Raw genomic sequence first — 57,285 nt, 5'->3', positions numbered from 1 at the left:
GCGACGCGGCGGCTCGTGAACGCGGCCTCCTCGTTTTCGACGAGGTTCTGCAGCTGCTTGCCCTTGAGTTTGTCGAGGTTCTCGTAGATGCCGTCGATGCTGCCGAAATTCTGCAGCAGCTTGGCGGCGCCCTTGTCTCCGATGCCGGGCACGCCCGGGATGTTGTCGGAGGAATCGCCCTTCAGGCCCAAGAAGTCGGGGAACTGCTCGGGCGTCACGCCGTAGCGCTCCTCCACCTCGGCCGGACCGTAGACGGCCACGTCGCTGATGCCCTTCTTCGTGGTGACCACGCGCGTCAACTCGCTCACCAGCTGATAGGCGTCCTTATCGCCCGTCACCAGAAGCGTTTCGTATCCGAGCGCCTCGTCCATGGCGGCGATGCTGCCCAAAACGTCGTCGCCCTCCCAGCCCTTTATGCGCACCACGGGCACGTTCATCGATTCGAGAAGGCTTTCGATCAAAGGGAACTGCGCGCGCAGCGCGTCGTCCATCGGCGGACGGGTCGCCTTGTACTGCTCGAGGGCTTCCATGCGAAACGCGGGCCTGCCGGCGTCGAACGCGCAAACCACCGCATCGGGCATCGTGGTTTCATAGAGCTTCAAGAACATGGACATGAAGCCGAACACGGCGTTGGTGGGCGTGCCGTCCGGAGCGTTCATCGTGGGGGGCACCGCATGAAAGGCGCGATGCATGAGCGAATTACCGTCGATGACGGCTATTTTCTTCGGCGAATTTGGCATAATGCTCCTTTTACCTTCTTACGCCCCCGCCTGCGCCGGCGCGAAACCGCGCGCAGGCCTATTCCGAGGACGGTTCCATGATCGAAATCCAAGCCGGCCCGATCGCCGTCGTATGCGCGATCGCGGCCCTCTGTTTCCTTTCGTACGCCATCATACGGCGCAAGCATCTGGCGCGACGCTTCGACCGCGTGCTTTCCCATGCGAAACCCATAGTCGCCGCCGCCTGCATCCCTGCAGGATTTCTCCTGATGGAAATACCGTACAACCCTCTGACGTTCTCGATCGACCCGGCCTTCGTCGCGCTCGGGCTCGGCGTGACGGGCGCGCTGTTCGCCATCGTGTTCTTCCTCGGGCAACGCTCGAAAGCGGCGATGGCCGCGTTTCTGTGCGCCTGCTTCGCCGAAGGAACGGCGAATTACTTCGTGGCGTCGTTCAAGGGCCAGCCGATCCTTCCCTCCGACGTCATGGCGCTGCAAACGGCCGCCTCCGTCAGCGGCGGCTACACCTACGCCGTCGGAGAGAGCGTGCTTGCGGCCTTCGCCCTGCTCGCCGTTCTCGGCGGATTCATCGCCATGCTTCCCGCAGCGAAAGCCACGAAGCGCTCGGTCGCGATCGATTTGAGCGCGGGCGCAGCGATCCTGGTCGCCTTCTCCATGTGGTTCGGCGCGGTGGACATCGAGAAAGACTACGGCTGTCGCGTCGACGTATGGAGCAGCCTCGATTCCTACCAGCAGAACGGCTCTCTGCTGTGCTTCCTGCAGCGCAGCCAGCTGATCGCCCCGCATGCCCCCGAGGATTACTCACCCCAGGAAGCCGCCGCGATCAGGGCCGAAAAGGCGGCCATCGCCATGGCGGACCAGGCGGTCGAAGACTCCCCCGCAACCGCCCCCGACGTACGCCCGGCCGTGGTGGCCATCATGAACGAAACCTTCTCCGACCTGTCGCGCTATCCCAACGTCGCGCAGACATACGCGGGGACCGTCGCATTCGACCGGATCGACGCACTCGTGAAGGGCGACTGCTACGTGTCCGCCATGGGCGGCGGCACCTGCAACAGCGAGTTCGAATTCCTCACGGGATCGACCATGGGCCTTCTAGGCGCGGGCGTCTACCCGTATATGCTCTACGACCTGCGCGGAGCCGACAATCTTGCGCGCTATCTTTCCTCGATCGGCTACAAGACCAGCGCCATCCATCCCGCCCAGAAGGAGAACTGGCGCCGCGACCGCGTCTACCGCCAGCTCGGATTCGACGAGTTCTACGACATCGACAGCTTCGAGGACGCCGAAATGTTTCGCGGCATGGTCAGCGATGCCTCGACCTACGACCTGATCTTGGACCTGCTGAATCGAGACGACGACCCGCGCTTCATCTTCGACGTGACCATCGCGAGCCACGGCGGATACGACACGGGCGGCGTCGACGAGCAGTATATGGTGCACGCGCCGCTCGACGGCATCGAATACGACGACGTGAACGAATATCTGGGTTGCATCGAACGCTCGCAGGTCGAGCTGGTCGAATTCCTCGGCAAGCTGCGCGAGCTCGACCGCCCCGTCATCGTATGCTTCTTCGGCGACCATCAGCCGGGATTCGTGGAATGGCTTTCCAACGAAGCCTACGGCGCGAACGAGGCCGGCGAAGGCGAAGCGGACGGCGCGCAGCCCGCCGCAGAAGCGCCCACGGGCATCGACCTGGTGCAGGAGCGCTACGTCACGCCCTACATGATTTGGACGAACAACCCCGAGCTGCGCCAGGCCTCCGACGAGCCGCGCGTGGCCGACACGAGCCTGAACTACCTCGGCGCCATCCTGCTGCGCGCAGCGGGCCTTCCCCTCGACGAATATTTCGCCTTCACGCTCGCCGTGCGCGACGACATTCCCGCCATCAATCTGAACGGCTATCAGGACGCGCAGGGCGAATGGCACTGGCACGGCGACACGGCGGCGCGCTCCGAGGCGTACCGCCAGCTTTCCATGGTCGAGCACGCGAACCTGTTCGAGAAAGACTAGCCTGCCCACCCGCCTTGCGCCGCGCGACCGTACGAAGGCGCAAGGCGGGGCCGGGCAACGAAAAAGGCCGGAAGCGTCACCACTTCCGGCCTTCGATATTTCGTGGTGGGCCCGCCCGGATTCGAACCGAGAACCAAAGGATTATGAGTCCCCTGCTCCACCGTTGAGCTACAGGCCCGTATACCCCGTCCCAAGACGAGATGTTCGGCTATTGTACCGCAACGAACGCGAATCGCAACGACGCGCTTTCATTTTCGCGCGACGCGCGAACAGCGGACGAAGCTTTAGTCTTCCAGGTAGTCCTTCAGCTTGGAAGAACGGCTGGGATGACGCAGCTTCGCGAGCGTCTTGCTCTCGATCTGGCGGATACGCTCGCGCGTGACGCCGAATTCGCGGCCCACTTCCTCGAGCGTATGCGGATGGCCGTCTTCGAGGCCGAAACGCAGGCTGATGACCTTGCGCTCGCGCTCGGCCAAGCCGTCGAGCACCTTGCCCAGCTGCTCCTGCAGCATGGAGAAACTCGCCGCGTCAGGCGGCACGATGGCGGCGTCGTCTTCGATGAAGTCGCCCAGCTGGCTGTCTTCCTCTTCGCCGATCGGCGTTTCGAGGGAGACGGGCTCCTGGCTGATCTTCTGGATTTCGCGCACGCGCTCGGCGCTCAGGCCCATCTTCTCGCCGATTTCCTCCGGAGAGGGATCGCGGCCGAGCTCCTGAAGCAGCTGGCGCTGGATGCGGACGAGCTTGTTGATCGTTTCGACCATATGCACCGGGATACGGATGGTGCGGGCCTGGTCGGCGATCGCACGCGTGATGGCCTGGCGGATCCACCACGTCGCATACGTGGAGAATTTGAAGCCCTTGGTATAGTCGAACTTCTCGACGGCGCGGATGAGGCCCAGGTTGCCTTCCTGGATGAGGTCGAGGAACAGCATGCCGCGGCCGACATAGCGCTTCGCGATCGACACGACGAGACGGAGGTTCGCTTCGATAAGCTGCTGCTTCGCATCGATGCCCACCTGTTCGACGCGCGTCAGGCGACGGCGCTCGCGACGCTCGAGCTCGATGCCCTCTTCTTCGGCCTTCTCGAGCTCGGCGGTAGCGGCGACGCCGGCCTCGATCTTCATGGCGAGGTCGATTTCCTCGGCGGCCGTGAGCAGGGGAACCTTGCCGATTTCTTTCAGATACATGCGGACGGGATCGCCCGTGAGCATGGTGACGGAGGTGTCGGCCGAACGGCGGCGCACCTTCGAAGCGCGGGTGGATACCTTTGGCAGGTTGACTTCGGCGTCTTCGGCGGCCTTGAGCTCTTCCTCGGGAATGCCCTCGAGCAGGTCTTCGTCGTCAGACAGCGAAGAGTCTATCTTTTCGTCTTCGAGAGCCATGTCGCCGGCAAGAGCGGCATCCTCTCCTTTTGCCTTGCTTTTCTTGGGATCTTCAGTTGTTTTCGCTTTGGCAGCAGACACAGATGCTATCCTTTCGCCGCAGAAAATGGGCACAATGGCCCTAAAGATACAGTTTATAATTGTACCAAGAATCCATTGACCTGGTCAATGCAACATGACCAGGCCTTTCTTGTCGTTTTCGGTTTTCGCTATTCGGCCGACCCGAGCGGGCGATGCGCGCTTCGCAACGCCACCAGCTCCCTTTGCAGCATGACCACGTCCTGATAGGCCTGCTCGTATTCGGAAGACGACATGGCTTCGGGGCGCTTCAGCTGGGCGTTGACGGCCGCGATCGAATCCTCCATATCGCGTATCGCCAATTCGTCGGCGAGAAAGCGTCCGAGAGCGCCCGGCTCGATATCGTCATACACCGAAGCGGCGGTCAGCGTCGAATCGGCGCCTTCCACCATCGACGAGACGCCGCGCACCACGTCTCCCGGCGCGCTCGCCTCGGGATGCTCGGCCAAATAGGCGATCAGCGCCTGGGCCGTCCTGCGATGGACATCGCGATGCCACATCGTCTGCACGAGCGTATCGGCGTAAGCCAGACCGACTTCGGCATGGCGGGCGCACAGGGCGAGAAACTCGCGCTCGATCCGCAAGCGCTCCCGCTCGCGCGGCGGAAGCGAAACGGCCGGCTTCGGCAACGGCGCCGAGGCGGCTTCGGCAGGCGCTTGGTCATAGGAGCGCGGGGCCGCAACGCCCGCAAGCTTCTCGGTCACCATGGCGATGTCGAAATGCAGCCTGTCGGCGATGTAGCCTGCGTATTCCTGCGCGAGCACCGAGCGCTTGATCGGAGCGAGCAGCGAGAGCGCATCGGCCAGCGCCCGGCTTTTCTGGCCGAAATCGGCCAGGTCGTACTTCGAAAACGTCCTGTCGATCGCATAGCGCAGCAGCGGCTGGGCATGTGATATCAGGTCCTCGAGCGCCTCGGCGCCGCGCTGCTGCACGAAATCGGCGGGATCGAGATCGTCCGGCAGCGTGACCGCGCACAGGTCGATCTTCGAGCGACCCGCCTCGGGCAGCATGCTCTCGTCGAGAAAGCGCGCCGCGCGGTCGGCCGCGCGCTGGCCGGCCTCATCTCCGTCGAACAGATACACGATGCGACGCTTCGCATGGCGCGAAATGGTGCGGATATGCTGGACCGTCAAAGCCGTGCCCAGCGTGGCCACGACGTTTTTCACGCCCGCCTCATGCATCACGATCACATCGGTGTAGCCCTCCACGATCACCGCGACGCCCGTGCTCGCCATGGCCGCCTTCGCCTTGTCGAGCCCGAACAGCACCTGCGACTTATGAAATACGGGCGTTTCCTGCGAATTGAGGTATTTCGGCTCGCCCTTGCCGACCACGCGGCCGCCGAACGCGATGGTGTCGCCCTCGACATCGCGGATCGGGAACATGATGCGGTCGAAAAAGCGGTCGCGCAGGCCGCGGCCCTGTTTCGACGCCGTGGCCACATTGGCCTCGACCATGTCTTCGGCCGAAAACCCCAGCGATTTCAAATGGCGCACGAGCGCCTGGTTGCCGGGAGCATAGCCTAAGTTCCAATCTTTCGGAACGCGGCCTCCCAGGTCGCGCGACGAAAGGTAGGCGCGTGCCGCATCGGCCTGAGGGCCGCGCAGCCTCATGAGCTGCAGATGGTAAAACGACGCCGCGGCCTCGCAAACCTCTTTCAAACGCGCCTTGCGCCCGCGCGCCGCGACGACGCCCGGCTCCTCGGTCAGCTGGATGCCGGCGCGGCGGGCGAGCTCGCGCACCGCGTCGACGAAGCCCAGGTCGTCGAGTTTCATGACGAATCCGAACACGTCGCCGCCCTCGCCGCAGCCGAAGCAGTGCCACAGCTGCGTGGTCGGGTCGATCTTGAACGACGGGGATTTCTCGCTATGGAAAGGGCAACACCCCCAGAAATCGCGACCGCGCTGGCGCAGCACCACGCGCTCCCCGGCAATCGACACCAAATCGCTCGCTTCGCGCACGCGCCTGATGTCGTCGTCCGAGATTCCCGCCATCTAGTTTCGCCCCCTACGGCGCAAAACGAGCGAAACGACGCCGACGATGACAAGCACCGCCACGGTAGCCCCGCGACCGAACGTCAGGGGCTGATAGCCCACGGCCATGATCGCGACCGCGAACGCCGCAAGCGCGAACGCGATGCCCGCGATCCATGCGTAGTATTCAGACTTCATAGCATCCCCCGCTTTCCGACGACGCCCGCGGCGCTTCGCCGCGCGCGGGCCCATCGCCTCCTACAGATTCTCGCGCACCCACGCGATATTCGCCTGCACCTCGGCGATCAGGCTTTCAACCGAATCGAACTCGACCATGGGGCGCAGGTAATGAACCGGCTCCACCGCGATGGTCTCGCCGTAGATCGACCCTTCGAAATCGAGGATATGCACCTCGCTCGTCGCCGTCGCCTCGGCGAAGGTGGGCGCGGTTCCCATGCTCATCGCCGCCTTGTAGCGGACGCCCGAAACCGTCGCCCACGCGGCGTAGACGCCCTCCCCGAGCGCGCGCATCATGGGCGCAAGCTCGATGTTGGCCGTGCAGAATCCCATATCGGACCCCTCGCCGCGGCCCTGCGCCACCACGCCTTCGAACGCGTACGGATGGCCGAGCAGCTCGACGGCGTCTTCGCAGCGTCCCTCGGCGAGCAGCAGCCTGATGCGCGTCGCCGTGATCGGCTTGTCGAACGCGCTTTTCAGGTCGTGCGCGAAAATGCGCACGCCGCGCTCATCGGCCCATGCGCGCAGGTCGTCAACCTGGCCCGCCGCCTTCGCGCCGAAATGGAAGTCGCAGCCGACATGCAAGGCCGCGGGAAAGGATTCGCCGAACGTCGTCGCAAGGAAATCGAGGGGCGCCTGGGCCGCGAACGCAGGCGTGAACGGCAGAACCGCCACGAAATCGACGCCCGTCTGCGCCAGCGCCTCGATGCGGCGCTCGTTCGTCATGAGCTTTTTCAGCCGGTCGGCATGGAAACGCTCGTCGGGATCGATATCGAACGTCAGCACGGCCGAAGGGCCGCCGCATTCGGCGGCCGTCTTCTTCGCCTCGTCGATCAGGAAGCGATGGCCGCGATGGACGCCGTCGAACACGCCGAACGCGCAAGACGCTCCCGAAAGCAGACCGTGATCGAACGCCTCGTTGACCCTATAGACCTTTGCCACGAATCACTCCTTGTGAAAAAACGCAGCAGGGACGCAAGACGCCCTGCTTGGAATGCGCGCCGTACAAAGCGAGCAGCTCGTTGCCCGCCACCAGGCTCACCGTCTCGCCGTCTTCGAGAGGCGCCGTGCTGCGCTTCGCCGCGCGCATCGGGCCGCAATCGGATTCGTCGAAACGACACGGAGCCTCGAAAAGCTCCATGTCGGCGATGCGCAGAAACGCCCCGTTTCGAACGGCCGCAGCCTGTTCGTCGGTCAAAAACGCCATGCGATACCCCAGCAAGAACACCGGGTCGATGGCGGCGTCGAGCACGCGGGACTCGAGCGTTTCGATCGAAAGGCAGTCCTGCACGTCGAGCGAGCCCGCCTTCAGACGGCGCAGCTTCTGGACATGGGCCGCCGTGCCCAGCGACACGCCCAGGTCGCGCGCGATCGAACGGATATAGGTCCCCTTCGACACCGAAAGGCGCACGTCCCAGTAGAGCACCTCCGCATCATGGTCGCGCTCGAGGTCGAGCAGTTCGGCGTCGTAGATCTCGATATCGCGCGGTTCCAGCTTGATCACCTTGCCCGCGCGGGCCGCGTCGCACGCCTTCACGCCGCCGCGCTTGATAGCCGAATACGCGGGAGGCAGCTGTTTGTGGCGTCCGACCAGCGCGGCCACGCGCTCGCGCGCGAAGTCGGGGTCGCACGCCTCGGACGGAACCTCGCATGCGCGGACGGGCTCGCCTTGCGCGTCGTCGGTATCGGTGGCCACGCCGAAGGCGATGCGCACGTCGTAGGTCTTATCGTGGTTCGTCATGTACGCGTCGAGCCTGGCCGCAGGGCCGATGCAGACGCACAGCGCTCCCGTGGCCAGCGGGTCGAGCGTGCCGGTGTGGCCGACGCGGCGCTCGCCGAATATCCGGCGGCAGGCGTTCACCACGTCGTGCGAGCTCATTCCCGAAGGCTTGTCGACGCCGACGATGCACGAGATGCCGCTCTGGCCCCGCTTCATCGCAGACCCGCCTTGGCGACGAGCGCATCGAGATGTGCCGGCAGCGCGGCGATCGCCTCGTCGAGAGCGCCCTCGAACGTGAATCCCGCGGCTGCGCGATGTCCGCCGCCGCCGATCGCGCGTGCGAGCTCGGACACGTCGATCTCTTCGCCCTTCGCACGCAGGCTGCCGCGCACGCCGTCGGGCTGCTCGCGCAGCATGCACGCGACGCGCACGCCCGCAAGCGAACGCACGATATCGACCAGCGGCTCGGCATCGGCCTTCACCGCGCCGAGGCGGTCGAAATCGCCTTTATGCAGATAGGAAAACGCCCACAGGCCGTCTTCGGCCACCGTGACGTTTTCGAGCATGGCCTTTTCAAGCATGAGCGAAGCGAAGCTGCGGCTCTGATACACCTCGCTCGACACGAGCGCCGGATCGGCGCCCGCCTCGACCATCTCGGTGGCCGCGCACAAGGCCGCGGGCGTGGTGTTCTGATACTGGAACCTGCCGGTGTCGGTCATCAGCGCGGTGTAGCAGCAGATCGCCGATGCGGCGGGAACGGCATCGCCTGCAAGCAGCTTGGCGAGTTCCCACACGATCATGCCGCACGCCGGCGCGTCGGGATCGACGTAGTTGCATTCCGACATCGACGCGTCGGCGGCGTGATGGTCCACGGTGAAGCGCATCTGCGCGCGGCTCTGGATATCGGCCGCGGCGCCCAAGCGCGCCGTCGTAGGCACGTCGCAGGCCACGAACGTCGCCGCGGGGCCGTCGAAATCGGCCGCGGCCTTCATGTCGGAGACGCCCGGCAAGAAACGCAATCCCAGGTCGACCGAATCGGGCTCGACCAGAATGCAGGCCGCGCGCTTGCCGATGGCGTGCAGGGCATGCATGAGCGCAAGCTGAGAGCCCAGGCAATCGCCGTCGGGGTTCACATGTCCGCACAAGACAAAATCGTCGCATGCCCTCATGCGGTCGGCCATGGCCTCGAGCGTAGTATTGGTCTGAGGGGTCACCGCCATGGCGCTATTCCTCCTCCGCGTCCTCTTCGGATCGGCTCTTCTCGGCCGATTCGGCGTTGCGCGCCGCGTCGCGGGCCAACGCGTCGGTGATCTTTTCGGCCTCGTCGACCGAAGGGTCGAGTATGAAGCGGAGCTCGGGGGTCACGCGCCAGGAAAGGCCCTTGCCCATCAGGCTGCGGATGCGGCCCGCTGCGGCGGCGAAGCCTGCGGCGGCGTCTTCATAGCGGCCGGGCTCTGCGGTGTAGAACACGTTGCACACGCTGCGGTCGAAGCTGACTTCGCAGCCCGTGATCGTCACGAGGCGCAGACGGGGATCGGACACCTCGAAAAGCAGGATGCTCGCAAGAATCTCGCGAGCCTGCTCGTTGACTTTGCGATTCGCATTGGATTGTTTCATAACGAATCCTCCTTTCAGAAGGGTTCATGCATAAACCGTCGGCGAGATGCGTCTCGGCATGCCCGGAGCAAAACCGTGCCGAGGCGGACCTCGCCGAAGGGATGGCGCGCGGCCTGGTGCCATGCACGCCATCTCGATAAACGAGGCGTCCGACGCCCTCGAAGGGAGCCGGACGCCAAAGCGGCGGATGAAACGCCGTATGCGTTATTCGGTGCGCTCGACCTCTTCGATGCGGAAGCCCTCGATGACGTCGCCCACCTTGATGTCCTGGTAGCCGTCGACGCCGATGCCGCACTCGTAGCCCTGCTTGACGGTCTTGACGTCGTCTTTGAAACGACGCAGCGAGGAAATCTTGCCCTCGAAGATGACCGTCGAGTCGCGGACCACGCGAACCTTGTCGTCGCGCGAGATCTCGCCCTCGGTGATATAGCAGCCCGCGATGTTGCCGACCTTGGGAACGCGGAAGACGTCGCGGACCTCGGCGGAGCCGGTGTCGCGCTCGACGATCTCGGGGGCGAGCATGCCCACGCGAGCCGCGTTGATGTCCTCGATCGCCTGATAGATGACGCGATACAGGCGAATGTCGACCTTCTCGTGCTCGGCCGCCTTGCGCGCGCCCGCGGTCGGGCGGACGTTGAAGCCGATGATGATGGCGTCGGACGCTGCAGCCAGGGTCACGTCGGTCTCGGTCACGCCGCCGACGGCGGAGTGAATGATATTGATCTTGACCTCGGACTGGTCCATCTTGTCGAAGGCGTCGCGCAGGGCCTCGATCGAACCCTGGACGTCGGCCTTGACGACGAGATTGAGCTCGGTCGTGCCCTCCTCGATGCGGCTGAACAGGTCGTCGAGGCTCATGTGGGTCTTCGCCTCCTGAGCCTTCAGGCGCTCGCGCAGGGCGCGCTCTTCAGCCAGCTTGCGGGCGTCGCGCTCGTCTTCGAAGACGCGGAACTCGTCGCCTGCGGTGGGAACGCTCGAAAGGCCGAGGATCTCGACCGGGTCGGACGGACGCGCCGCCTCGGCGTGGTTGCCGCGCGGGTCGATCAGGGCGCGGACGCGGCCGTAGCTGGTGCCTGCGACGACGGTGTCGCCCGGCTTCAGCGTACCGCGCTGCACGAGGACCGTAGCGACCGGGCCGCGGCCCTTGTCGAGGTTGGCCTCGATGACGAAGCCGGACGCCAGGGCGTCGGGGTTCGCCTTGAGCTCGAGGACGTCGGCCTGCAGCAGGATGGTCTCGAGCAGGTCGTCGATGCCGATGCGCTGCTTGGCGGAAACGTCGACGAACATGTTCGAGCCGCCCCACTCCTCGGGGATGACGCCGTACTCGACCAGCTCCTGGCGCACGCGGTCGGGCGTGGCGCCGGGCTTATCGATCTTGTTGACCGCGACCACGATCGGCACGTTCGCCGCTTTGGCGTGGTTGATAGCCTCGATCGTCTGCGGCATGACGCCGTCGTCCGCCGCGACGACCAGGACGATGACGTCGGTCACCTGGGCACCGCGGGCGCGCATCGCCGTGAAGGCCTCGTGGCCCGGGGTGTCGATGAAGGTGATCTGACGGCCGTCGATGTTGACCACCGAAGCGCCGATGTGCTGCGTGATGCCGCCGGCCTCGCCTGCGGCGACGCCGGTGTGGCGGATCGCGTCGAGCGTGGAGGTCTTGCCGTGGTCGACGTGGCCCATGACGGTGACCACGGGAGGACGCGGCTTGAGGTCCGCCTCGGTGTCGTTATACACCACGGCATACTCTTCCTCGGGCGATACGACGCGGACCTTGCGACCCATATCGTCGGCGATCAGCTCGATCAGCTCGTCGGTCATGGTCTGGGTGACCGTGAGAACCTGGCCGAGCATGAACAGACGCTTGATGACGTCGTTGGACGGCACGCCCATCAGGTCGGCGAACTCGCCGACCGTCGAGCCCTGCATGACCTCGACCACGCTGTCATCGAGCACCAGATCGGGATCGATGCCCTTCTCGATGGCCTCCATGGCCATACGCTCGCGCTGAGCGGCCTCGCGCTTTTCCTTGCGCTTCTTGCGGCGGCCTTCGCCCTCGTTGTTGGAAGCGGCGGCGACGGCGGCGCGGGCCTCGGCGAGCACCTTATCGCGCTGAAGCTTCTCGGCCTGGACGGCCATCTGGGCGTAACGGTCCTCGCCCGCCGGGGTGGCGAGCTCGGGAACGTCGGGTTCGAAATGATGTGCGCCGCGCTTGCCGCCCTGGCCCTTGCCGCCCTGCTTTTTGGGAGCACGGGTGGGGGCGGTCGCCTGCTTGTTCGCCTTCTCGGCGCTGATGCGGGCCTTCTCGGCCTCGATCTGGGACAGCAGCGAATCGAACGACGACGTCGCGCGAGGCGCCGGAGCCGGCTTCTTCGCCGCCGGAGCGGCCTGCTTGGACGCGCCCTTCTTGCCGCCGCGCTGAGCGAGGCTTTCGGCGACGGCCTTGCGCTTGGCGACCTCGGCCGCGATCTTCGCGGCGCGGGCGTCGGCGGCCTGCTTGGCGCGACGCTGCGCCTCGGCCGCCTTCTGCTCCTCGATCTGGCGCGCGAGGCTGGAAAGGCCGGAAGAAGCGGGCGCGGGAGCGGGCTTCTTCTTGGCCTGCGGCTTATCGGCCGCGGCCTGGCCGGAACCGCCTGCGCGGCGGGCGCGCTCGGCGTCGCGCAAAGCGCGCTCGCGCTCGACCGCCTCGCGGCGCTCGCGCTCTTCCTCGGCCTTCTTCTTCGCGGCGGCCTCTTTCTCGGCCTTCGCGGCCTTGGCGGCCTCGGCATCGATGCCTTCCGCCTTCTCGCCCAACTCGGGCGCGATAGCTTTCTTGATCGCTTCGACGTTGTCGTCCGACAGGACGCTTGCGTGGCTCTTCGCGGGGATCTTCATATCCTGAATGCGAGAGAGCAGCTCTTTGCTGTCCATGCCGAATTCCTTCGCCAATTCATGAACTCTCATGCTGGCCATACGGTACTCCTCGTCTATCCTCTACTCTCTCGAACTACTCCTCGTCGGCGTGAATGCCGCAGAAGCGACTGCCGGGACGGGCATGATTGCGGCAATGCGCGCCGTCCTCGGAAACGTAAGCGCAGAATTCCGCTTCGTCTTCCTCGGGCTCTTCGTCGATGAGCATATTCACTTCGGGCGCCGGCGCGATGCCGAAGCTCGTGGACTTGATGTCGATGTGCCATCCGGTCAGACGCGCTGCCAGACGGGCGTTCTGGCCCTCCTTGCCGATAGCAAGGGAGAGCTGGTCGTCGGGAACCACAACGGTGGCGTAGTGGTTGGCCTCGTCGATGCTCACGCGGGTCACGCGAGCGGGGCTGAGCGCCTGAGCGATGTATTTCGCAGGATCCTCGTCCCACTGGATCACGTCGACGCGCTCGTTGCGCAGCTCTTCGACCACCATGCGCACGCGGCTGCCCTTCGGGCCGACGCAGGCGCCCACCGGGTCGAGATTGCTCTCGCGGCTGGCGACGGCGACCTTGGAGCGGGCGCCGGGCTCGCGGGCGATTGATTTGACCTCGACCATGCCGTCGTAGATCTCGGGAACCTCGAGCTCGAAAAGGCGGCGAATCAGGTCGGGATGGGTGCGCGAGACCACGATGGCGGGACGCGCCTGGTCGCCGCGGACGCGGGGCTCGAGCGCATTGGGGTCGCGCACGTCGATGATCAGCACCTTGATACGCTGATTATGACGGTAGTGCTCGCCTGCGGGACGCTCGTTGCGCTCGCCGGGATTGCGCTTCTGGTCGTAATGAGGCAGTTCGGCCTCGACGCCGTCGCGAATCTTGACGATCGTGAAGTCGGGCGTGACCTGCAGAACCGTGCCCGTCACGATGTCGCCCACGCGGTCGCTGAACTCTTCGTAGATGCTCTGGCGGCCGGCCTCGCGCACCATGGCGGCGATGACGCCCTTGGCGTTTTGGGCGGCGATGCGACTCACGTCGTTCGGAGTGACGTCGCGCTCTTCGAATTCGCTGTACTCGCCGGTCTCCTCATCGGGCTCGCCCACCGGAACCAGTTCGTAGACGTAGATGCGGCCCGTGGTGCGGTCGATCGTCACGCGCGCATCCCATTCCAGGTCGAGAATGTTCTGATAGCTCTTGGCAAGCGACGCCTCGAGGCGTTCGATCAGATAGAACTCGTCGATCTTCTTCTCGTGCGCCAGGGCTTGCAAAGCCTCCATAAGTTCGGATGCCATGGTATTCCTTCCTCGTCGACGTACGTATCGTACGTGCTCGCTCGGTCTTTATCGGGAAAAGTCGATGACGCCCTTGACGTGCGCCTTCTTGATATCGCCCAGAGGAACGTCGATTTTCGCTCCGTCTTCCATGGAAAGCTCGACGCAGCCTTTCTCCTCGTCGAAGCCGCACAGGCGGGCATTGAATCGGCTGCGGCCGTCGATGGGCGACGTCGTCATGACGTAGACCTCATCGCCGGCGAAGCGGGCGAAATGCTCGGGGGTGCGCAGCGGGCGGTCGATACCGGGAGAGCTCACCTCGAGCGTATAGGCGCCCGGAAACGGATCGAGCTCGTCCATAATCTCGTTCACCCACGCCTGGGCGGTCGTGATCTCTTCGAACGTGATGCCCTCGGGCGTATCGAGATACACGCGGATGGTGGGAGCCTTGCGGGACCCGACCACTTCGACCGTCACGATTTCGATTCCCTCGTCGGCCGCGCGCGGCTCGAGGGCGGCAAGCAAGCTTGCCTCTTTGGACGAAAGCATCCCGTCCTCCTTTCCAGACACCCTGAATAGGTGCTTATACAAAAAGAAAGCGGGCCGTGCCCACTTTCTCATGCGTCAGAAAAAGTTTTAGCGTATCGCACGTACCAGCCGTGCAAATACGATATTTCTTATACCACAGCAGACAGAACGCGCGCAAGGGCGTGGCATCGGTTCATCGTTCGAATACAGAATATATGCGAACGTCGCGGCCGCGGGCGCCGAACCTAGCGGCCCCTTTCGATCAGAATGCGGGCCAATCCGCCGAAATCTCCGCACATCAAGCCGGGGTTTTCGGCACGCAGCACTCCTTCGTCGAACATGCCCCACGTGACCGCAGCCGTCAGCATGCCTGCGGCATTGCCCGCCTGGATATCGAAGGGGCTATCGCCCACATAGGCGCAGCGCGCGGGATCGGCGCCTATCAGGCGCGCGCCGAGCGTCACAGGATCGGGATCGGGCTTATGGCGTTCGCAATCATCGGCGCCCACCACGCAGTCGAAGAGCTCCGCGATGCCCAGCACGTCCAGGCCATGCGCCGCCAGGCGATGCATCTTCGACGTGACCACGCCGAGCGTCATGCCCGCATCGCGCATCCGCTCGAGCGCCTCGCGCGTGCCGGGAAAAAGCGAGATGCGATCGTCATGAACGCTTTCGTTATAAGCGCGATAGACGCGCAGCAACTCGTCGTGGACGTCGGCATCGTCGGTGAAGTCCCACATCTGCACCGCGAGGGGCTGCCCGACCTTCGCCATCAGGCGCGCGTCGGGGATGGCCTCGCCGAGCACGGACCGGGTGGCATGGCGGAAGCTGTCGAGAAGCAGGTCGTGCGTGTCGACGAGCGTTCCGTCGTTGTCGAAAAGAACGGCTTGCAAAACGGGCATGGAAAACCTTTCGTGAAGACCGGGTCCCGAAATGCACCCGGATATGACGTTCGCACTTTAGCGTATCATAGGCCCGCAACGCGAAAAGAAGGCCGCAGGCGGCCGAGGAAAGGAACATATATGAGAGCTTTGGTGCAACGCGTGACCCGCGCCCATGTCGATATCGACGGCGAAACGGTTTCGAGCATCGACAAGGGATTCGTCATCCTCTTGGGCGTCGGCCATGACGATGGCGAGGAACAGGCCGACAAGCTATGGGCCAAAATCTCGAAGATGCGCATCTTCGAAGACGAAAACGGCAAGACCAATATCGGCCTGGCGGATGTCGGCGGCGACGTGCTGGTAGTCAGCCAGTTCACCCTCTACGCCGACTGCAAGCGAGGAAACCGCCCGTCGTTCACGAATGCCGGCGCACCTGACGAGGCGAACCGCCTCTACGAATATTTCGTCGGCCTCGTACGCGAAGACGTCGAGCATGTCGGCACCGGGTCGTTCGGCGCCGACATGAAGGTCGAGCTCGTCAACGACGGCCCCTTCACCATCTGGCTCGACACCGACACCCTGTAAACCCGGCCGACGGCGCGTTTCATAACGCGCCGGCAACGGATAGGCGCGCTACGCAACGGGAGGGAAACAAACCCTTCGCCCGGCCGCGCCGTTCTGTCACGATGGCGCCCGGAAGGCGCAGGCCTTCCCCGCGCGCCGCCCGGCGCCGGCCACCACCCGAGAGGAATACCATGAAAAGCATCCGTTTCTGGGGCGTGATCATCGGAGCCGCGGCCCTTGTCGCCGTCGGCTTCCTCGGAGCCAAGCTGCTCGACCGCGCCGCCGAACCTTCGGTCACGATGAGCGCCGACACGGTGGCCGAGCAGCTCGTCGAATGCAGCGAGCTGGCCACGATGAAGCTCGAGTACCGAGGACTCGTCACCTACGAGGAAGGCGAGCTTCCCCTTCTGACGAAGAAAGCCTTCACCATGATCTACGATGCCGACGTGCGCGCGGGCGTCGACCTGTCCCAGGCGACGGTCGAGGTCGCAGGCTCTTCCGTGAAGGTGTCGCTTCCCGCGGCCACCGTCCAAAGCATCGCGATCGACCCCGATTCCCTGCAGTTCTACGACCAGCGATACGCGCTGCTGAACTGGCAGGACCGCGACGACACCGCCAAGGCGCTCCAGATGGCGCAAGACGACGCCGAGGAGAAAGTCGACCACACGGCCATGATCGGCGACGCGCAGAAGCAGGCCGAGACCATCGTCGAAACCATGCTTCTGCCCTTCACCGAAGACGGCGACTACACCGTCGAAGTAAGCTTCCGCGAACCGGTCGAGCAGACGGACGCGGCATAGCGAAAACGAGGCGTCCGCCGCCTGAGCGCGCGGGCGCATCCGTGGGAAAGGAGTATCCATGATCGTCACCACCACCCAATCCGTCGAGAGATATCGCATCACCGGCTACTACGGCATCGTCTTCGGCGAAGTCGTCACCGGCGTCAACTTCCTGCGCGACATCGGCGCAGGGCTGCGCAACGTGTTCGGCGGCCGTTCGAGCGGATACGAAAACGAGCTCGAGCAGGCACGCACCAAAGCGTTGCACGAAATGGAAGAGCGCGCGGCCCGCATGGGGGCGCACGCCGTCGTAGGCGTCGACCTCGACTACGAGGTACTCGGCGAAGGCGACATGCTGATGGTCACGGCAAGCGGCACCGCCGTCACCGTCGAGGCCCTGTAAACGCGAAGAAGGGGTGGAAGCTTGCGCTTCCACCCCTTCCTTATCTTAAACGACCGGCTGTCGCGTATACCCTCGATCCGTTACGCCTGCTCGGCTGCGGCGACGGACTTCTTCAGGATGACGAGCGTCCACACCAGGCACACGCCGAGCACGATGTGGCTCAGACCCGCGATGCCGGAGATAGCGGCGTCGGCGCCGGAAGGCAGGGCCGTTCCGAGGACCTCGAACACGCCGCGCACGAGCATCATGACGACGGCGGCATTCAGACCGACCTGATAGCCGATGAGGACCTTGTTCAGGCCCTTCTTCTCGCCGCCGAACACGCGGGTGAAGATCGTCAGCGCCAGGAAGAACAGCACGCCGAGGATCATGTAGTGCGGATGGATGACGCCGAGGGCCGTGGTGCCGTCGAAGCCGTTGATCTTGGTGAACTCGCGGAAGAACACGCCGCCGGCAAGCGCCAGCACGGCATAGACGATCGCGCAATTCATATATTTCTTCATGGGACTCCCTTCTTTCGCAGGCGCTCCTGCACGCCTGCCGCTTTCCTCCCTCAGTATAACAATTGATGAACATTGTTCAGATTTTTCCCATAACCTCCCGACAATCGTCGACCCGCACCATTCCCTCCATACGAAAAAAACCGCCCGGATTCGGGCGGTTTCGGCATCGGTTTAAAAAATACGCTAGTAGACCATTCCCATGGCTTCCTGCACTTCGGCAAGCGTCTGGTTCGCGATCTCGTTGGCGCGCTTATTACCCTCGTGCAGCACGTCCTTGACGTAGTCGAGGTCTTTCTCGAAGGCGGCGCGGCGCTCGCGAATGGGAGCGAAGTACTCGTTGACCGCCTCGGTCACGTACTTCTTCAGCGCGCCCGATCCGCCCATGCCGATTTCCTCGGCGATCTCGACCTCGTCGCGGCCGGTGCAGATAGCGGCCGTGGAGATGAGGCCCGAAACGCCGGGACGGTTCTCGGGATCGAACGTGATCATGCGCTCGGAGTCGGTCTGGCTCTTCTTGATGCGCTTGGCGGTCTCTTCGGCGGTCATGGAGATGCTGATGGCATTGCCGTAGGACTTGCTCATCTTGCGGCCGTCAAGGCCGGGGAGAAGCGGAGTGTCGGACAGAAGGGCGTCGACTTCGGGGAACACCTGGCCGTAGCGGTTGTTGAAACGGCGGGCGATCGTGCGGGTCAGCTCGATGTGGGGCAGCTGGTCGCGACCGACGGGAACCACGTTGCCCTTGCAGAACAGGATGTCGCACGCCTGATGCACGGGATAGGTCAGAAGGAGGCCCGTGAGCTCGTGGCCCGACGCCTCCATCTCGGCCTTCACGGTGGGATTGCGCTGCAGCTCCGCTTCGGTGACCAGGCTCAAGAACGGCAGCATGAGCTGGTTGCAGGCGGGAACGGCGGAGTGCGTGTAGATCATCGTCTTCTCGGGGTCGATGCCGCACGCCAAATAATCCATCACCATGTTGTACACGTTGTCCTGGATATGCTCGGTGGTGTCGCGGTCGGTGATCACCTGGTAATCAGCGATGAGCACGTTAGCGCGCGCACCCATGTTCTGAAGCTCAACGCGGCCCTTCAGCGTGCCGAAGTAGTGGCCGAGATGCAGCCTGCCCGTCGGGCGGTCGCCCGTCAGCATCGTGTATTTCTCGGGATGAGCCGTCAGGTCGGCGCGGATCTCGTCGCTGCGCTTCTGGCTCGCCTCAAAGCTTCCTTCGTTTGCCATGGTTGGGCGCTCCTTCGAATAGTCATGCCGCCCGCGTGCAGCGGATGCGGCAGGTTCGGCGTTGTCGGCAGACTATGGTAACACGACCGACGCGCGAAGGCCGTCTCGCGATGCGCGTGCTATAGTAGGCGGCATGAATTCCTACACCACCATAGAAGGCCGCGCGACGGCCGAAATCGAAGAGAAGAAGAGCCGCTTCATCGCAAGCGTCGCCCACGTCGAAACCGAAGAGGAGGCCCTTGCCTTCCTCGAAGAGGTGCGGGCGGCCAATCGCATGGCGCGCCACAACGTCTACGCCTACATTCTGCGCGAAGGCGGCGCGGGGGCCGACGGCCGCGTGCGCTACTCCGACGACGGCGAGCCCCAGAAAACCGCAGGGCTTCCCACCCTCGAAGTCATCCAGCATGCGGGCCTGACCGATATCGCCATCGTGACCACGCGCTATTTCGGCGGCGTGCTGCTGGGAACGGGAGGCCTGGTGCGCGCCTACACGCAGGCCGCCCAGGCGGGCATCGAGGCCGCGAATCTCGTGGTGGTCTCGCAATGCGTCGACATATCCGTGCGCATGGACTACCCGCTCTACGACCAGATGGTACGTCTCGCCGCCGATTGCGAAGCCAAGATGATCGACGTGCAGTACACCGACCGCGTCACCATGGTGCTGCGCATGCTCGACGGAACCCAAGAGCCTCTGCTCGCGAAGCTCACCGAGCTGTTCCGCGGCAAGGAAGAAATCGAAGTCTCCGACCCCTTCGATGCCATGTTCTAAATCCGCCGCAAGCGCCTAGGAGCGAGGCAGCGCGACGTACACCTCGTCGCTGCCGACGCCGCACCTATGAAGGTCGACTCCGAACGCCTCGTCTATCGCGCGCGACGCATAGACCTCGTCCACCGTGCCTGCGGCCGTGACCGCCCCGGCGTCCATGACCGCCATACGGTCCGAATAGCGCAACGCCAAGTCGAGATCGTGAATGACCAGGACGACCGTCTTGCCGCATTCTTCATTCAACCTGCGCACGAGCCCCATCACATCGTGGCAGGCCCCGATGTCGAGATACGTCGTCGGCTCGTCGAGCACGACGGTGTCGGCATCCTGGGCCAGCGTCATGGCAACGAACGCGCGCTGCCGCTGACCGCCCGAAAGCCTGCGCAGGTCGCACGAGCGCAAACAAGCGACATCGGCGAGCTCCATCGCATGCTCGACGGCGGCACGGTCGGCGCGAGAAAGACGGCCCTGAGACGACGAATACGGAAAGCGCCCGCACGCGACGAGCGATTCGACGGTCATGGCAGGCGGTCGCGGCCCCTGCGCCAGCAACGCAAGACGACGGGCACGCTCGCGGGCGGCATACGACCGAACATTTCGCCCGTCGAGCAAAACATCGCCCCTGCAGGGCCGGACGATACCGCACGCCACCTTCAACAACGTCGATTTACCGCAGCCGTTCGGTCCGACGATGCTCGTCACCGCGCCTCGTTCGAATCCGATCGAAACATCCTCGATGAACGGACGGGAGCGATCGTACGAAAAGCCGACGCCGCGCAGCTCGAGCGCGAATTCGCGTTCGAGCGAAGGACGGGCCGAATCGCGAGCAGCTCTATTCAAGGCCTCCCCTCCTGTTCTTGAAAATCAGATAGATGAAAAACGGCCCCCCGACGAACGCCATAAGAATGCCCACCGGCACCTCGTAGGGCGCAAAGGCGACACGGGCAATGAGGTCGCAGCCGACCACGAACGCGGCGCCGGCTACCGCAGACAGAGGGAGCACCGCGCGGTTGTCGTTTCCGACCGCGAAACGCACGATATGAGGAACGATCAACCCTACGAAGCCCAGAAGGCCCGCGAAGCTCACGGCCGCCCCGGCAAGCAACGACGCGACGGCCAGCATGGCGAGCCTGACGGCGCGTACGTTCAATCCGAGCGCATGCGCCATATCGTCGCCGAGCGCGACCACGTTGAGCCGGTGCGCCCCACACATCGCCGCCACAAGGCCCGCCGCAATCAGAACCGCAGGCCATGCAAGATCCGACAGCAGCACGCCCGAGAGACCGCCCGTCAGAAAGACCGACGAGCCCACATAGGCGTCGGGCGCCACGATCATGACCGTATTCATACCTGCGCCGAACACGGTGGTTATCGCTATGCCCGACAGCACGACGGTCAGACGCGACGCGCCCGCATGCAGCGATATGCCGAAAATGACGGCCGCCGTAGCCAAAGCGCCGGCGAACGCCGCGAACGGAGCAGCCCAAGGCGCATGGGGAAACAACGCCGCGACCGCGAGCACGAACAGCCCTGCCCCCGAGTTGACGCCGATCACATTCGGACTTGCGAGCGGGTTGTCAAGCACCGATTGAATGACGGCCCCCGCCACTGCAAGGGCCGCGCCTGCAAGCAGCGCGGCCAGGACGCGCGGAAGCCTGACGTTTACCAAGATGCTTTTCGCGGCATCGCTCACTTCTCCGCCGCAGACCCATGCCGCGAGCTCGCCGAAACTCACAGAAGATGCTCCGCACAAGAAAGCTGCGATGCTCAGCGCCGCAAGAGCCGCGCAGGCAATGGCGAAGGCCGCCGCCCGACGACCTCGCCCGGCGGCGTGCCCCGATTCTTCACGAACGCGCCGCATCACGCCTCGTTCTGCCCGGACACGAGATGCCCCGCAAGCGTCTCATAACTCTGGGCCCATTTCGCATTGGGCTTGTACAGGAACAAATCGGGATCGAGCATGATGTAGCGACCCTCCTGCACTGCCGAAAGCGTCGCCCATGCAGGATTTTCTGCGGTCTGCGCCTCGAGATTGCGCATAGCGGCCTCGGTGTCGTTGCCCATAGGAATCACGAAAATGTAATCGGGGTCGAGCTCGATTACCGACTCGAGACTGAAGTCGGACAGAAGGCTGCGATTCTCGTCGGCAAGATTGACGACGCCCAGATCGGCAAGCATATCGCCCGCCATCGACGAGGACGTCAACACACGAGTCCCCCGCGAATACGTGGTCATGAGCAAAGCCGTAGAAGGCTCGCTCGCCTCGGACATGTCCGAAATCGCCTGCTCGATCGCCTGCTGCACCGATTCGCCGTTTCGGCTATACAGGTCGTCGCGGCCGGTGATGTCGCAGAACACGCGCAGCATGCGCAAGTAGTCCTCGAAAACCGTGACCTCGAAATACGCCACGGGAATGCCCGAAGCATCAAGAGCCGCCTTGAAATCGGCCTGGCTCGAATCGCCGCCGCGGCCGCCTGTGCCGCAGGTCATGATTACGAAATCAGGCTCGAGGGCGATGACCGCCTCGAGGTTGATGTTCGAGAAGTCGCCCACCTTCGCGACGTCGGGAGACTCGATATCGAATGCATCGAACGTGAAAGCGTCGTCAGAAGCGCCGACCAAGGTGCCGCCGGCAAGCTCCCACGTGTTCGCGAAGCTTCCCATGCACGCAACGACGCGCTGGGGATTTTCCACCGTGACCTCGTTGCCCATATCGTCAGTGAAAGTATAGGCCTGCGAACGTTCCGCTTCGATGGCAGACGCCCCCTCGCCCTCTGCCGACGACGCGCCGTCGCCGGCGCATCCTACGAGCATCGATGCCGAAAGCGCGAGCGCGAGCGCAGTGGAAAGCAGACCTGCGCGCACTGACGCGCGGCTGCGATACGTTTCATCGAACATAGCGGAAGATCCTTTCATAGAGAGCATGCGGCCGTTCTTATTCATAGGAGGCGGCCCCTTCGTCGTCGAGCTTCAATCCATGCGCGCAATAATCGTCCTGCGCGAGGATGTCGCCCTCGTGGTAATACGCGGCGCGGGCGCGGCATCCGCCGCATCCGTCGCGATAGTCGCACGTGCCGCAAGCGCCCGAATAGGCCTCGGTGCGCAGCTTCTCGAACACAGGGCTCGATTTCCAAATCTCGTCGAACGGAGTCGCGCGCACATCGCCCGCCTCTTCCGTCATATACGCGCACGGACGAACGATTCCCTCCGACCCGACGACACAATACGTCAAGCCGGCAAGGCATCCGCGTGAAAAACGCGTCTCCACGCCGAGCTGTTTGGCGACGCGCGTGAATTGCGGGGCGCACGTGGGCTTGACGTCGATGGAAACCTGTTGCGATTTCATCATGATGTCGCGCAGAAGTTCTTCGTTCTCCCTCACCTCGAGCGCGGTCTCCTTGATGAATTTCCCTCGGCCCACGGGAATGAGGAAAAAGATGTAGTGCGCGACGGCGCCGATACGCTCGGCGAAGTCGGTGATGTCGCAGACCTCGTCTCGGTTCCAGTCGACGACGGTGGTATGAAGCTGGAACGCCAGCCCCGCCTTCTTGCACGCCTCAATGCCCTGCATGGTTAGCTCGTAGGCGTTTTCGAGCCCGCGGAAGCGGTCGTGCTTGGCAGGATCGAGGCTGTCGACCGAGATTCCCATGGCGCAAGCCCCGCACTCCTTCAGACGCGCGGCCGTCTCATACGTGATCAGCGTGCCGTTCGTTCCGAAAACAGGACGCAGCCCCCGCGAAGCGGCATGCGCGACCAGGTCGAAAATATCAGGGCGAAGCAACGGCTCTCCGCCCGAGAAGATCATCACTTTGAAGCCCACACGTGCGATCTCGTCGATCATCTTCTTCGCTTCATCGGTGCCGAGCTCTTTGTCCGTAGCCTCCTCGGCATCCTGGTAGCAGTGCTCGCATTTCAAATTGCATTTGTTCGTCGTCATCCACGACACGATCATGATTGCCCCCCTTTTCGGCGCACGAAACCATCGGCGCGCCATCGCCTTTCTTCTCGATTTTCTTTCGAATGTCTATGGAAACCGAAGCGTCGCACGTCGAAGCGGCCTTTGCACGCCCGACGCGACGCGTGTTTCTATCCCGAAGCCGAAACGTCCCGGCTATCGAACCATCTCATATAAGCGCGCGCACGCTCCCTGATCGCCCGCGCGCGCTCGGCATCGCCGACGCTTTCGCGCTCGCACGCGGCCGCAACCTCCTGAAGATCGCTACGCCCGTAGACGAACACGTCGTCTACGTCCACGCGGCCGCGTCCGTCGGGTTCGCCCGCAAGGTCGAACACCACGCTCAAGCGTCCCCGACGCACACGTCGAAGCCTCTTCGCAGCGGCAGCGTCGAACGCCTGCGCGCGCCAGAGGAGCGACACGTCGGCCTTCGCCATGGACTCCATCAGCCCGTCTTCTTCGCAGGCGTCGAAGACCGATGCCCCGGCAGCGGAAAACGCCGCCTGGAAAACAGAAGCCTGCGGGCTCGAAGATTCCACCATGACGCTGCATTTCCCTAGGTCATCGAAGACGAATCGGGCAAGCTCGACCGCCATGTCGGCTTCGGCGCGCGATTGGGCGTCCTCGTCGCGGCGCAGGCCGAATGAAGAAGCCGCCTCGCTCGCCTCAAGAAAGAGCCGCTCGATCGCTTCGGCGGGCTTGCCGGAATCGCATGCGGATTCGCATATAAAGCGCGGCGCTGGAACATCCCTGCCCCGCGCGAACGAATCGGAGCCGCATGCGACATGCATCGCATGCATCGCGGCGTCGACTCCTTCCGCAGCGTAAAAGCAGCCCGCGATACGAGAAGGCGGAACGCCCAAATGGGACGAGAACAGATTGCCGAAAACCCCGAAGCTATCGAAGCCTTCGCGAAGCACCGCGTACGCCTCGTAGCGTTCGCCTTGGCCCGCGATGGCGGCCTCTTCGGCATCGGGAAGCGCCGCTATCGCGGCAAGAAGGTCCCCTCGACGCGCGCTTTCGACCGATGTGAGCACGTCATCGGGCGCATGAGCGGGATCGATTCCCGCAACGACGAGCTCCATCTCTAAACCGCCGCGACGAACATCAGCACAAGAGCTGCCGAGAAACCGCAGATGGAAAGGACCGACCGCGTCTTCGATCCGGCCAAAGACGGCGCGAGGTAGGAAACACCGACGAACACGGCGTAGGCCGACCACACGACGATCGAAAGTCCGATGCGAGGACCCAGATACGAGAATGCGGCAGGACAGCCTGCGGCCACCATAACGCCGTGGCGGATCGCATATCTACCGAACCCGAGCAGCATCCCCAGCGTGAACAACGGAAGGCCGACAAGCCCCGCACGGCGGGCGACGGCATTGAGCGTGTCGAGCGCAGGCATGGTGAGATTGAACAACCGCGCACTGCGGTCCTTCATCAGGCGGCGCTGATAAAGCTGCATGGCGGATGCCGCGGCGCTGATGACGAAACACGCCATGGCCGCAAGGAAGGAAAGGATATGGAGAACGAGGGCGGGCCACTGTTCGTACGTGCTGTTCGTATAGAAAGCCGACCCGGAAAACAGCGAGCTCATCTGGGCGATCAACATGAGCAAGGCGACCGTCGAAGCGGCTACGACGAGATAGCCGTACGGCCTCTTGGCGAAAACCGCCACGAACAACGACGCCACGGACAGAACCCATGACGTGAGCATGAGCACGTTCGGGCCCACGAGAACGGTTCCCGACGTGCTGACCGACTCCATTCCGATCGAGGCGGAATGGAGCAGGAAAGCCGCAAGGAAGAAAAGGCGGGAAGCGACGGAAAAGCGGTCGGCCTTACGGGCGGCGCGAAACGCACAGAGGCTGGCCGCGCAGCCGTAAAGCGTGATGCTCGCCGCGGCGGCTATGAATGCGATCATTGCTCTCCTTCGCTCTCCGTGCCGAGGATTCGGCGCGATTACAGAGTATCGGAGCACGAACGGCCGCGTAATAGCCCATTCGGATTAAATCGGCGTCGGGGAGTACGCTTCCTGCCGTACTCTAGGCGAATCATCGCGCCTTAAGCACCCCCGTCTCGAAGCCGTACGCGACAAGGGCTGCACGATTGTCGCAGCCCGTTTTCGCAATCATATTAGCAAGATGGACTTTCACCGTCTGTTCCGAAAGCGCAAGACGGGCCGCTATGCCCCTGTTCGAAAGGCCACGGGCGATATGGTATAGAATCTGCTGCTCGCGCACGGTCAGAGGACTCTCCTGGTCGATAGTCAGAATCACCTTTACCCCCCCTTGTTCTATACCGCACGAAGCGTGCGATGCGGGCAATTCTAGCGAGCATGCTCCCGTCGGTCTAGAGGAAGGCATCCTTGCCGGCGCCGTCGGACGCCGGTATACTCGCCGGAATGAATTCACCGAGGATGCCGTGCGCATCCGCTTCTAAGGAGCCCTGCATACATGAAGTTCTAGACGATGCACAGTTTTGTGCCCCATTCGCATCCGGCCGCTTTCGCGGCGCAGCCTTCGCGCATATCGGGCAGCATCGTCTTATACGTTCGTTTTCCCAACGGCTCCATCTCGCTTTTTCTCATAGCTTCGCCCCATGAGCGAAAGCGTTTTCGCCCCGAGAAAAACCACGCTTGCCCATGCGCGACCTTTCCGACAGGAGGCCGCCCTATGGCACGAACCATCCTCACGCTCTCCCATATCGCATACACCCACCCGCAATCCGCCGACCCCGTGCTGCACGACGTGTCCGCTACCTTCGCGCAAGGCTGGACCGCGCTTGTCGGCGACAACGGGTGCGGCAAGACCACGCTCGCCCGTATCGCCTGCGGTCTGGAAAAACCCGACGACGGCAACGTATCCGCACGCCTTTCCTTTGCGTATTGCGAACAAGACCCGCGCATGGAGCCCGCGCTGCTCTACGATTTCGCATGCGACTTCTCCCCCGAAGCGACACGCCTGCGAGCCGCTCTCGAAATTCCTGACGACGCCCCTTGGCGTTTCGAATCCCTAAGCGGCGGCGAGCAGAAAAAGCTCCAAATCGCCGTCGCGCTTTGGAGTGAGCCCGAACTGCTCGTCCTCGACGAGCCGACCAACCACGTCGACGCAGCATGCCGTGCATGCATCCTTGAGTCGCTGCGGGCATTTTCGGGCATCGGCATCGTCATTTCGCACGACCGCCTTTTGATCGATTCTTTACCAAAACAGTGTCTCTGCTTTGAAAACGGCCGCTTCGTCATGAGGCCAGGAGACTATGGCAATGCTTCCGAACAGCGCAAACGAGAGCTGCTTTGCTCGCAGCGTGCCAACGTACAAGCGAAAAGAACCGCCGCGGCGCTACAGCACGAGTATATCCGCCGCGCAGAAGAAGCATCCAAGACAGCGAAACGACGCAGCGCCCGCATGCTCGACAAGCACGATTCCGACGGCCGGGCAAAACGCAAGCTGGCGATCTATACCGGCCAGGACGGAAAGGCCGGCGCGCTCGCAAGCGGCATGAATGCGCGGCTTGAGCGCGCCTGGGCCGACATCGCCCGCACGCGCACGGAAAAGCGCTATGACGGATCGATCGCCTTCGACATGCAGCCCCACCCCCGAAAGACCCTGATGCACGTGGAAGAAGCACCCATCGCATGCGGACCGCAGGGGTTGCTTCGTGTGCCCCGGCTCTACGTGGGCAATACCGACCATCTGGGAATCAGCGGAAACAACGGAAGCGGTAAAACGACGCTAGTAAGGCATCTGCTCGATCACATGGACCCCGATATCCGCATCCTATTCATTCCCCAGGAATACACGCCCGATGAAGCGCGACGACTCGTGCAACGCGTGCGCGACGAATCCCCTGAAACGAAGGGTCGCATCCTTTCGATCGTCGCCCGCCTCGATTCCAATCCCGACCGCATCCTCGAAGGCGGCCGAACCAGCCCGGGAGAGCTGCGTAAGCTCGCCATCGCATGCGGCATCGCCGACGGCGCCGCCCTTATCATGGCGGACGAGCCGACCAACCACCTCGACATCCACTCCGTCGAGGCGCTCGAGCAAGCGCTAGCGGCATTTCCCGGCGCGCTCGTCGCCGTAAGCCACGACGAACGTTTCCTTGAAGCGGTCTGCACAAGGCGGCTGCACATCACGCGTGCAAACGGCCTTTCAACCTGCACGCTCTCCTGACGCGGAGCAGAGCGCGGCTGTCGTCGTAAAAATCGGCAACACGCGAACGAACGCAAAAGGACGGGCCGCGCAAGCCCGTCCTTCGATACGACGTGATTCCTCCATTCGAAAGCGCTACTCCACGCTCAACGCGTCAGCTAGTTCGAGCCATTCGTCCTCGAGCTCTTCTTTCGCCGCACGCAAAGCATCCAATTCCGCCTGAAGCTCGCCCAGACGCACGAAATCGGTGGGGTCGGCCGCATCCATCTCGGCCTGTTTGTCCTCTACCCTTTTCGCGGCGGTGCCCATCTTCTTGTTCAGGCTGGCCAGACGTTTTTTCATATCGCGCAGCTCGGCATTGCTCAGCATCGGAGAGGTACCGGCCGCCGGGGCCGCCGTCTGCGGCGCATCAGCCGCGCCGCCCCGGCCCGTCACATCGGCGAACGTGCGGCCCGAACCCGATGCGGCATCACGTTCGGCCAAAAGCTCGAGATATTCGTCCACGCCGCGCGGGCAATGGCGAACCTTGCCGTCGATGAGCGCGTATTGGTCGTCGGTCACGCGCTCCATCAAATAGCGGTCATGCGTCACCATGACAAGCGTTCCCGCCCAGGTGTCCAGCAAGTCTTCCAAAACGGCGAGCATATCGGTATCGAGATCGTTTCCAGGCTCGTCGAGAATCAACACGTTGGGCTCGTCGAGCAAGATCAGCAGCAGCTGGAGCCTGCGCTTCTGACCGCCTGACAAATCGCAGATTCGGGTGTAGAGATGCCTCGAAGAAAAGCCGAGACGCTCGAGCAGCTTGGCGGGCGTGGTCTCTTTCCCGTCGACCACGACGCGGGTGCGATAACGCGACAGCACCTCGGTCACACGGTATTTGCTCATTTCCTCAAGTTCGTCCAAGCGCTGAGACAGCACGGCGAATTTCACCGTCTTGCCGATTTTCACGAATCCCGAGTCCGGCTTGATGGCGCCCTGCACGATTTTGAGGAGCGTAGTCTTACCCGCGCCGTTCTCACCCAGGATGCCCACGCGGTCGCCGGGACCCACGGTCCAGTCCACGTTGTCGAGCACCGTCTTGTCTCCGAAGCGCTCCGTCACGCGCGTCAGCGACACGCACTGCTTGCCCAAGCGCTGCATGGCCATTGCGCGAAGCTCGAGCGTGTTACGCACGGGAGGTTCACCCGCGATAAGCTCCTGGGCAAGCGCCATATGGAACTTCGGCTTCGTCGAACGCGCGCGGGCGCCGCGGGAAAGCCATGCGAGTTCCTTGCGCATGAGATTCTTGCGCTTCTGCTCGGTCACCTGCGCCACGCGATCACGCTCGACGCGCTGCAGAACGTATGCCGAATACCCGCCCTCGAACGGGTCGACCGCGCCGTCATGCACTTCCCACATGGCATTGGCGACCTCGTCGAGAAACCAACGGTCGTGAGTCACCGTGAGCAGCGCGCCCGTTCCCTTGGGCCAGCGCCTGTTCAGATACGATGCCAGCCAAGCGATGGCGTGCATGTCCAAATGGTTCGTCGGCTCGTCGAGCATCAGAACGTCCCAGTCACCGATCAGAAGACGCGTCAGGTCGACGCGGCGGCGCTGGCCGCCCGAAAGCGTGCCCACCTGCGCCTGCCAATCGATGTCGGCGATCAGCGCCGCGATCACCTCGCGCACACGCGCGTCTCCCGCCCATACGTATTCGGGCGTGTCGCCCACCACGGCGCGCTCCACCGTAGCCTCGTCATCGAGCGAATCGCGCTGGGCGAGCATGCCGATGCGCAAACCGCGCGTGCGGCGCACCAGGCCGTCTTCGGGCTCCACCGTGCTCGCAAGCACGCCGAGCAGCGTCGATTTGCCGTCGCCGTTTTGCCCCACGATACCGATGCGGTCGCCCTCGTGCACGCCGAGCGTCACGTTGTCGAGAACCTTCTTCGTCGGATATTCAAGATGGACGCCTTCGCATCCGAACAGAAATGCCACGCGCTTCGCCGACCTTCCCTATCGCCTGTGTGTCCGCGCCATTCTATCAGGCGGCACGGGCAACGCCGCGCATGAAGCGCATCCTGCATGCGAAAACCGGCCACGCTTTGATTTCCAACCAAAACCGGCCGCGCGCCTAGCGCTTTTTCAACGACTCGGTCAGCGCATCAAGCGTGGAATCGCTGAAGCCTTCGCTGTAGGCGCTCGGAATAACCACGGTGCCTCCAGTGTTTTTCACGCTCTCGTACAGCAGATGCATCGTGCGCAGGCGCAGGGCAACTTCGTTTTCCTTATATTGGTCGGCCGCCTCCACGAGCATGGACGAGATGTCCTTTTCCACTTCGGCGAGCACCATGCGGGCGTTTTTCTCGCGCTCCGCCTGCGCTTCGGCGCTCATGACCTCCTGCAAGCTTTCGGGAATCACGATATCCCGAATCTCAACGGAAAGAACGGTGATGCCCCATTGACTCGTCTTGTCTTCAATGACTTCCTGAAGCTCCTCGTCGAGCTGGTTGCGGCGCACCGCCACCTCCGAAGCGCTGGCGCGGCCGATCGCGTCGCGCAGCGCCGTCTGGGCGGCAAGATTGACTGAATTGTAGTAGTTCTCAACCTCGAGCGCCGCCTTTTCGGCATCCCACACCATCCAAAACAGCACCGCGTCCACGTTGATGGGAACAAGGTCGCTCGTCAGCGTGGCCTCGGCGCCGAAGCCGGTCACCATGACGCGCTGATCGGCGGAAAGCGCAATCTGGTCGATGAACGGGATCGTAAAATACAGCCCCGGGCCTTTGGTGCGGCTGAACTTGCCCAGGCGCAGCACGACCACCTTTTCCCACTGCATGGCGATGTGGATCGACATCACGGCAAGCACCGCCACGACCAACGCCGCCAGAAACACCCATACCACCGGCTCGCCCACAAGGGCCACGCCGATAAGCGACGCCGCACAGAACGCAACCACGAACACGAACGCCGAAAACGCCATAGCGCCGTTTTGCGACGTCCTACGGTCGCTGCGCGAATTGTATTTCTCGATAGGCGCCGCCCTGTGCTCACGTGCGAAAGGCGAACGAGGCCTCTTCTCTTCTTTCACGCCAACCCTCTCCTAGCGCAATCGCGTTTTCATTTCCTTTTTGATTTCGTGCGTGATGTCGATCATACGCAACTGGACCTCGTCAAGCGACATGCCCATGGAAAGGCAGCGCCTGATGGCATCCTCCAAAACGGTATCGACCGCCGAGGTCATTTCACCATGAAGGGCCTCGGGTGTTTCACGCACGAACACACCGCGTCCGCGAATCGATTTCACATAGCCCGAATGCTCCAGATCGACATAGGCCTTGCTGACCGTGTTGTAGTTGATAGAAAGATCGGCCGCCAGGCTTCGCACGCTCGGAAGCTGCTCGCCCGGGCGGTAATACCCGGTTTTGATAAGGTATATGAGCCTGTTGCGCAACTGAAGCCATACGGGCAATCCGGAGGCTTCGTCGAGCCTGAATTCGGGCATGTGCGTCGTTCCCATCGGTAGCGTTTGTCGAAGAAGGTCTGTTTGATTGTAGCGAAAGACGCCGCAAGCTGCAGACAAGGCGGGCTGATTCATGCATGCTTTGCGTCACGCTCAGTGCAGGCCCGCCGAAACGATGCAGATTCTCAGGGCAAGCCCGCCGAAAATACACAGCGCGTCGATGAGCGGAAGCGCGCGCTCGATGCGGCGAGCACGCAAGACGCTCTCGCCGATGAGCGGAACCGCAAGGCCGCACAGCACGACGCCCGCAGCGAACCACGAAAGCAACGGGTCATGCAGCAAAAGCGCGAACGACGCCGGCGCCTCGCCGCGCCCGAAAGCGGCCGTTGCAAGAAAGGCGGCCAATGCGAACGCCTCGACGATAAGCACGAAAACGTGAATCGCATGCATGCGACCGATGTCGCGGCCGTACAGCCAACCGTCGCGCATGAACGCCGAGACCAGCAGGCACGCCGATATTCCCATGGAAACCGCCGAGAGAACGAACAGGGCGGGCACGAGCCACGTGTCCCAAAACGCTACGGCATAAAGCCCCTGCAGGAAAAGCCCCGTATACGTCATGACGGCCACCGACAAAACCGCGCACAGCACCTCGGCGACGACCTTCGCCCGCGCGTCGAAGCGCGGCAGATACAGGCAGTTGACCGCCGAAAGAAACGACGCAACAGCCGCAAGCGCCGCCAAAACGAACGTGCCGAACGTCAGATACGTCTCGTTTGGCCTGAAGAAAAGCAAAACGAAGCGTTCGGGCCTTCCCAAATCGGCCAAAAGGCACACCGCCCCGAGGCAGACCACGATCGTGCCCGCCACGAAACAGCGATTGCGAAACGTCCTGAAGGCGGCCGACTGGCGAAAGGTCCGGTTGGCGCGGGCATGGAAAACCAGGCTCCACAGAGAGGACACGAGCAGCATGCCCGCTCCGCATCCTCCCAAAAACAGATACATGATGATCAGCGGCCCGAACACATCGCCCTCCCATCTTGACCCAAGGCGCGCACAGCCCGATTCGGCACGACGACGCTGTGCTTGGCCACATGCTACAGGCGATGATTATACGAAAACGAACCATTTCCTTCGTCGAACGCGATGCCGAAGCGCGCGGCGCACGACCGCTCAAGCCCGAACACCAGCTCCCCGACCCCGCGATAGTAATCGGTTTTCGCGTGCTGCTTCACCAAGTAACGCCAGGCAGAAAGCCAAGGAAGCATATGCTGCACAAGGAAATCCTCGAAAGCTTTGAGGGGCTTGCGCGAAGCCTCTTCGTCTCCCGATTCCCCCAAGCGCAGCGATTCGCGCACAAGATGGGCGCAAAACGCCAGCATGATGCCCAGGGCATCGTCGGGCTCGCTCGCTTTGCGGTCGCTTTCCAGGCCCCATGCCCGATAGGCGGCACGCGCGGAAAGCGTGCTTTGTCCGAACATGATCGAGTTCGGCTCCGTGTAATACGACTCGTTGATGGACGCCTCGGGAGCGCCCAGGCCGACGAACAGACGAAGCCACTCGCGCTGCAGCGATCCGACCGCCTCGTCAACATCGCCCGCTGCTCCCGCACACCACTGGCGCATCAGCGCCAGCCCGTTCGCAACCGCCTCGTCGTCTTGCCCAAAAGGCGCAGCGGCGAACAGGTCGTCGTCGATGCACGATTCAATCCAGGCCCGCCCAGGCTCCACCTGAACCAAACGTGCGGCGAAATCGAAAGCAACGCCTACCGAGGCAAGCTCTTCTGTGGAAAAGCACGCCATTCGTCCCCCTCTCCGTGCTCAGCATCTCGAAACAAGGCGGTTTCGAGAGAGCACCACGTAATACGCCGCAGGGCGGAATCATCCGCCCTGCGTCTTTCATTCTATCGCGCCGAACCGACGCGCGCGATGTGCGTCGGAAAGCTAGAGCTCTTCCGCAAGATTGACTGTAGAACCCGTTCCCGCGCCCGTTTTCTGAGCGGCGGGATGAGGCTTGATGATGAGGTTGGCGCCAGTGGTGTTTTCCGGCAACGGCTCGATTTCGACATCCCCTTCGCCGTATTTGGCAATGAGCTCGTCTTTGTCGCCCCAGTCAAGCGCACGCATCGGGCAAGAAGCAACACAGAACGGAACATGCCCCGACGACACTTCGTCAAGACACATATCGCATTTCGATACGACACCCGTTTCCTCGATAAACGTAGGAGCCTCATAGGGGCATGCCGTGATGCACGCCTTGCATCCAATGCAAGCTTCCCGGTCTATCGAGACGATTCCGGTGTCTTCGTCCTTCGAAATAGCGCCCGTCGCACAATTTGCCATGCAGGCAGGCATGTCGCAATGATTGCACGACAAGGAAATCTTGTAGCCGAAAGCACCTTCGGGGACATAGCAGCCCGATGCATCGACGGACCAGGAGCCGCCCTGGTACTCCAGCACACGACGCCAAAGATTATCCGTCGGGAGCTTATGGTTCTCTTTGCAAACCACCTGACACGTCTTGCATCCCGTGCATTTGGAAGAATCGAAATAAAATGCATACTGAGTCATAGGAGGCCTCCTCTATCCCTCGATGCCAACGGGCGTAACAACGGGACGGTTCTTGTCGGGCAAAAGCTCCAAGGGGCCGTCGTACTTTTCGACCTGCAAAATCGTTCCCGTCCACGCCTGGCAACCACCGCCGGATGACTTCGGGGCCTGAAGGACGTTCGGGCATCCGCCCAAATCGATTCCCGTCTCTTCGTCAATCTGGAACCAGGCACCATCCTGCATGGCAACAGCACCAGGAACGATATTCGGAACAACCTTGGCAGGGCGCAAAACTTTTCCATGGGGGCTTGTCATCAAAACGATGTCTCCGTTCTTGATGCCGCGCGCCTCGGCGTCAACCGTGCTCATGAAGCATTCCTGCGGGAAAGCTTCGCGCAAGCTGACAACGTTGTCATTGACCGAATGCGCGCGCCTCAAAGAATGCGGCGTCCAAAGCAAGAGCGGATATTCATCAGTACGTGCCTCAACGCCCTGCTCGGGGTCTCCCACCTGATAGATGCCAATAGGAGCAATGGTGGAGTAACCGACGGAATTGATCATCGCCGCAAGCGTTTCGCAATAAATCTCAAACTTGCCCGAAGCCGTGGCCAAAGGCGCGCCTGCAGGGTCGGCGATGAAAGCCGCATAAGGCTCGGGAATAACCATCTCTTCCGAAAGCTCGGCCTTCAGGATGCCTTGCTCACGGAATTCCTGGAATGTGAATTTCCCTTCCTGAGGAGAGCCCTCCACACCGGGGAAATATGTATCGATTTCTTCCTGCGTAATCGTAAGCAGCGGCGAAGGCTGGAAGGTGGTACCGTCCATATACACCGCATCGCGCACGGTTGCGTATGTCCTCTCGGAATCAGTAAGCGAATTAACCACCTTGGGATCGACCCCGAGGCGCTTCGCCAGTTCTTCCGCAATCCAGCTTTCAGGCTTGGATTCGTAAAGAGGATTCATGATTTGATCGAACCACAAAGCCGAGGAGGCATCGCCGGCAAACGCCTTGTTCGGTTTCTCCCAGAATGTGCAGCAGGGCAGCAATACGTCGCAATACTGTCGCGTGGAATCGAAGAACGGGTTGCATCCCCACACGAAGTCCATGCCGCGCACCACCTCGATGCCCGTCATGGTATCCGGAATCTGGTTCAGCGTGCTCATATGTCCGCCAAAGTAAGCGGCATGAATGTCGATCTTGCGCTTCCCCGTGGGCCAGCAGTCACGACCGTATTCGCCTGCCTTGATGGAGCGCCACGTCTCGGAAGGCTCAAGATTCAGCCAACCTTCAGGATCTTCCATGGTCGCAAACACAGGAATGGGGTAATACATGTATACAGGAGCCCCTGCAGGCTGAAGAGGATTGACGGGATCCGCATCAACAGGGCAATACGAACCGGGATTGACACTGCTGCTCATGAAGTCCTTCATGCCAGACCAGCCGAAATAATGCCCGGGCATACCAATTCCTCCATGCATAAGCGCCATGGTATAGAAACTTTGAACGAATTGTTCGCCCGCAGGAATCTTCGAAGTAGACTGGGAGGAGAAGAAATCGACCTTGTCAACCGAGGCGATTTCGGTCGCAAGCTCACGAATCTTCGCAGCGGGAACGCCGCAAATCTTCTCGGCCCATTCGGGCGTTTTCGGAACCATATCGTATCCCGTGCCCATGACATAGTCTTTCCAGGATGCGTTGGCGGGAGCCCCTTCGGGCATGTGGTCCCCGTCAAAACCCACGCAATACGTATCAAGGAATTCCTGGTCATAGGTTCCAGCAGCAATCCATTCATGGCAAATGGCAATAACGAGAGCCGTGTCGGTGCCGGGAATAATGGGAATCCATTCATCGGCAACCACCTGGGCAGTCTGATTCAACCATGGGTCTATGACAATGACCTTCGCACCGCGTTCGCGACACTGCTGCAAATACCACGTATGATTGCCAGCCTTGTTGGCCGCCCAATTGCAGCCAAACATGACATGCAAATCACTCGAAAGCATCTGAATATGGTGCGGGGTATTCGTCATGGCGAAACCGCCGAGCATGTGGGTGTCCGCCACGGACCAAGAACCGAACGAGACAGTTCCCGCCTCAGCATGAACCGAACCGCCAAGAGCGTTCAAGAGGCAGACATTCTGGTCGTAATAACCGTCTCCGATATTGGACGAGGCCCCGCAAAGAATGCCCTTCGGGCCGTATTGATCGAGCATGCGCTTGATGCCATCGGCAACCAGATCAAGCGCTTCGTCCCATTCCATACGTTCCCATTCGTCCTTGCCTCGCAAGTCTCCATGAGGATCGTCAAGGCTGAAGTTCTTGCGCTTCATGGGATATTTAATACGCGCAGGAGAAAGCACCTCGCTCATCTTGGCGCGACCACGAAGGCACGAACGACGCTGAGGCATCGCATACGAATCGATCTCGGACTCATCGCTCCTCGTTTTCAGGGGAACTCCGTCTTCAACATAGACTTTATTAAGACAACGAGACGAACCGCAGCTGCAGTTGTTGTAGCAGGGAGCATTGAGCCATGCGCCCGACTCAGCAGCACCCGCACCCGTCTCTTCCTGGGCTTCATTCTTTGGAGCGCAGGCATTCAACCCGACAAGCGATGCGGTTCCCGCCGTCGCCGCTCCCCACTTCACGAAATTTCGCCGAGTCAACATGGCGTCCATAGTTTCCCCTTCCCCCTATCCAAGCGGTTCGAATCAAAGCAAATTCATTCGAACCATCGATAAAACTGTCCTATCTGCCTTAGTTAGATAGGACAGTTTGATAATGGATATTCTATCCATGTTTTCTCCATAAAGCAATTTCATTTGCGTAAATTAAGGCTAATGGCAATAGCTCTATTTCTCCAATCTGTACTATGATAGTATGACAGTTAATTGAATGGATATATCGATACAGCCTATGCAATCCCGCGCATACGGCGCTTCATGCTCGACAGAAACGCCGTGCGTCACGCGGCCCAGCAGAACAAAGCAGCCCCTCCCGGAAAACGCAGCTTTCATGAGCTGCGTTTTCTTTTCTGCAGCATACCGATCATTTCGTCACCGAATCGGCATCGTTGCGTCATTCCGGCGCAAGGCGCATCGTGCATACTGAGGCCAACAAGCCGGCGCGGGAAGGAGGGCCCATGCGACGACCCGCGTACACCAACGACATCTCCAAGAAAAACGGATTCGGCCGAGCGTTGCGCAAGCTCGTGAAATGGTTCCTCATCCTACTGCTTGCATTCCTCATGGGGACCTGCGCGTATTTCGGCATACGGGGCTATACGCTCTATAAGCAGGCCTCCGAACGAGAGAGCGTCGCGCAGATGGCCGAGAGCATTCGCGCAAACAGCGCCTACATCGACCTCGAACGGCTTCCGCAAGTCTACCTCGATGCCGTCGTATCGGTCGAGGACCACCGTTTCTACCAGCATCCCGGATTCGACGTCTTCGCCACCGCCCGCGCGCTCTGCAACGACATACGCGCGGGGGCGATCGTCGAGGGCGGCTCGACCATCACCCAGCAGCTCGCCAAAAACGAGTTCTTCACCCAGGAGCAGGTCATCGAACGCAAAGTGGCCGAAGTGCTCATGGCCTTCGACATCGAACGCCAGCTGACCAAGGAGGACATCTTGGAGCTCTACGTCAACTCGATCTATTTCGGCGACGGCTATTACGGCATAGGAAGCGCCTGCGCGGGATATCTGGGCAAGGCGCCCGCCGAGATGGCCGACTGGGAAAGCGTGCTTTTGGCCGGCGTGCCCAACGCCCCGAGCGCCTATGCGCCCACCCTGAACTTCGACCTGGCCTGCCAGCGTCAGCGCCACGTGCTGGCGCGCATGGTGAAATACGGAGCTCTCAAGCAAGAACAGGCCGACGCGATCGTCGCGCAAACCCCCGCAGCGCTTCCTCGATAGCCGCGAGAAAATGCCGGGAACAGGCCTTTTGAAAAACACGTCCGCGACGATTCAAACGATTCGGTGCCGGGTTTCACCGAACGTCGCGGCCCGAGCGTACCATTGACCGAAACACGGCGCCCCGCGGCGCCGACGAAGGAGGCCCGCATGAATACAGAGAAAACCATCGAAAGCGCCGTCGAAAGGCTGCGCGCCCATTTCGCGACGGGCGCCACGATCGACATCGACGAACGGGTCGACGCGCTCGTCAGGCTTCGCAAGGCCGTCAAAAACGCCGAGCCGCGCATCGCCGAGGCGCTCGCGGCCGACCTCGGAAAGCCGTCGCAGGAAAGCTATATGTGCGAAATCGGACTCACGCTGGCCGAGCTGCGCCACCAGCTGGGACACCTGCGCGGCTGGGCCGAGCCGAAACGCGTGCGCACCGACCTGGCGAACTTCCCCGCGACAAGCTTCACCGTGGCCGAGCCCTACGGCGTCGTGCTGGTCATGTCGCCGTGGAACTACCCCTTCATGCTCGCGATGGAGCCGCTGATCGGCGCGATCGCGGCGGGCAACTGCTGCCTGGTGAAGCCGAGCGCCTACGCCCCCGCCACCAGCCAAGTCGTGGCCGACATCGTGGCCGAGGCCTTCGACCCCGGCCACGCGTTCGTCGTCCAGGGCGGGCGCGCCGAAAACGCCGCCCTGCTCGAGCAGCGTTTCGACTACATCTTCTTCACCGGCAGCACGACGGTCGGAAAGCTCGTCATGCAGAAAGCGGCGGCGCATCTGACGCCCGTCTCGCTCGAGCTCGGCGGCAAGAGCCCCTGCATCGTGGCCGCCGACGCCGATATCGAGCTCGCGGCCAGACGCATCGTGTTCGGCAAGTACCTCAATTGCGGCCAGACCTGCGTCGCGCCCGACTACGTGCTCGTCGACGAACAGGTGCACGACCGCTTCGTCGACGCCGTGAAGCGAAACATCACGGCCATGTTCGGCGAATTCCCGCTCGACGACCCCTCGTACGGACGCATCGTGAACCGCAAGCATTTCGGCAGGCTGCTCGGCTTGATCGAACCCGCGAAAACCGCGTTCGGCGGCGGCTTCGATGCCGATTCGCTGCGCATCGAGCCCACCGTCATGACGAACGTGACGCTCGACGACGCCGTCATGCAGGAAGAGATCTTCGGGCCCGTCATGCCCGTCATCGCGCTCGAGCATATCGAAGAAGCCGAGGCGCTGGTCAAGTCGATGCCCGAGCCGCTCGCCTTGTACCTGTTCACGCGCGATGCCGCCCTCCAGGACCGCTTCGTGCGCCACGTGCCCTTCGGCGGCGGATGCATCAACGACACCGTGATGCATCTGGCCACCTCGAACATGGGATTCGGCGGCGTGGGTGCCAGCGGCATGGGAAGCTATCACGGCAAGAAGAGCTTCGATACGTTCAGCCACGAGAAAAGCATCCTGAAGAAGGGCTCCTGGTTCGACGCGCCCCTGCGCTACCGCCCCTACTCCAAGGCGAAAGAAGCTGCCATCCGCGCGCTGCTGCGCTAGCCGCGAAAAGCGGCGTCATGCCGGCGGCGGGCAGTCAGACGCAAGAGCCGGCCCTTCCGCAGCGGGCGGCCCGCTCGCGTCTGTCGCAGACGTTTTTCGAAGGCGTCCATAAAGAAAGCTTCCCGCCCCTTTTCTCTTATCCAAGGAACGGGAAGCGGCCCTGGGCCCGCCCGCATCGGCCGGGCCCGAAAAGAAACGGCTCAGGCGCAGTGCCGGAGCCGTTTCGCACAAGCCGTGCGCGATTTCGTTCGGCCGCCCGGCATACGGAAGGCCGCTTCTCGCTATTCGCCCGCCTCGAGCGCCGCCGTATAGGCCGCATACAGCTCGGGCATCGCGCGCTTCTGGCTCACCGGCCGAAACGTCGAGGAATCCACCAGGCAGTGCGTGGTGCGGCCCGTGCAGCAGGGCTTGTCGACGCCGATTTCCTGGCCTTCTTTATATACCTCGTAGACGTATTCGGTCTTCGACTGCGTAAGCTTCGACACGCTCGTGCGCACGACAGCCGTGTCGCCGTACGTCAGCGGCGTGCCGTATCGCAGCTGCACGTCGACGACGGGAGACATATATCCCGCCTTCTCCATGTCCACGTAGGGAAAGCCGAGCTTTTCGAGGAACTCCGCGCGGGCGATCTCGAACCACACCAGATAATTGGCGTGATAGACGATGCCCATGCGGTCGGTTTCCGCATACCTGACTTTGATCCTGCTTTCGGAAATCATGCTATCCCTCCTGTTCGCGGCCGCATGCAGCCCGCCCCTCAAAGGAAAGCGGCACCTTCGCGCAGGTGCCGCCCGGTCGATGGAATCCTACAGAGCGCCCAGGTCGTACGGGGTGGTCTGATAGACGTAGTAGTTCAGCCAATTCGTGTAGATCAGCTGGCCCTCGGCGCGCCACGAAACGATGGGCGCCTTCGAGGGGTCGTCATCGGGATAGTAATGCACGGGCACCTTGATATCGAGGCCGCGCGCCACGTCGCGATCGTATTCGAGCTTGAGCGTATCGCCGTCGTATTCGGGATGGCCGAACACGAAGAAATGCTTGGAGTCGATACTCTTCGCAATAGACACGCCGCATTCGTCGGAATACGCGACCACCTCGAGCTTCTGGTTGGCCACGATGTCTTCGTAACACGTCTCGGAATGGCGCGAATGGGGCATCATCGACACGTCGTTGAAGCCGCGCACCAGAGGCGAAGACGGCTTGATCAGGCGATTCTCGAAAACGCCGAAGCATTTCTCGTCAAGATTGCGCTTCGGCACGCCGTAATGGTGGTACAGCGCCGCCTGCGCGCCCCAGCATACGTGGAAGACGCTGTGCACGTTGGTCAGGCTCCAGTCCATGATTTCGACCAGTTCCGGCCAATAGTCGACCGATTCGAAATCGAGCGTCTCGACGGGGGCTCCCGTGATGATCATGCCGTCGTAGCGGTAGTCGCGCACCTCGTCGAAGGTGCGGTAGAACGTTTCCAGGTGGTCGGCCGAAACGTTTTTCGACTGATGGCTGGCGATGCGAAGCAGCTCGACCTCGATCTGCAGCGGCGTGTTGGACAGCTTGCGCATGATCTGGGTCTCGGTGACGATCTTGGTCGGCATCAAATTGAGCAACAGCACACGCAGCGGGCGGATGTCCTGATGCATGGCGCGATGCTCGGTCATGACGAAGATATTCTCGCCCTCCAGGATAGAGGTGGCGGGCAGCGCGTCGGGAATTCTGATAGGCATGAAAGGCTCCTTCTGCCGTCGCCGCGCGAACGCCCTTTCGATCGCACGGAGGAAATTCAACGCGTGCCATTGTAGCAATTCGCCCGCGCAGGCCAAGAATGCGGGCGCGAGAACCTGATGCATTTGCGTTAAATCGACGTGAAGGCGCGAGCGGGGCCGCGCTCGAAACGTATAATGGCAACGCTATTCCGCCGCATGCCCGCCGAAGCCGCGCGATACGTCGCACGGCCGCCCGCCGGGACATGCCAAGCCTTACGAAGGAGCATCCATGACCGAACGCATCGGCACCACCTGCGTGCAGGGCGGCTACCGCCCGGGCGACGCCCAGCCGCGCCAGATTCCCATCTATCAGTCCACCACGTGGAAATACGACACCTCCGAGCACATGGGCAAGCTCTTCGACCTCGAAGAGTCCGGCTACTTCTACACCCGCCTGCAGAATCCGACCAACGACTACGTCGCGGCGAAGATCTGCGAGCTCGAAGGCGGCACGGCGGCCATGCTCACCAGCTCGGGCCAAGCCGCGAACTTCTACGCCATGTTCAACATCGCCGAATGCGGCGACCACATCGTGGCAAGCTCCGCCATCTACGGCGGCACCTATAACCTGCTCGCCGTCACGATGAAGCGCATGGGTATCGAAAGCACCTTCGTCTCGCCCGACTGCACTCCCGAAGAGCTCGACGCCGCTTTCCGTCCCAACACCAAGGCCGTGTTCGGCGAAACCATCGCCAACCCGGCGCTCGCCGTGCTCGACATCGAGAAATTCGCAGAGGCCGCACATGCCCACGGCGTGCCGCTGATCGTCGATAACACCTTCCCCACGCCCGTGAACTGCAGGCCCTTCGAGTGGGGCGCCGACATCGTGACCCACTCCACCACCAAGTACATGGACGGACACGGCGCAGGCGTCGGCGGATGCATCGTCGACTCCGGCAAATTCGACTGGATGGCCCACGCCGATAAATTCCCCGGCCTCACCACCCCCGACGAAAGCTATCACGGCGTCACCTACGCCGAGCGCTTCGGCAACGAAGGCGCCTTCATCACCAAGGCGACCGCCCAGCTCATGCGCGACTTCGGCAGCATCCAGAGCCCGCAGAACGCGTTCCTGCTCAACATGGGCCTCGAGAGCCTGCATGTCCGCATGGCGCAGCACTGCAAAAACGGCCAGGCCGTGGCCGAATTCCTGAGCAACCACCCGAAGGTGGCCTGGGTGCGCTTCCCCGGCCTCGAAGGCGACGCTTACCATGACCTCGCGCAGAAGTATCTTCCCGAAGGCGGCTGCGGCGTCGTGAGCTTCGGCGTCGCGGGCGGCCGTCCTGCGGCCGAGAAGTTCATGGCGGCCCTGAAGCTCGCGCAGATCGCCACGCACGTGGCCGATGCGCGCACCTGCTGCCTGCACCCCGCAAGCTCCACGCATCGCCAGATGAACGACGACGAGCTCGCCGCGGCGGGCATCAGCGCCGACCTGGTGCGCATGAGCTGCGGCATCGAGTCCACCGAGGACCTGATCGCCGACATCGCCCAGGCGCTCGAAACCGTCTAGACCCCGAGGCGGACGAAGCGCGGACCGCGGCTGCCGCGTCCGCGCCGAACCGCCCCGTTTCTCCCGGAGAACATGAAGAGCCTCCCGTTTCTTGGACACGCGAAAAGAAACGGGAGGCTTTCTTCATAGCCGTCCGTATAAGACGCGGGCGCGAAGCTGCCGCGGACATGCCCGAACGCGACGTCTTCCGCAGAGCCTGAGCCGGCGAAAACGGCCGCCCTGCGCCGCGGCCCCGAAAGACGCATCCGTTTCCCGCCTGTCACCGAGCGCGGCGCGCATGCCGGTACAATGCCCGTCATGCTTGAACAACTTACCTCAATAGACATCTCCATATTGCACGGCATCCAAAACGCGCTCCAGTCGAGCACGCTCGATGCCGTCATGCCGTTCGTCACCTCGCTCGGCAACTTGGCCTTCATCTGGTTCGTCATCGCGGCCTTGCTTCTCAGCAAGAAGGAATACCGCTTCTACGGCGCGGTGGTCATCACCGCGATCGCGGCGGCATGCCTGATCGGCGAAATCGGCATCAAGAACATCGTCGAGCGGCCTCGGCCTTTCCTCGTCGATCCCACGCTGGCCACGCAGCTCATCGAACTGCCGCACACGTTCTCGTTCCCGTCGGGACACACGGGAAGCTCGTTCGCCGCGGCCACGGCCCTGTGCTTTCTGCCCATGATGCATTCCTGGTTCAAGGCCATTCCCCTGCTCGGCGCGGCATCCATCGCTTTCTCGCGGCTCTATCTGTGCGTCCACTACCCCAGCGACGTGCTGGGCGGAATCGTCGTCGGTGTCATAAGCGGCATCATCGGCATGCTGGTCGTGAAATATCTCGTACGCCGCAAGAAGGAACGCGCTGCCGCGCAGGCATAGCCCCGACCCTCCCCTCAATACGGCAATGCCCCCGATTTCTCCTGAAATCGGGGGCATTCTTTTCTTCATGCCTTGATGTTCGCTAGCGCCAAATGCGCACTTCAGGCTCCATCGCAACGCCGAAACGCTCCTGGACGCGCGCCTGCACGTCTTCGATGAGCTGCAGCACGTCGGCGGCCGTGGCTCCTCCCGCGTTGACGACGAAGCCCGTGTGCTTTTCGGACACCTGCGCTCCGCCGACGCGATAGCCGCGCAGCTCGGAATCCTGGATGAGCTTGCCCGCGAAATAGCCTTCGGGACGTTTGAACGTGCTTCCCGCGCTCGGCATTTCGAGCGGCTGCTTCTCTTCGCGGCGGGCCTTCAAATCGTCCATGCGCGCCGCGATATCGGCCGCGTCGTCGGGCGTCAGCTCGAGCGTCGCCTCGACCACGACATAGCCCGCCGCATCCATCATGCTATGACGATACGACCAGTCGGCCTGCTCGCGCGACACCTTCACGACGTCGCCTTCCGGCGTGATGCACGTCAGCTCGGCCGCCACGTCTTTGAACTCGCCGCCATACGCTCCCGCGTTCATGATGGCGGCGCCGCCGATCGTGCCCGGAATGCCGCTCGCGAACTCGAAGCCCGCAAGGCCCGCCGCAAGCGCCGCATCGGCCACGGAGGCGTTGGTGGCGCCCGCCTGGACGCGGATCGCGGTCCCTTCGACGGCTATATCGGACAGGTTGTCCAGGATCTGGATGATCGCGCAGCGCAACCCCTCGTCGGCCACCAGAAGGTCGCTGCCGTTTCCTACGACGCGATACGGCATGCCCGCCTCGTCGCACGCCCGCATGACCGCCGCGACCTCGTCGACGGCGTGCGGCATCACGTAGATATCGGCAGGGCCGCCGATGAGAAACGTCGTATGCCTCGCCATAGGCTCGTCCGCAAGCACGTTTTCGGCCCCGACGATGTCGGCGAGCGAAGAAATAAGCTCGTTTTTCTCGGCGACGTCCGCGCGAAGCGGAGCCCCCTCGTTCGGGCAAGCTGTAGCCATCGATACCGCCTTTCTTCGGAAACGCGCGCCGCATCGGGCGCGACCGTCTGTTTCATTTCTCCAAAGCATACCAATTCGAGGCGCGTCGCGAAGCGACGGCACCGAAACGGCAGAGCGGCCGCGAACTCTTCGCAGCCGCCGAAACCGCGTCCCGCAACGCCGCGAAGGCTACGAAAGCAGCGCCTCTTTCCACGCCTCTTCTTTAAAGCCCACCAGCACGAAATCGTCGCCCACGACGATCGGGCGCTTCACGAGCATGCCGTCGGAGGAAAGAAGCTCGTAGCACTCCTCGTCGGTCGCGTCCGCATCGAGCACCGCCTTCATGCCGAGCTCACGGTACTTCATGCCGCTCGTATTGAAGAAGCGGCGAACGGGAAGGCCGCTGCGGGCATGCCAGTCGGCAAGCTCTGCGGCCGTGGGCGCGTCTTCGACGATATGGCGGTCCGTATACGCAACCCCGTTCTCATCGAGCCACTTCTTGGCCTTCTTGCACGTCGTGCATTTCGGATATTCGACGAACAGAACGCTCATGACGTCTCCCTTTCTCTCTACGAGGCGAATCGATCGCCCTCGTTCATGCATGCGATGACGGCTTCCGCCACGCGCAGGCCGTCGACGGCGGCCGACATGATGCCGCCCGCATACCCCGCGCCTTCGCCGCACGGGAAAACGCCCGTGTCGCAGCGGCCCGAAGTCGCCGAGAGCGCCTGCATGCTCGCTTTGTCGCGCACGATGCGCACGGGGCTCGAGCTGCGCGTCTCGACGCCCGTCATCACCGCATCGGCCGAAGAGAAGCCCTTCAAGCGGCGATCGAGCAGCGGCAAAGCTTTCGCAAGCGAGCGGGAAACGAACGCGGGCAGCACCTCGTGCAAGTCGCACCAGGCCACGCCGCGCGCATAGGACGGACGCACGGCGCCTTCGCGCTCGCCGCCGCTCGGCCTGCCCGCAAGGAAATCGCCGACGTATTGCGCCGGCGCCGCATAGGTCGATCCCGCCACGCGAAACGCCGCGCGCTCCATCGCCCTTTGAAGCTCGACGCCCGCCAGCACGTCGTCGCCCTCGAGGTCGGATTCGTCGATGCCCACGAGAACCGCGGAATTCGCGTTGGCGCCGTCGCGCGCGAAGCGACTCATGCCGTTCACGCACACGCCGCCTTCCTCCGATGCCGCGCAGACCACTTCGCCGCCGGGACACATGCAAAACGTGTAGACGCCGCGCCCGTCGTCGAGATGCACCGCCAGCTTGTAATCGGCCGCGCCGAGAGCGGGATGCGAGGCCGCCTTGCCGTACTGGGCCCTGTCGACGAGCTTCTGCGGGTGTTCGATGCGCACGCCCACCGAAAACGGCTTGCGCTCCATGAGCAGCCCCGCATCGCGCACGGCCTCGAACGTGTCGCGCGCCGAATGGCCGCACGCGAGCACCAACAGGCGCGCAGGCACCTCTTCGCACGATGCCGCGCCCGGCCGCCTGACCGAAACCGAGGCCAACGCCCCCTCGGAAAAGCGCATCGATTCGAGGCGCGTGTCGAAACAGACCTCGCCGCCCGCCGCGATGATGTCTTCGCGCATGCGGCGCACCACGCCGACGAGCAGGTCGGTGCCGATATGAGGCTTCGCCTGCCAGAGAATCTCCTCGGGCGCGCCCGCGGCGGCGAAGATATGCAGCACGTCCTTGCAGCGGGGATTCTTGATGTTGGTGGTCAGCTTTCCGTCAGAAAACGTTCCCGCGCCGCCTTCGCCGAACTGGATGTTCGATTCGGGATCGAGCACTCCCCCTCCGTTGAAGCGGGCGACGGAACGAAGGCGGTCTTCGACGCATCCGCCGCGTTCCAAGACGAGCGGCCTGGCTCCCGCCTTGGCGAGCGCCCATGCGGCGAACAGGCCCGCGGGGCCCGTGCCCACCACGACGGGCCTGGCGTCGGAATCCGCGGCGACGCGCGGAGGCTCGTAGCCCCCGTACGACTCATAGACTTTGACGTGGGCAGGAGGCTTGCAGCCGCGCGCGACGACCGCCTCTTCCTCTTCGAGAGAGCCCGCGCACTCGAATACGTACGACGCCACGAAATGCACGTCGTTTTTCTTACGCGCGTCGACGCTGCGCTTCGTAAGGCGCAAACCGCCGATCCTCGAAACATCGACCCCTACCGCCTTCGCGACGGCCTTGCGCGCGATTCGCTCGCCCTGCGCGAGGCCGGCGTCGAGGGGAAGGCGCAGGTTGCTTATCTCAAGCATGGAAACCCTTTCCGGATGTTTTCGCGACACGCCGCGCGGCACGCGAGGCTAGGAGCGGACGCAGCGCGCCGCAGCCCTGCCCGCGATCATGCCGCTCGTCCATGCCCAATGAAGGTTATAGCCTCCGCAGCGGCCGTCGATATCGAGCGATTCGCCCGTAACGAACAGGCCGGGGTGCTTCTTGCACTGCATCGTGGAGGGATCGAAGCCCTTCACGGCATATCCGCCGCGCATCACCTGGGCCTGTTTGGGGTCGGATATCCCCTTGACCGTCAGGCCGAACGACTCGGACACCATGGCGAGCACCACGGCCTCCTGCTCGGCCACGATCGGCTCGTCGGGGTCGATGCCCGCCGCGCACACCACGGCGCGCGCGACCCGAGACGGCAGCATGCCCGACATGATCTGACACGCCGTGCGGTTCGGATGCGCGATCGTCTGCTCCCAGATGAAGTCGACCTTCTGCTGCGGGTCGAGGTCGGGAAGCAGGTCGATGAACACCATCTGGCCGGGGCGTACGTGGCGCGACATGTCGAACGCCGCGATGCCCGAGATGCCGTAATCCCTGAAAAGGACCTCGCCGCTGGCCTCGGGACCCGCGTAATCCGATTCGAAATCGGGATCGACCACGTCCATCCACGCGTCGCTCAGATCGGCGGGATCGGTGTCGAGATACAGGCGGGCGCGCACGCGGATGCCTGAAAGGCCCTTGATGTTGGCGGTGTCCGTCTTCAGTCCCGCAAGCACCGGATGCGTCGGAATGTATTTGATGTCGTCGGGAACGAGGCCTTTCGCAGGCGCTCCGCCGACGGAAACGATCACGGCGTCGAAATCCTGCTCGGAGCCGTCCTCGAAACGCACGGTCCACCCCTCGACGCCGTCGCGTCGGCAAGGCGCGACGCTGCGCACGGGAGCGCCGCAGCGCTGCTCGACGCCCGCCTCGTCGAGGCAGAGGCGCAAAACATCGACGACGGTCGCAGCCTTGTTGCTGTACGGATAGACGCGTCCTTCGTCTTCTTCGAGGGAGAGCAGGCCTGCATCGGAGAAGAAGCGCTGCACCTCTTCCGGCGGAAGCGCGTTCATGGCGGCCTGTACGAATTCGGGGCGGTTGTAGTCGTCGCTCATGATGTCGGCGTTGCTTATGTTGCAACGGCCGTTGCCCGTGGCGAGGATTTTCCTGCCGATGCGGTCGGCGGCCTCGAAAACGACCGTCTCGACCCCTTTGCGGGCTGCTTCGATGGCAGCGACGAGGCCGGATGCCCCGCCGCCGATAACAGCGATACGCGCCATGCTAGACCTCCTTGGAAATCGTGGGGCCGTGCTTGATGAAGAACGTGCACGCCCTGCAGATCTCTTTCACGGCCGCCGAGCGGTCGACTTCGGGATTGTCGAGAATAGCGAGGCCGAGGGCCACCTCGTGGGTCGGACGATCGCAGGCCGCGAAATTGCAGTCGGGAGGACACGGCTCGCCGGGCACGTTATGCGGACAACGGCTCTGCATCTCCTCGTCGCATCCTCGCAACTCCCAGCAAAACGCCATGGCGTCCTCCTTCTTATCGGAATCGAACGGCGGACGGGGGGTGAAGCGGCAAACGACGCGGCGCCCCAGCCGCAAAGAAATCATTTCGATCAATGATACTCCGGACGGCCGAGCTGCGACGCCCAGGCCCGCACGGCAACGAAATCGCCGGAAACAAAAAACCCGGACATCGAACGATGTCCGGGTTGAACAACCGATGGTGCCCCCAACGAGAATCGAACTCGTGTCTCAGCCTTGAAAGGGCCGCGTCCTGACCTCTAGACTATGGGGACACTTAAGCAGCTCGGTTATTATTGCAAATCCCCCTAGGTATTGCAATAACTTTTTTCAAAAAATTTCGGAGTTCGGCCGAAATAAAAAGAAATGCCTGATGAGAGAAGCATCAACACGACAGGTCGACGATGCTGGCATCGCACGATCGCACCAGGTCCGCCAAAGAAAGCTCGATTTGATCGCCGATACGTCCTCCCGAGCACATGATGCCGTCCTCGCTCAGAAGAGCCGTCTCGTCGATGAACGTCGCGAAATGCTTCTTCATGCCCAGCGGGCTGCATCCGCCGTGGACATAGCCCGTCAAAGGCAAAAGCTCGCGGGAACGCACCATCGCGATGCTTTTCTCCCCCGCGGCCGTCGCCGCCTTCTTCAAGTCGAGCTCCATGGCCACGGGCACCATGAACACGTAATGCTCCCCGCTTTTCCCCTGGGCGACCAGCGTCTTGAAAACCCTGTCAGGGTCTTGGCCCAAAACCGAGGCTACCTCGACGCCCGAAAGCGCCTCGTCGCCGTCGTAGACGCGATGCACGTACGGAATGCCCGCAGCGTCGAGCAGGCGCATCGCGTTCGTCTTTTCCACCTTGTCTTTCCTAGAACCCATAGCGGCCCGCCTCCTGGAAGCACGGCGGCGGCAGCGGGTCGTCCTGCGAACCCCAGCGCGCCACGTCGAACTGGGCGGCCCAATAGCCCAGGCTGCGATACACCAGCGCCTGCACCATGACCGCGCACACGACCGAAACGTAAGCGACCGCCAGGGCGAACAGCAGCGCCGCGATGAATCCCAGGGCGGCCAAGCCGCCGAGGCCCAAAGCGGAAACGCCGGAATAGTCGGCGAAGCCCGCCACGCTCATGGCCGCGATCATGCCCAGGAACAGCACGACGAACCAGACCACCGACATCACGGCGCCTACCACCAACGTGGCCAGCAATCCGCAGAAGAAGATCCTCAGAAGGCCCGCGGGGTCGCGCCTGATCATGCACCACACGTGCCTGAGCTGAAAGCCCGAGCTCAGCGTGTCGTAGATGCTCATGCGGATCAAGGCCACCCATGCGAAGAACTGGACCGCGAAGACGGCCACGACGCTCGCAGCAAACACGCCGAACGAGCCGAACAGCGCGGGAAAGACCATGAGCCCCGTGTAGCGGGACCCGTCGAACAAAGCCGCGAACAAGCCGCCCGCGAATCCGAGCAGGCTCACGAGAACGAATACGCCGACGAAAACGGCAAGGGCCGTCGCAAGGCCTATCAGCAAAGCGAAAAAGCCCCGTCGGTACAGAGAGCCGTCTTCGTTTCCGAATATATGCTTCGGCATGGGGTTGTCCATGCCCCAGGCGGCATCGCGCGCCCAGCCAAGCAGATATCCGGAAACGACCACCGGCCCGAAAACGGGTATCAACGACACCAACGCAAGCAGGCAGATTTTGCCGAGCCAGGCGTCGCTGCCGCGAACAGCCCGCCATGAGCGGAAAAAGTACTCTTGCTTCATGCGCGATTCCCTCCTTGCCCGAATACGGATATACGACTATACAACGAAGGGCCGAGGCAAACGCCTCGGCCCTTCGTTCGTAGCATAAAAGAAATTCGCCTGTTGACGAGTTGTTACTTCAGGGTAACAGCAGCGCCGGCCTCTTCCAGCTTGGCCTTGATCTCCTCGGCCTTGTCCTTGGCAACACCCTCCTGGATAGCCTTGGGAGCGCCCTCGACGACCTCCTTGGCCTCCTTCAGGCCAAGACCGGTGATCTCGCGGACAACCTTGATGACAGCGATCTTGTTGTCGCCGAAGCCCTCGAGGACGACGTCGAACTCGGACTTCTCCTCAGCAGCACCAGCGTCGGCAGCCGGAGCAGCAGCAACAGCCACGGGAGCAGCGGCGGAAACGCCGAAGACTTCCTCGAGCTCCTTGACGAGCTCGGAGAGCTCCAGGGCGGGCATTTCCTTCAAAGCTTCGATGATCTCTTCACGAGTAACGGCCATGGTAATGGCTCCTTTCACAACAGGCGTCTCCGAAGCGACGCCTCGATTTTCACATTCGCGGCTTAAGCCGCACTATGCAGCATTACGCTGCGGACTTCTGATCCGCGATAGCGGAAACCGCGCGAGCGAAGTACTCCATGGGGCCGTTGCAAACGCGGACCATCTTGACCATGGGGTTGCTGATGGTACCGAGCAGCTTGGCGATGAGCTCCTCGCGGGAAGGCAGGGCTGCGATAGCCTCGACCTCTGCGGCGCCGTAGGCGACGCCGTCCATCATGCCGCCCTTGATGACCAGGTTCTCGTTCTTCTTCGCGAAGTCCTTGATGGCCTTTGCGGAAGCGACCGGGTCGCCCGTGGCGAACACGAAAGCGGAAGGACCGGAAAGAATGTCGCCCAGCTCGGGGAGCTCGGCGTTCTCCAGGGCGAGACGCATCAGGGTGTTCTTGTAAACGCCCATCTTCGCGTCGGCCTCACGGACGCTGCGGCGCAGGGCCTCAACCTCTTTCACGGTAAGACCGCGGTAATCGATGACCCACATTGCGGAAATACCCTCGAGGTCCTCGGCGATCTTTGCGACGTTGTCGATATTGTGCTTGTTCGGCATGCTGATTCACCTCCTTTTCGTTTTCGCTCAAATGCTCCGCCACGATAAATGGTGGGCCTTTTCGCAAAACGAAAAGAAAAGACCCCCGGTCGAAGACACGGGGGTCGCACTATCATCATGCGCTCCACCTCGGCTGGCTGCAATGCAATTAAATCCCTCGGGATGCCTGCTGTCTTCGGCAGCGGAACTATCGTTCACATGCGTTCTTAAAACGCAAGGAGATAGTATAGCCGATCCGCGCGATCATGCAAGGATCGATTTCCAGCTATGAAGAAACGGTGGATCGCCTCCATGCGAAAGGAGGGGCGGCATCCGCCCCTCCCTCATGCGGTCGCGCTCGGCACGCCCGCTATGCGGCGTTCGCCTGCTCGGTCGCTTCCGCAGAGCCCTCGGCCGCATCGACCTTCGGCTCGGACTCCGTCGCAGCGGCGGGAGCCTCGGCGGTCTCCTGTGCCGCATCGGCTACGGCAGCGGCCCTCTCGACGATTTCCTGGACCATGCTCGTGGGATCGCCCTCGGTATAGCGCAGCGCGATCGTGTCGCCCACGCCGTAGGAGACGACGTTCACCATGGCAGGCAAGGCGAAGTCATAAATGCGCGCATCGCCCTCGAGCGTCAGGTAGAAGTGCGAGTTGCCCTCGATGACGGCCTGCGCGATCGTCTTGATCTTGCCGCTCGCCTCGGCGAACGACTGTCCCTCGGCCGGAGCCTCGGCCGATCCGCTCGCGGCGATCAGCGAAGCGTAGGACTTCTGCGTGTCGGCGACGGTATCGCCCACCGCGACGTTCTGATAGCTCCTGATGTCGACCATCGCGTACTTCTTCACGAGGCCGGCGTCGTCTTTAAGGGCCATGAAATACGTCGGGGTGTTGCTTACGTTGATCAGGATCGGGAACGTGGCATGATAGCGCAGGTTCTGGACCTGGCCCTCGGCCGACTGCATGGCCGAATCCTCGGTCGCGCCCGCGACGGAATAGAAGTGGCTTTCGGCCGTGCGCTGGTTCACCAGGACGAAGCCGACGATCGAGTTGTCGCCCGTCGCAGACGTCACGCCCGTGTACATCCACACGTCGTCGTCTTTCGCCAGGTAGTTGTAACCGAGAGTGCCGTCGGTGCCCGGGGTGGTCTGGACCACGCCGTTCTGGCCGAGCCAGCTATTGAACCAGCCGTCCTTGTACTTGCCGGACCAGTTGTACTGCTGGATGAGCAGCGATGCGGGATACACGCGGTCGACCCACTCGGGGACATCCTCGACCGCGAGGTCCTGGCACTCGCCCGTCGACGCGTTCACCAGAACGGCACGCGAAACGGTTTCGCCGCCGAACAGGCCGATCGTGAAGTCGCGCACGGGGCAGATCCACCAGGCGTTGCCCTCGTCGTCGATTTCGAAGGACTTCTCGCCGAACATGTAGAAGGGATACTTCAGCTGCACGTAACGGTCGATGTTGCGCGCAAGGGGCTCGCTTTCGGAGTACTTGATGGTCTTGTCGCCCTCGAGGCGCACGACCTCGGCGTCCTGAGAGGTCATATCGACCACCACGTAGGCAGGAATGCCCTGCTCGCGGTTCTGCAGCCACTTGAACAGGTCGGCATAGGTCAGCGGACTGACGCGGACGGGATGGTCCTGGTAGTTGATCTGGCTGTACAGGGGCGAGATCTCGAACTGGCTGACCAGGTCGGACATGGCGCCCATGGTGCGGTTGCCCAGCAGCGCGGCGGAAGCGCGGTCGATAACCGGAATTTCGTTATAGTCGACTTCCTGGATGTCCTGGGTGAACTCCATATCGGCAGTCTGCAGGATGCCGGCGTATTTCTGGGCATTGCCCGGGAAGAACGCCACCGAGAGCAGCGTGCCCAAAACCACGAGCACGGCCACGGCCACGGGGATGAACGAGAGGAACTTGAACGTCTTCGCCTTGCCCGCGCTGCTGCTCACCTTCGCCGTTCCCGTCTTATACGCCCTCGACTTGGAGCGGAAGAACAAAAACGACGGGAGCAAGATCACGACGGCGATGAAGAACCAGGTGTCGACGCTATGGATATTGATGGGCGGATGGAACCACCAATATGCCACGGCAAGCACGAGAACGACGAGCACGGCGCTGACGATGAGGGTCTTTTTGCCCATGCTCTCGAATTTTTCCTTCAGGTTGTTGAACTCCGCCGTCGTGTCGAACTCCACGTGCGGCGCGCCCTGCGCGGCCCCTTGGGGTCCGCCGACACCGAACGGATCGTCCACACCGAACATGGTGAAGAACGGATTGTGGTTGTCTGCCATTGATTCCCTTTCTTGTGTCCGATTGCACGAAGCGCGGCGGAATGCGTCGCGCTTCGTGTTTTTTCTTATTCAGCTGCTTCGGCCAAATGGCGAAGCACGTATTGCAAGATACCGCCGTGCGCCATGTAGGCTCCCTCCGTCGGCGTATCCACTCGTACTATAGCCTGGAATTCCGTCGACGATGCGTCCTGGCGCGAAGCCGTTACCTTCACCGTGCGCGGCTCGGGAAGCTGCGGGCTTCCGTCGCCGAAATCGACGCGCTCGATCGTGAAGGTCTCCGTTCCGTCCAAGCCGAGGCTCTCGACGCTTTCGCCGTCGAGGAACTGAAGCGGGAGAATGCCCATGCCCACGAGATTCGAACGGTGGATGCGCTCGAAGCTTTCCGCGAACACCGCGCGCACGCCGAGGAGCAAGGGGGCCTTTGCCGCCCAGTCGCGCGACGAGCCGCTGCCATACATCTTGCCGGCCAAGACGACGCAAGGCGTGTCGCTTTGCGCATAGCGCTCGGACGCTTCGAAGATGCTCGTGATGTCGCCCGTGGTGAAATCGCGCGTATAGCCGCCGTTGCGTCCGTCGGCAAGCAGATTGGAAAGCTTCACGTTGCCGAAGCCGCCGCGCGCCATCACCTCATGGTTTCCGCGGCGGGCGCCGTACGTGTTGAACATCTCGTCGGCCACGCCGCGCTCCCTCAGGTAGCGCGCCGCCGGGCTATCGGAGGCGATGCTTCCCGCAGGAGAAATATGGTCCGTCGTGATGAAGTCGCGCACATTCACCAACACGCGCGCGCCTTCGATGGCACCGCAGCCGTCGAGCTCGCGACGCATGCCTTCGAAATACGGAGCCTTGCGCACGTAAGTCGAATCGGCATCCCAAGCGAAGATATCGCTCGGCTCGACCTCGAGGGCCTTCCATGCCTCGGTGCCGTCATAGAGGCCCTTGCCGCCCTCTTCGAACAGCTCCTCGGTCACGTATTCCGCCACGACGCGGTCGATTTCCTCGTCGCTCGGCCAGATGTCGCGCAAGAACACGGGATTGCCGTCGGCGTCGGCGCCCAAAGGATCGGATTCGAAATCGAAATCCATCGTGCCCGCCATCGCGTAAGCCACCACCAGCGCCGGGGAGCACAGGTAGTTCTGGGAGACATCGGGGGAAATGCGGCCGTCGAAGTTGCGGTTGCCCGACAAAACGCTCGTCAGCTCGATGTCTTCGGCGATATCGTGCATCTGCGGCCACACCGGACCGGAGTTGCCGATGCAGCTCATGCATCCGAATCCGCAGGTCGAAAAGCCCAACTCGGCCAAAGGATCAGCCAGACCGGCGCGCTCGAGCATGAGCTGGGTCGCATGGCTGCCGGGCGCCATGACACGTTTCACCCACGGCTTGGCCTGAAGGCCGGCCTCGCGGGCATGCTTCGCGACAAGGCCGCATGCGACCATCATCGCGGGGTCGGTGGCGGTCGTGCAGCTCGTCACCGCGGCGATGGCGATGGCGCCATGCGTCAAATCGAACGAAGACCCGGCGAAATCGACCGTGCGGACGACCGACTCGTCGAGGGAGCGCTCGGCGCACACATCGACGAAACGACGAAGCGCGGAAGCGGCCGCGAACCTGTTGTGCGGGCGGCTCGGGCCGGCAAGGCTGCATTCGACGGTCGAGAGGTCGAGTTCGACCACGTCGCTGTACACGCGCTCGATGCCGTCGTTCCATAGACCCTGCGCCTTGGCGTAGCCCTCGACCAGCTCGACCTGCTCCTGGCTGCGGCCCGTAAGACGCAGGTATTCCAGCGTACGGTCGTCGAAGGGGAACAGCGTGCACGTGCAGCCGTATTCCGGAGTCATATTGGCGATGCAGGCGCGCTGCGTCGCGGACAGCGTGGAAACGCCTTCGCCGAAGCATTCGACGAAGCATCCGACCACGCCCTTCTCACGCAGCATCTGGGCGAACGTCAAAGCCGCATCCATCGCGGAAACGCCTTCGCGCAAAGCGCCGGTCAGATGGACGCCGATGACGCGTGGAACGAGCGTGGTGATCGGCTGACCGAGCGCCGCGGCCTCGGCCTCGATGCCGCCCACGCCCCACGAAAGAACGCCGATGCCGTTGGCGGTGGTGGTATGGCTGTCGGTTCCGACCACAGTGTCGAAATACGCGATTTCACCTTCGTCGTTTTCGCCCGTCATGACGCCCGTGGCGAAACGTTCAACGTTGATCTGGTGGCAGATGCCCGCTCCGGGAGGAACGATACGCACGTTTTCGAAAGAATCCTGAGCCCATTTCAGGAAACGATAGCGCTCCTCGTTGCGAGCGAACTCCATTTCCATGTTCTTCTCGAGCGCGCCCGGGCAACAGGCTACGTCGGCGATGACCGAGTGGTCGACCACCAAATCAAGAGGAATCTGAGGATTAATGCGAGTGGGGTCGCCGCCCAGATCGCGCGCCGCTTCGCGCATGACGGCGAGGTCGACGAACACGGGAACGCCCGTGAAATCCTGCAAAAGGACGCGAGCCGGCATGTATTCGATTTCACCGCCCTGCTCGCCTGCAAGGCCGGCGGAAACGACGCGCTCCGCGAAAACGCGGGCCGTCTCGTCATCGGACGCATTGCGCAAAACGTTTTCGAGCAGAATGCGCAAAGAGAACGGCAGGCGCTCGGCGCCTTCCACAGAAAGCACGGGATAATACTGAAGGGTGCGGCCTCCCGCATCGAGAACCGAAGTGCGATCTCCCATCAAAAAACCTCCGTCGTGATAATCGGACAGAAACGCCGGGCCGCGCTCGAAAGCGAAAACCCATCGAAACGCATGCGATGGGCATATAAAAAAAATCGCCCGAGGCAGAGCACAGCGTTCGTATCATACCATTCGCTTTAGTCGAATGGAGCATACGATTCCGTCATCGGCAATGCCTCGGGCGAATACGTCCTAGCAGGATGAAAGCGCGCCTATTCGGCCTCGAGCTTACCGAGGATCTGCTGCGCCCTTTTCTTCAGAGAACCCCTCGCATTATGGGCGTCGAATTCCATACGGGCTTTCAGCGCGGAAGCCACTTCGGAATCAAGACCGCTTTCAGAGAAGAGCGCGATGGCCGCAAGCATCTCATGGAATTCCGCATCGCCGTGATAGCACTGGATGGCCTCGTCGATAAGCGGCCAAACCTTCACGCTGCGCTCCTGGGACGTCGAGCCGATGCGACACAGGAAACGGATGGCCGCCAGATGCAGCGGACCGGAATCCTCGTCGAACAGCGCGCCTTCGGCGCCAGGCAAGGCTTCTTCACAGCGCTCGACATCGATCGCGACGAGCGCGGTCAGAATATCGAGGCACTCCCAGCGAGTCTGGGCCTCGGGCTTCTCGAGGGCGTCGATAACGACGTCGATATAAGGAAGCATCGCCTCGGGCTGGGCAGCGGCTACGAACGAAAGCGTCGAGGCCGCGTTCTGACGCGTGCGGCGCGAAGAGCTTTCCATGCGCTCGATAAGCCCCTCGAGAATATTCTTGTCTCCAAGCGCCATGTGCGCGAGCTGCTCGCGTTGAGCTTTGATAGTCTCTGACATGCTTTCATCCCATCTCGATTATTGAATCAGCTTAATCATTTTCATGATAGCGTCTCGGCGTCCTCATCAGGGCCGAAGGCGATCGACTCCACGGAAAAGACGGCTTCGACGCTCTCGCAGAGACGAGGTCGCCGCCCTACGATGCGACCTTTCAGCAAAAACACCCGAATCATTTCGCATGCAGCGGTGGTTTCGCCCCCCCTACCGCAAGGCGCGTGCCACTGCGAATCGTACGCCCGACGATGATCGGAAAACAAAATCGGCGAACGACGCCGGATACGAAAAACGCCCGGCAGCCGAAGCTGTCCGGGCGCATCGCGCGCCTGAAAGGCGCAACGCTGTCGCATGCGTGGTTAAAAGAAAAGGGTCCTTGAGGACCCTCTGGCGCGAAGCGCCGCGCGCGAGCGCGACGACCCTGCCTTCCGCGGACTACACCGCAGTACGTCGGGCGATGGCGGGCTTAGCTGCCGGGTTCGGCATGGGACCGGGCGATCCCCGCCTCCGTGGTCGCGCTCGCGCGGGGC

At 62.5% G+C, this 57,285-nt stretch carries 52 protein-coding genes, 2 tRNA genes and 1 rRNA gene (1 of these 55 only partly in view); 10 read left to right on the top strand and 45 right to left on the bottom strand.

Features of this window, described 5'->3' with window-relative positions; all coding sequences use genetic code 11:
• Positions 1-740: the 5' end (the start) of a DNA polymerase I gene (gene polA, locus DMP07_RS00275; protein WP_123197169.1), read on the bottom strand. 1,906 nt of this gene lie to the left of the window's left edge; 740 of the gene's 2,646 nt are visible here — the first part of the coding sequence; the start codon lies at positions 738-740; its stop codon lies off the left edge, out of view.
• A gap of 77 nt (positions 741-817) precedes the next feature.
• On the opposite strand from polA, the gene DMP07_RS00270 reads away from it, so the two are divergent.
• Positions 818-2,752, top strand: coding sequence for an LTA synthase family protein (locus DMP07_RS00270; RefSeq protein WP_123197168.1), 1,935 nt, complete (start codon positions 818-820; stop codon positions 2,750-2,752).
• Positions 2,753-2,855: 103 nt separating this feature from the next.
• On the opposite strand, the gene DMP07_RS00265 is transcribed toward DMP07_RS00270, so the two are convergent.
• From DMP07_RS00265 to DMP07_RS00210, 12 genes are all read right to left on the bottom strand, one after another.
• Positions 2,856-2,930, bottom strand: a tRNA-Ile gene (locus DMP07_RS00265).
• A 106-nt stretch (positions 2,931-3,036) separates the two neighbouring features.
• Positions 3,037-4,215, bottom strand: coding sequence for an RNA polymerase sigma factor RpoD (gene rpoD / locus DMP07_RS00260; protein ID WP_123197167.1), 1,179 nt, complete (start codon positions 4,213-4,215; stop codon positions 3,037-3,039).
• A gap of 128 nt (positions 4,216-4,343) precedes the next feature.
• On the bottom strand, positions 4,344-6,206 hold the full coding sequence (dnaG, locus tag DMP07_RS00255) for a DNA primase (RefSeq protein ID WP_123197166.1): 1,863 nt from the start codon (positions 6,204-6,206) through the stop codon (positions 4,344-4,346).
• Positions 6,207-6,383, bottom strand: a complete 177-nt coding sequence (locus DMP07_RS00250) for a preprotein translocase subunit SecE (protein ID WP_123197165.1) — start codon at positions 6,381-6,383, stop codon at positions 6,207-6,209.
• 60 nt (positions 6,384-6,443) lie between these two features.
• Positions 6,444-7,364 carry a riboflavin biosynthesis protein RibF gene (gene ribF / locus DMP07_RS00245; RefSeq protein ID WP_123197164.1) on the bottom strand — a complete coding sequence of 307 codons (921 nt, stop codon included), beginning with the start codon at positions 7,362-7,364 and terminating at the stop codon, positions 6,444-6,446.
• Positions 7,348-8,358 (bottom strand): tRNA pseudouridine(55) synthase TruB, encoded by a 1,011-nt coding sequence (gene truB, locus DMP07_RS00240; protein WP_123197163.1) that lies wholly within the window; start codon positions 8,356-8,358, stop codon positions 7,348-7,350. Before truB ends, ribF begins: the two co-directional genes overlap by 17 nt.
• Positions 8,355-9,362: a DHH family phosphoesterase gene (locus DMP07_RS00235; RefSeq protein WP_123197162.1), complete on the bottom strand. Its 1,008-nt coding sequence runs from the start codon at positions 9,360-9,362 to the stop codon at positions 8,355-8,357. The genes truB and DMP07_RS00235 overlap by 4 nt, the downstream gene beginning before the upstream one ends.
• A gap of 4 nt (positions 9,363-9,366) precedes the next feature.
• On the bottom strand, positions 9,367-9,759 hold the full coding sequence (gene rbfA / locus DMP07_RS00230) for a 30S ribosome-binding factor RbfA (protein ID WP_123197161.1): 393 nt from the start codon (positions 9,757-9,759) through the stop codon (positions 9,367-9,369).
• A 204-nt stretch (positions 9,760-9,963) separates the two neighbouring features.
• On the bottom strand, positions 9,964-12,711 hold the full coding sequence (infB, locus tag DMP07_RS00225) for a translation initiation factor IF-2 (RefSeq protein ID WP_123197160.1): 2,748 nt from the start codon (positions 12,709-12,711) through the stop codon (positions 9,964-9,966).
• A gap of 34 nt (positions 12,712-12,745) precedes the next feature.
• Entirely contained in the window at positions 12,746-13,948 is a 1,203-nt protein-coding gene (gene nusA / locus DMP07_RS00220; protein ID WP_211324463.1) for a transcription termination factor NusA, read from the bottom strand.
• Positions 13,949-13,996: 48 nt separating this feature from the next.
• Positions 13,997-14,476, bottom strand: a complete 480-nt coding sequence (locus DMP07_RS00215) for a ribosome maturation factor RimP (protein WP_123197159.1) — start codon at positions 14,474-14,476, stop codon at positions 13,997-13,999.
• Between the two features lie 224 nt (positions 14,477-14,700).
• Positions 14,701-15,357 carry an HAD family hydrolase gene (locus DMP07_RS00210; RefSeq protein ID WP_123197158.1) on the bottom strand — a complete coding sequence of 219 codons (657 nt, stop codon included), beginning with the start codon at positions 15,355-15,357 and terminating at the stop codon, positions 14,701-14,703.
• Positions 15,358-15,477: 120 nt separating this feature from the next.
• On the opposite strand from DMP07_RS00210, the gene dtd reads away from it, so the two are divergent.
• The 3 genes from dtd to DMP07_RS00195 all read left to right on the top strand — a co-directional run bounded on the left by dtd (position 15,478) and on the right by DMP07_RS00195 (position 17,085).
• Complete coding sequence (gene dtd / locus DMP07_RS00205; protein ID WP_123197157.1) at positions 15,478-15,924, top strand: D-aminoacyl-tRNA deacylase; 447 nt, start codon at positions 15,478-15,480, stop codon at positions 15,922-15,924.
• A gap of 170 nt (positions 15,925-16,094) precedes the next feature.
• On the top strand, positions 16,095-16,703 hold the full coding sequence (locus DMP07_RS00200) for a DUF4230 domain-containing protein (RefSeq protein WP_123197156.1): 609 nt from the start codon (positions 16,095-16,097) through the stop codon (positions 16,701-16,703).
• 58 nt (positions 16,704-16,761) lie between these two features.
• Positions 16,762-17,085, top strand: coding sequence for a heavy metal-binding domain-containing protein (locus DMP07_RS00195; RefSeq protein WP_123197155.1), 324 nt, complete (start codon positions 16,762-16,764; stop codon positions 17,083-17,085).
• An 80-nt stretch (positions 17,086-17,165) separates the two neighbouring features.
• Here the strand turns inward: DMP07_RS00195 and DMP07_RS00190 are convergent, their stop codons facing one another.
• Positions 17,166-17,588, bottom strand: coding sequence for a DUF2871 domain-containing protein (locus tag DMP07_RS00190; RefSeq protein WP_123197154.1), 423 nt, complete (start codon positions 17,586-17,588; stop codon positions 17,166-17,168).
• 183 nt (positions 17,589-17,771) lie between these two features.
• The gene (gene trpS, locus DMP07_RS00185; protein WP_123197153.1) at positions 17,772-18,821 is read right to left on the bottom strand and encodes a tryptophan--tRNA ligase; all 1,050 of its coding nucleotides are present in this window, start codon (positions 18,819-18,821) and stop codon (positions 17,772-17,774) included.
• Between the two features lie 133 nt (positions 18,822-18,954).
• Here trpS and DMP07_RS00180 point away from each other — a divergent pair, with 133 nt between their 5' ends.
• Entirely contained in the window at positions 18,955-19,590 is a 636-nt protein-coding gene (locus DMP07_RS00180; RefSeq protein ID WP_123197152.1) for an IMPACT family protein, read from the top strand.
• A 15-nt stretch (positions 19,591-19,605) separates the two neighbouring features.
• On the opposite strand, the gene DMP07_RS00175 is transcribed toward DMP07_RS00180, so the two are convergent.
• From DMP07_RS00175 to DMP07_RS08735, 7 genes are all read right to left on the bottom strand, one after another.
• Entirely contained in the window at positions 19,606-20,427 is an 822-nt protein-coding gene (locus tag DMP07_RS00175; protein WP_211324462.1) for an ABC transporter ATP-binding protein, read from the bottom strand.
• Complete coding sequence (locus DMP07_RS00170; RefSeq protein ID WP_123197151.1) at positions 20,420-21,448, bottom strand: FecCD family ABC transporter permease; 1,029 nt, start codon at positions 21,446-21,448, stop codon at positions 20,420-20,422. Before DMP07_RS00170 ends, DMP07_RS00175 begins: the two co-directional genes overlap by 8 nt.
• Entirely contained in the window at positions 21,448-22,485 is a 1,038-nt protein-coding gene (locus DMP07_RS00165; protein ID WP_123197150.1) for an ABC transporter substrate-binding protein, read from the bottom strand. Before DMP07_RS00165 ends, DMP07_RS00170 begins: the two co-directional genes overlap by 1 nt.
• 37 nt (positions 22,486-22,522) lie before the next feature.
• Positions 22,523-23,539 carry a putative heme d1 biosynthesis radical SAM protein NirJ2 gene (gene nirJ2 / locus DMP07_RS00160; RefSeq protein WP_123197149.1) on the bottom strand — a complete coding sequence of 339 codons (1,017 nt, stop codon included), beginning with the start codon at positions 23,537-23,539 and terminating at the stop codon, positions 22,523-22,525.
• A gap of 134 nt (positions 23,540-23,673) precedes the next feature.
• Entirely contained in the window at positions 23,674-24,627 is a 954-nt protein-coding gene (locus tag DMP07_RS00155; RefSeq protein WP_123197148.1) for a glutamyl-tRNA reductase, read from the bottom strand.
• A gap of 2 nt (positions 24,628-24,629) precedes the next feature.
• Positions 24,630-25,466 (bottom strand): cytochrome c biogenesis protein CcsA, encoded by an 837-nt coding sequence (gene ccsA, locus DMP07_RS00150; RefSeq protein ID WP_123197147.1) that lies wholly within the window; start codon positions 25,464-25,466, stop codon positions 24,630-24,632.
• A 130-nt stretch (positions 25,467-25,596) separates the two neighbouring features.
• Positions 25,597-25,821, bottom strand: a complete 225-nt coding sequence (locus tag DMP07_RS08735; protein ID WP_161956985.1) for a response regulator transcription factor — start codon at positions 25,819-25,821, stop codon at positions 25,597-25,599.
• Positions 25,822-26,217: 396 nt separating this feature from the next.
• Between DMP07_RS08735 and DMP07_RS00140 the strand changes: the two genes are divergently transcribed.
• Positions 26,218-27,717, top strand: a complete 1,500-nt coding sequence (locus tag DMP07_RS00140) for an ATP-binding cassette domain-containing protein (RefSeq protein ID WP_123197145.1) — start codon at positions 26,218-26,220, stop codon at positions 27,715-27,717.
• A gap of 114 nt (positions 27,718-27,831) precedes the next feature.
• Here DMP07_RS00140 and DMP07_RS00135 read toward each other — a convergent pair whose 3' ends face one another.
• The 7 genes from DMP07_RS00135 to DMP07_RS00105 form a co-directional block, all read right to left on the bottom strand.
• Positions 27,832-29,670, bottom strand: coding sequence for an ABC-F family ATP-binding cassette domain-containing protein (locus DMP07_RS00135; protein ID WP_123197144.1), 1,839 nt, complete (start codon positions 29,668-29,670; stop codon positions 27,832-27,834).
• Positions 29,671-29,806: 136 nt separating this feature from the next.
• Positions 29,807-30,763, bottom strand: coding sequence for a slipin family protein (locus DMP07_RS00130; RefSeq protein ID WP_244594788.1), 957 nt, complete (start codon positions 30,761-30,763; stop codon positions 29,807-29,809).
• Positions 30,764-30,775: 12 nt separating this feature from the next.
• Positions 30,776-31,270 carry a GntR family transcriptional regulator gene (locus DMP07_RS00125; RefSeq protein ID WP_244594787.1) on the bottom strand — a complete coding sequence of 165 codons (495 nt, stop codon included), beginning with the start codon at positions 31,268-31,270 and terminating at the stop codon, positions 30,776-30,778.
• An 18-nt stretch (positions 31,271-31,288) separates the two neighbouring features.
• Positions 31,289-32,161 carry an NrfD/PsrC family molybdoenzyme membrane anchor subunit gene (gene nrfD / locus DMP07_RS00120; RefSeq protein ID WP_123197142.1) on the bottom strand — a complete coding sequence of 291 codons (873 nt, stop codon included), beginning with the start codon at positions 32,159-32,161 and terminating at the stop codon, positions 31,289-31,291.
• A gap of 71 nt (positions 32,162-32,232) precedes the next feature.
• On the bottom strand, positions 32,233-32,937 hold the full coding sequence (locus DMP07_RS00115) for a TorD/DmsD family molecular chaperone (RefSeq protein WP_123197141.1): 705 nt from the start codon (positions 32,935-32,937) through the stop codon (positions 32,233-32,235).
• A gap of 141 nt (positions 32,938-33,078) precedes the next feature.
• Entirely contained in the window at positions 33,079-33,705 is a 627-nt protein-coding gene (locus DMP07_RS00110) for a DMSO/selenate family reductase complex B subunit (RefSeq protein WP_123197140.1), read from the bottom strand.
• Positions 33,706-33,717: 12 nt separating this feature from the next.
• Positions 33,718-36,363 carry a molybdopterin-dependent oxidoreductase gene (locus DMP07_RS00105; RefSeq protein ID WP_123197139.1) on the bottom strand — a complete coding sequence of 882 codons (2,646 nt, stop codon included), beginning with the start codon at positions 36,361-36,363 and terminating at the stop codon, positions 33,718-33,720.
• A 464-nt stretch (positions 36,364-36,827) separates the two neighbouring features.
• Between DMP07_RS00105 and DMP07_RS00100 the strand changes: the two genes are divergently transcribed.
• Both DMP07_RS00100 and DMP07_RS00095 read left to right on the top strand, forming a co-directional pair.
• Positions 36,828-37,601: a biosynthetic peptidoglycan transglycosylase gene (locus DMP07_RS00100; RefSeq protein ID WP_123197138.1), complete on the top strand. Its 774-nt coding sequence runs from the start codon at positions 36,828-36,830 to the stop codon at positions 37,599-37,601.
• A gap of 147 nt (positions 37,602-37,748) precedes the next feature.
• Positions 37,749-39,131 carry an aldehyde dehydrogenase gene (locus tag DMP07_RS00095; RefSeq protein WP_123197137.1) on the top strand — a complete coding sequence of 461 codons (1,383 nt, stop codon included), beginning with the start codon at positions 37,749-37,751 and terminating at the stop codon, positions 39,129-39,131.
• A 281-nt stretch (positions 39,132-39,412) separates the two neighbouring features.
• Here DMP07_RS00095 and DMP07_RS00090 read toward each other — a convergent pair whose 3' ends face one another.
• A complete protein-coding gene (locus DMP07_RS00090; RefSeq protein ID WP_123197136.1) occupies positions 39,413-39,850 on the bottom strand; it encodes an acyl-CoA thioesterase in 438 nt (145 codons plus the stop codon).
• A gap of 87 nt (positions 39,851-39,937) precedes the next feature.
• Positions 39,938-40,852: a homoserine O-acetyltransferase MetA gene (gene metA / locus DMP07_RS00085; RefSeq protein ID WP_123197135.1), complete on the bottom strand. Its 915-nt coding sequence runs from the start codon at positions 40,850-40,852 to the stop codon at positions 39,938-39,940.
• A gap of 268 nt (positions 40,853-41,120) precedes the next feature.
• Between metA and DMP07_RS00080 the strand changes: the two genes are divergently transcribed.
• Positions 41,121-42,401, top strand: coding sequence for an O-acetylhomoserine aminocarboxypropyltransferase/cysteine synthase family protein (locus DMP07_RS00080; protein ID WP_123197134.1), 1,281 nt, complete (start codon positions 41,121-41,123; stop codon positions 42,399-42,401).
• Between the two features lie 297 nt (positions 42,402-42,698).
• Positions 42,699-43,271: a phosphatase PAP2 family protein gene (locus DMP07_RS00075; RefSeq protein WP_123197133.1), complete on the top strand. Its 573-nt coding sequence runs from the start codon at positions 42,699-42,701 to the stop codon at positions 43,269-43,271.
• A gap of 82 nt (positions 43,272-43,353) precedes the next feature.
• On the opposite strand, the gene murB is transcribed toward DMP07_RS00075, so the two are convergent.
• The 14 genes from murB to rrf all read right to left on the bottom strand — a co-directional run bounded on the left by murB (position 43,354) and on the right by rrf (position 57,276).
• On the bottom strand, positions 43,354-44,310 hold the full coding sequence (murB, locus tag DMP07_RS00070) for a UDP-N-acetylmuramate dehydrogenase (protein ID WP_123197132.1): 957 nt from the start codon (positions 44,308-44,310) through the stop codon (positions 43,354-43,356).
• A 168-nt stretch (positions 44,311-44,478) separates the two neighbouring features.
• Positions 44,479-44,841, bottom strand: a complete 363-nt coding sequence (locus DMP07_RS00065) for an arsenate reductase family protein (RefSeq protein WP_123197131.1) — start codon at positions 44,839-44,841, stop codon at positions 44,479-44,481.
• A gap of 17 nt (positions 44,842-44,858) precedes the next feature.
• A complete protein-coding gene (locus tag DMP07_RS00060; protein ID WP_123197130.1) occupies positions 44,859-46,541 on the bottom strand; it encodes an NAD(P)/FAD-dependent oxidoreductase in 1,683 nt (560 codons plus the stop codon).
• Positions 46,542-46,589: 48 nt separating this feature from the next.
• Positions 46,590-47,831, bottom strand: coding sequence for a BaiN/RdsA family NAD(P)/FAD-dependent oxidoreductase (locus DMP07_RS00055; protein WP_123197129.1), 1,242 nt, complete (start codon positions 47,829-47,831; stop codon positions 46,590-46,592).
• A 1-nt stretch (position 47,832) separates the two neighbouring features.
• Positions 47,833-48,081, bottom strand: coding sequence for a hypothetical protein (locus tag DMP07_RS00050; protein WP_123197128.1), 249 nt, complete (start codon positions 48,079-48,081; stop codon positions 47,833-47,835).
• Between the two features lie 197 nt (positions 48,082-48,278).
• Positions 48,279-48,353: transfer RNA gene (locus DMP07_RS00045), tRNA-Glu, on the bottom strand.
• A 110-nt stretch (positions 48,354-48,463) separates the two neighbouring features.
• On the bottom strand, positions 48,464-48,955 hold the full coding sequence (gene ybaK / locus DMP07_RS00040) for a Cys-tRNA(Pro) deacylase (RefSeq protein ID WP_123197127.1): 492 nt from the start codon (positions 48,953-48,955) through the stop codon (positions 48,464-48,466).
• The gene (locus tag DMP07_RS00035) at positions 48,945-49,841 is read right to left on the bottom strand and encodes a DUF4013 domain-containing protein (protein ID WP_123197126.1); all 897 of its coding nucleotides are present in this window, start codon (positions 49,839-49,841) and stop codon (positions 48,945-48,947) included. The genes ybaK and DMP07_RS00035 overlap by 11 nt, the downstream gene beginning before the upstream one ends.
• 113 nt (positions 49,842-49,954) lie before the next feature.
• Positions 49,955-50,329 carry a 50S ribosomal protein L7/L12 gene (gene rplL, locus DMP07_RS00030; protein ID WP_123197125.1) on the bottom strand — a complete coding sequence of 125 codons (375 nt, stop codon included), beginning with the start codon at positions 50,327-50,329 and terminating at the stop codon, positions 49,955-49,957.
• An 82-nt stretch (positions 50,330-50,411) separates the two neighbouring features.
• Entirely contained in the window at positions 50,412-50,933 is a 522-nt protein-coding gene (rplJ, locus tag DMP07_RS00025) for a 50S ribosomal protein L10 (protein ID WP_123197124.1), read from the bottom strand.
• A 349-nt stretch (positions 50,934-51,282) separates the two neighbouring features.
• A complete protein-coding gene (locus DMP07_RS00020; RefSeq protein ID WP_123197123.1) occupies positions 51,283-53,211 on the bottom strand; it encodes a Tat pathway signal sequence in 1,929 nt (642 codons plus the stop codon).
• A gap of 65 nt (positions 53,212-53,276) precedes the next feature.
• On the bottom strand, positions 53,277-55,937 hold the full coding sequence (acnA, locus tag DMP07_RS00015; protein WP_123197122.1) for an aconitate hydratase AcnA: 2,661 nt from the start codon (positions 55,935-55,937) through the stop codon (positions 53,277-53,279).
• Between the two features lie 212 nt (positions 55,938-56,149).
• Complete coding sequence (locus tag DMP07_RS00010; RefSeq protein WP_123197121.1) at positions 56,150-56,761, bottom strand: hypothetical protein; 612 nt, start codon at positions 56,759-56,761, stop codon at positions 56,150-56,152.
• Between the two features lie 401 nt (positions 56,762-57,162).
• Positions 57,163-57,276 (bottom strand): 5S ribosomal RNA (gene rrf, locus DMP07_RS00005).
• Positions 57,277-57,285: the final 9 nt, after the last annotated feature.

The organism is Slackia faecicanis (genome assembly GCF_003725295.1).
GTDB lineage: Bacteria > Actinomycetota > Coriobacteriia > Coriobacteriales > Eggerthellaceae > Slackia > Slackia faecicanis.
The sequence above is the reverse complement of the archived record's forward strand: the minus strand, read 5'-3'. Positions and strand labels throughout refer to the sequence as shown.

What these genes read in the sequence shown, in the direction of transcription:
- DMP07_RS00270 (WP_123197168.1), top strand. Translation starts at nt 818, where the DNA reads ATGATCGAAATCCAAGCCGGCCCGATCGCCGTCGTATGCGCGATCGCG.
- dnaG (WP_123197166.1), bottom strand. Translation starts at nt 6,206, where the DNA reads ATGGCGGGAATCTCGGACGACGACATCAGGCGCGTGCGCGAAGCGAGC.
- DMP07_RS00250 (WP_123197165.1), bottom strand. Translation starts at nt 6,383, where the DNA reads ATGAAGTCTGAATACTACGCATGGATCGCGGGCATCGCGTTCGCGCTT.
- truB (WP_123197163.1), bottom strand. Translation starts at nt 8,358, where the DNA reads ATGAAGCGGGGCCAGAGCGGCATCTCGTGCATCGTCGGCGTCGACAAG.
- DMP07_RS00235 (WP_123197162.1), bottom strand. Translation starts at nt 9,362, where the DNA reads ATGGCGGTGACCCCTCAGACCAATACTACGCTCGAGGCCATGGCCGAC.
- rbfA (WP_123197161.1), bottom strand. Translation starts at nt 9,759, where the DNA reads ATGAAACAATCCAATGCGAATCGCAAAGTCAACGAGCAGGCTCGCGAG.
- infB (WP_123197160.1), bottom strand. Translation starts at nt 12,711, where the DNA reads ATGGCCAGCATGAGAGTTCATGAATTGGCGAAGGAATTCGGCATGGAC.
- nusA (WP_211324463.1), bottom strand. Translation starts at nt 13,948, where the DNA reads ATGGCATCCGAACTTATGGAGGCTTTGCAAGCCCTGGCGCACGAGAAG.
- DMP07_RS00215 (WP_123197159.1), bottom strand. Translation starts at nt 14,476, where the DNA reads ATGCTTTCGTCCAAAGAGGCAAGCTTGCTTGCCGCCCTCGAGCCGCGC.
- DMP07_RS00210 (WP_123197158.1), bottom strand. Translation starts at nt 15,357, where the DNA reads ATGCCCGTTTTGCAAGCCGTTCTTTTCGACAACGACGGAACGCTCGTC.
- dtd (WP_123197157.1), top strand. Translation starts at nt 15,478, where the DNA reads ATGAGAGCTTTGGTGCAACGCGTGACCCGCGCCCATGTCGATATCGAC.
- DMP07_RS00200 (WP_123197156.1), top strand. Translation starts at nt 16,095, where the DNA reads ATGAAAAGCATCCGTTTCTGGGGCGTGATCATCGGAGCCGCGGCCCTT.
- DMP07_RS00195 (WP_123197155.1), top strand. Translation starts at nt 16,762, where the DNA reads ATGATCGTCACCACCACCCAATCCGTCGAGAGATATCGCATCACCGGC.
- DMP07_RS00190 (WP_123197154.1), bottom strand. Translation starts at nt 17,588, where the DNA reads ATGAAGAAATATATGAATTGCGCGATCGTCTATGCCGTGCTGGCGCTT.
- trpS (WP_123197153.1), bottom strand. Translation starts at nt 18,821, where the DNA reads ATGGCAAACGAAGGAAGCTTTGAGGCGAGCCAGAAGCGCAGCGACGAG.
- DMP07_RS00180 (WP_123197152.1), top strand. Translation starts at nt 18,955, where the DNA reads ATGAATTCCTACACCACCATAGAAGGCCGCGCGACGGCCGAAATCGAA.
- DMP07_RS00170 (WP_123197151.1), bottom strand. Translation starts at nt 21,448, where the DNA reads ATGCGGCGCGTTCGTGAAGAATCGGGGCACGCCGCCGGGCGAGGTCGT.
- DMP07_RS00165 (WP_123197150.1), bottom strand. Translation starts at nt 22,485, where the DNA reads ATGTTCGATGAAACGTATCGCAGCCGCGCGTCAGTGCGCGCAGGTCTG.
- nirJ2 (WP_123197149.1), bottom strand. Translation starts at nt 23,539, where the DNA reads ATGATCGTGTCGTGGATGACGACGAACAAATGCAATTTGAAATGCGAG.
- DMP07_RS00155 (WP_123197148.1), bottom strand. Translation starts at nt 24,627, where the DNA reads ATGGAGCTCGTCGTTGCGGGAATCGATCCCGCTCATGCGCCCGATGAC.
- ccsA (WP_123197147.1), bottom strand. Translation starts at nt 25,466, where the DNA reads ATGATCGCATTCATAGCCGCCGCGGCGAGCATCACGCTTTACGGCTGC.
- DMP07_RS00140 (WP_123197145.1), top strand. Translation starts at nt 26,218, where the DNA reads ATGGCACGAACCATCCTCACGCTCTCCCATATCGCATACACCCACCCG.
- DMP07_RS00125 (WP_244594787.1), bottom strand. Translation starts at nt 31,270, where the DNA reads ATGAATCAGCCCGCCTTGTCTGCAGCTTGCGGCGTCTTTCGCTACAAT.
- DMP07_RS00115 (WP_123197141.1), bottom strand. Translation starts at nt 32,937, where the DNA reads ATGGCGTGCTTTTCCACAGAAGAGCTTGCCTCGGTAGGCGTTGCTTTC.
- DMP07_RS00110 (WP_123197140.1), bottom strand. Translation starts at nt 33,705, where the DNA reads ATGACTCAGTATGCATTTTATTTCGATTCTTCCAAATGCACGGGATGC.
- DMP07_RS00105 (WP_123197139.1), bottom strand. Translation starts at nt 36,363, where the DNA reads ATGGACGCCATGTTGACTCGGCGAAATTTCGTGAAGTGGGGAGCGGCG.
- DMP07_RS00100 (WP_123197138.1), top strand. Translation starts at nt 36,828, where the DNA reads ATGCGACGACCCGCGTACACCAACGACATCTCCAAGAAAAACGGATTC.
- DMP07_RS00095 (WP_123197137.1), top strand. Translation starts at nt 37,749, where the DNA reads ATGAATACAGAGAAAACCATCGAAAGCGCCGTCGAAAGGCTGCGCGCC.
- DMP07_RS00090 (WP_123197136.1), bottom strand. Translation starts at nt 39,850, where the DNA reads ATGATTTCCGAAAGCAGGATCAAAGTCAGGTATGCGGAAACCGACCGC.
- metA (WP_123197135.1), bottom strand. Translation starts at nt 40,852, where the DNA reads ATGCCTATCAGAATTCCCGACGCGCTGCCCGCCACCTCTATCCTGGAG.
- DMP07_RS00080 (WP_123197134.1), top strand. Translation starts at nt 41,121, where the DNA reads ATGACCGAACGCATCGGCACCACCTGCGTGCAGGGCGGCTACCGCCCG.
- DMP07_RS00075 (WP_123197133.1), top strand. Translation starts at nt 42,699, where the DNA reads ATGCTTGAACAACTTACCTCAATAGACATCTCCATATTGCACGGCATC.
- murB (WP_123197132.1), bottom strand. Translation starts at nt 44,310, where the DNA reads ATGGCTACAGCTTGCCCGAACGAGGGGGCTCCGCTTCGCGCGGACGTC.
- DMP07_RS00065 (WP_123197131.1), bottom strand. Translation starts at nt 44,841, where the DNA reads ATGAGCGTTCTGTTCGTCGAATATCCGAAATGCACGACGTGCAAGAAG.
- DMP07_RS00060 (WP_123197130.1), bottom strand. Translation starts at nt 46,541, where the DNA reads ATGCTTGAGATAAGCAACCTGCGCCTTCCCCTCGACGCCGGCCTCGCG.
- DMP07_RS00055 (WP_123197129.1), bottom strand. Translation starts at nt 47,831, where the DNA reads ATGGCGCGTATCGCTGTTATCGGCGGCGGGGCATCCGGCCTCGTCGCT.
- DMP07_RS00050 (WP_123197128.1), bottom strand. Translation starts at nt 48,081, where the DNA reads ATGGCGTTTTGCTGGGAGTTGCGAGGATGCGACGAGGAGATGCAGAGC.
- ybaK (WP_123197127.1), bottom strand. Translation starts at nt 48,955, where the DNA reads ATGGGTTCTAGGAAAGACAAGGTGGAAAAGACGAACGCGATGCGCCTG.
- DMP07_RS00035 (WP_123197126.1), bottom strand. Translation starts at nt 49,841, where the DNA reads ATGAAGCAAGAGTACTTTTTCCGCTCATGGCGGGCTGTTCGCGGCAGC.
- rplL (WP_123197125.1), bottom strand. Translation starts at nt 50,329, where the DNA reads ATGGCCGTTACTCGTGAAGAGATCATCGAAGCTTTGAAGGAAATGCCC.
- rplJ (WP_123197124.1), bottom strand. Translation starts at nt 50,933, where the DNA reads ATGCCGAACAAGCACAATATCGACAACGTCGCAAAGATCGCCGAGGAC.
- DMP07_RS00020 (WP_123197123.1), bottom strand. Translation starts at nt 53,211, where the DNA reads ATGGCAGACAACCACAATCCGTTCTTCACCATGTTCGGTGTGGACGAT.
- acnA (WP_123197122.1), bottom strand. Translation starts at nt 55,937, where the DNA reads ATGGGAGATCGCACTTCGGTTCTCGATGCGGGAGGCCGCACCCTTCAG.
- DMP07_RS00010 (WP_123197121.1), bottom strand. Translation starts at nt 56,761, where the DNA reads ATGTCAGAGACTATCAAAGCTCAACGCGAGCAGCTCGCGCACATGGCG.